The sequence below is a fragment of the Bradyrhizobium sp. genome (assembly GCF_004799445.1).
Classification (GTDB): Bacteria; Pseudomonadota; Alphaproteobacteria; order Rhizobiales; family Xanthobacteraceae; genus Bradyrhizobium.
Genome location: NZ_SSNA01000056.1, coordinates 1 through 40,742, shown reverse-complemented (window position 1 = coordinate 40,742; position 40,742 = coordinate 1). Strand labels below are relative to the sequence as shown.

General features: G+C 62.4%; 35 protein-coding genes and 4 pseudogenes. 19 read left to right on the top strand and 20 right to left on the bottom strand.

What is annotated here, in order from left to right; all coding sequences use genetic code 11:
• Window positions 1–338: 338 nt before the first annotated feature.
• Together E8A46_RS06980 and E8A46_RS06975 are read right to left on the bottom strand one after the other, a co-directional pair.
• Window positions 339–1,607, bottom strand: a complete 1,269-nt coding sequence (locus E8A46_RS06980) for a hypothetical protein (protein ID WP_291559060.1) — start codon at window positions 1,605–1,607, stop codon at window positions 339–341.
• Window positions 1,608–1,757: 150 nt separating this feature from the next.
• Window positions 1,758–2,381: a DUF1134 domain-containing protein gene (locus tag E8A46_RS06975; RefSeq protein ID WP_291559059.1), complete on the bottom strand. Its 624-nt coding sequence runs from the start codon at window positions 2,379–2,381 to the stop codon at window positions 1,758–1,760.
• 111 nt (window positions 2,382–2,492) lie between these two features.
• Between E8A46_RS06975 and E8A46_RS06970 the strand changes: the two genes are divergently transcribed.
• Window positions 2,493–3,032 (top strand): YHS domain-containing (seleno)protein, encoded by a 540-nt coding sequence (locus tag E8A46_RS06970; protein WP_291559058.1) that lies wholly within the window; start codon window positions 2,493–2,495, stop codon window positions 3,030–3,032.
• Between the two features lie 12 nt (window positions 3,033–3,044).
• Here the strand turns inward: E8A46_RS06970 and cysQ are convergent, their stop codons facing one another.
• A complete protein-coding gene (gene cysQ / locus E8A46_RS06965; RefSeq protein ID WP_291559057.1) occupies window positions 3,045–3,875 on the bottom strand; it encodes a 3'(2'),5'-bisphosphate nucleotidase CysQ in 831 nt (276 codons plus the stop codon).
• A 167-nt stretch (window positions 3,876–4,042) separates the two neighbouring features.
• On the opposite strand from cysQ, the gene chpT reads away from it, so the two are divergent.
• The 6 genes from chpT (at window position 4,043) to E8A46_RS06935 (ending at window position 10,765) form a co-directional block, all read left to right on the top strand.
• Window positions 4,043–4,690, top strand: coding sequence for a histidine phosphotransferase ChpT (gene chpT, locus E8A46_RS06960; protein WP_291559056.1), 648 nt, complete (start codon window positions 4,043–4,045; stop codon window positions 4,688–4,690).
• 250 nt (window positions 4,691–4,940) lie between these two features.
• Complete coding sequence (locus E8A46_RS06955; RefSeq protein ID WP_291559055.1) at window positions 4,941–7,679, top strand: hybrid sensor histidine kinase/response regulator; 2,739 nt, start codon at window positions 4,941–4,943, stop codon at window positions 7,677–7,679.
• 55 nt (window positions 7,680–7,734) lie between these two features.
• Window positions 7,735–8,205 (top strand): chemotaxis protein CheW, encoded by a 471-nt coding sequence (locus tag E8A46_RS06950; RefSeq protein WP_291559054.1) that lies wholly within the window; start codon window positions 7,735–7,737, stop codon window positions 8,203–8,205.
• A gap of 74 nt (window positions 8,206–8,279) precedes the next feature.
• On the top strand, window positions 8,280–8,645 hold the full coding sequence (locus tag E8A46_RS06945; protein ID WP_291559053.1) for a response regulator: 366 nt from the start codon (window positions 8,280–8,282) through the stop codon (window positions 8,643–8,645).
• 78 nt (window positions 8,646–8,723) lie between these two features.
• Entirely contained in the window at window positions 8,724–9,884 is a 1,161-nt protein-coding gene (locus E8A46_RS06940) for a chemotaxis response regulator protein-glutamate methylesterase (protein WP_291559052.1), read from the top strand.
• Window positions 9,881–10,765, top strand: a complete 885-nt coding sequence (locus E8A46_RS06935) for a protein-glutamate O-methyltransferase CheR (RefSeq protein WP_291559051.1) — start codon at window positions 9,881–9,883, stop codon at window positions 10,763–10,765. Before E8A46_RS06940 ends, E8A46_RS06935 begins: the two co-directional genes overlap by 4 nt.
• Before the next feature lie 47 nt (window positions 10,766–10,812).
• Here E8A46_RS06935 and E8A46_RS06930 read toward each other — a convergent pair whose 3' ends face one another.
• The 5 genes and pseudogenes from E8A46_RS06930 to ctrA form a co-directional block, all read right to left on the bottom strand.
• A complete protein-coding gene (locus tag E8A46_RS06930; RefSeq protein ID WP_291559050.1) occupies window positions 10,813–11,970 on the bottom strand; it encodes a glutathionylspermidine synthase family protein in 1,158 nt (385 codons plus the stop codon).
• A gap of 6 nt (window positions 11,971–11,976) precedes the next feature.
• Window positions 11,977–12,204 carry a hypothetical protein gene (locus E8A46_RS06925; RefSeq protein WP_291559049.1) on the bottom strand — a complete coding sequence of 76 codons (228 nt, stop codon included), beginning with the start codon at window positions 12,202–12,204 and terminating at the stop codon, window positions 11,977–11,979.
• A 117-nt stretch (window positions 12,205–12,321) separates the two neighbouring features.
• Entirely contained in the window at window positions 12,322–12,738 is a 417-nt protein-coding gene (locus tag E8A46_RS06920; protein WP_291559048.1) for a hypothetical protein, read from the bottom strand.
• Between the two features lie 2 nt (window positions 12,739–12,740).
• A pseudogene (locus E8A46_RS06915) lies at window positions 12,741–13,147 on the bottom strand (DUF350 domain-containing protein).
• A gap of 153 nt (window positions 13,148–13,300) precedes the next feature.
• Window positions 13,301–14,002 carry a response regulator transcription factor CtrA gene (gene ctrA, locus E8A46_RS06910; RefSeq protein ID WP_007600544.1) on the bottom strand — a complete coding sequence of 234 codons (702 nt, stop codon included), beginning with the start codon at window positions 14,000–14,002 and terminating at the stop codon, window positions 13,301–13,303.
• A 368-nt stretch (window positions 14,003–14,370) separates the two neighbouring features.
• Here ctrA and fliI point away from each other — a divergent pair, with 368 nt between their 5' ends.
• From fliI to E8A46_RS06890, 4 genes are all read left to right on the top strand, one after another.
• Window positions 14,371–15,696, top strand: a complete 1,326-nt coding sequence (gene fliI / locus E8A46_RS06905; protein WP_291559046.1) for a flagellar protein export ATPase FliI — start codon at window positions 14,371–14,373, stop codon at window positions 15,694–15,696.
• Between the two features lie 109 nt (window positions 15,697–15,805).
• Entirely contained in the window at window positions 15,806–16,225 is a 420-nt protein-coding gene (gene fliJ / locus E8A46_RS06900; RefSeq protein WP_291559045.1) for a flagellar export protein FliJ, read from the top strand.
• A 183-nt stretch (window positions 16,226–16,408) separates the two neighbouring features.
• Window positions 16,409–16,954 carry a sigma-70 family RNA polymerase sigma factor gene (locus E8A46_RS06895; RefSeq protein WP_291559044.1) on the top strand — a complete coding sequence of 182 codons (546 nt, stop codon included), beginning with the start codon at window positions 16,409–16,411 and terminating at the stop codon, window positions 16,952–16,954.
• Entirely contained in the window at window positions 16,955–17,827 is an 873-nt protein-coding gene (locus tag E8A46_RS06890; protein ID WP_291559043.1) for an anti-sigma factor, read from the top strand.
• Between the two features lie 254 nt (window positions 17,828–18,081).
• On the opposite strand, the gene E8A46_RS06885 is transcribed toward E8A46_RS06890, so the two are convergent.
• From E8A46_RS06885 to flhA, 5 genes are all read right to left on the bottom strand, one after another.
• Window positions 18,082–18,282, bottom strand: coding sequence for a hypothetical protein (locus E8A46_RS06885; RefSeq protein WP_291559042.1), 201 nt, complete (start codon window positions 18,280–18,282; stop codon window positions 18,082–18,084).
• 390 nt (window positions 18,283–18,672) lie between these two features.
• Window positions 18,673–19,602, bottom strand: a complete 930-nt coding sequence (locus E8A46_RS06880; protein WP_291559041.1) for a U32 family peptidase — start codon at window positions 19,600–19,602, stop codon at window positions 18,673–18,675.
• A gap of 6 nt (window positions 19,603–19,608) precedes the next feature.
• Window positions 19,609–20,625, bottom strand: coding sequence for a peptidase U32 family protein (locus E8A46_RS06875; RefSeq protein ID WP_291559040.1), 1,017 nt, complete (start codon window positions 20,623–20,625; stop codon window positions 19,609–19,611).
• Window positions 20,618–21,142 carry an SCP2 sterol-binding domain-containing protein gene (locus tag E8A46_RS06870; RefSeq protein ID WP_291559039.1) on the bottom strand — a complete coding sequence of 175 codons (525 nt, stop codon included), beginning with the start codon at window positions 21,140–21,142 and terminating at the stop codon, window positions 20,618–20,620. The genes E8A46_RS06875 and E8A46_RS06870 overlap by 8 nt, the downstream gene beginning before the upstream one ends.
• A 122-nt stretch (window positions 21,143–21,264) precedes the next feature.
• Window positions 21,265–23,394, bottom strand: coding sequence for a flagellar biosynthesis protein FlhA (gene flhA / locus E8A46_RS06865; RefSeq protein ID WP_291559038.1), 2,130 nt, complete (start codon window positions 23,392–23,394; stop codon window positions 21,265–21,267).
• 387 nt (window positions 23,395–23,781) lie between these two features.
• Between flhA and E8A46_RS06860 the strand changes: the two genes are divergently transcribed.
• Entirely contained in the window at window positions 23,782–25,017 is a 1,236-nt protein-coding gene (locus E8A46_RS06860; RefSeq protein WP_291559037.1) for an MFS transporter, read from the top strand.
• A gap of 20 nt (window positions 25,018–25,037) precedes the next feature.
• On the opposite strand, the gene E8A46_RS06855 is transcribed toward E8A46_RS06860, so the two are convergent.
• Together E8A46_RS06855 and E8A46_RS06850 are read right to left on the bottom strand one after the other, a co-directional pair.
• Window positions 25,038–25,445 (bottom strand): DUF4864 domain-containing protein, encoded by a 408-nt coding sequence (locus E8A46_RS06855; RefSeq protein ID WP_291559036.1) that lies wholly within the window; start codon window positions 25,443–25,445, stop codon window positions 25,038–25,040.
• Between the two features lie 102 nt (window positions 25,446–25,547).
• The gene (locus tag E8A46_RS06850; RefSeq protein WP_291559035.1) at window positions 25,548–26,201 is read right to left on the bottom strand and encodes a TetR family transcriptional regulator; all 654 of its coding nucleotides are present in this window, start codon (window positions 26,199–26,201) and stop codon (window positions 25,548–25,550) included.
• Between the two features lie 268 nt (window positions 26,202–26,469).
• On the opposite strand from E8A46_RS06850, the gene E8A46_RS06845 reads away from it, so the two are divergent.
• From E8A46_RS06845 to E8A46_RS06830, 4 genes are all read left to right on the top strand, one after another.
• A complete protein-coding gene (locus tag E8A46_RS06845) occupies window positions 26,470–26,967 on the top strand; it encodes a 2Fe-2S iron-sulfur cluster-binding protein (protein ID WP_291559034.1) in 498 nt (165 codons plus the stop codon).
• Window positions 26,964–28,016 (top strand): xanthine dehydrogenase family protein subunit M, encoded by a 1,053-nt coding sequence (locus tag E8A46_RS06840; RefSeq protein ID WP_291559033.1) that lies wholly within the window; start codon window positions 26,964–26,966, stop codon window positions 28,014–28,016. Before E8A46_RS06845 ends, E8A46_RS06840 begins: the two co-directional genes overlap by 4 nt.
• Window positions 28,013–30,280 carry a xanthine dehydrogenase family protein molybdopterin-binding subunit gene (locus E8A46_RS06835; RefSeq protein WP_291559032.1) on the top strand — a complete coding sequence of 756 codons (2,268 nt, stop codon included), beginning with the start codon at window positions 28,013–28,015 and terminating at the stop codon, window positions 30,278–30,280. Before E8A46_RS06840 ends, E8A46_RS06835 begins: the two co-directional genes overlap by 4 nt.
• A gap of 187 nt (window positions 30,281–30,467) precedes the next feature.
• Window positions 30,468–32,351 carry a potassium transporter Kup gene (locus E8A46_RS06830; protein WP_291559031.1) on the top strand — a complete coding sequence of 628 codons (1,884 nt, stop codon included), beginning with the start codon at window positions 30,468–30,470 and terminating at the stop codon, window positions 32,349–32,351.
• A gap of 34 nt (window positions 32,352–32,385) precedes the next feature.
• On the opposite strand, the gene E8A46_RS06825 is transcribed toward E8A46_RS06830, so the two are convergent.
• From E8A46_RS06825 to E8A46_RS06815, 3 genes are all read right to left on the bottom strand, one after another.
• Window positions 32,386–33,936, bottom strand: a complete 1,551-nt coding sequence (locus tag E8A46_RS06825; protein WP_291559030.1) for a caspase family protein — start codon at window positions 33,934–33,936, stop codon at window positions 32,386–32,388.
• Window positions 33,937–34,106: 170 nt separating this feature from the next.
• Entirely contained in the window at window positions 34,107–34,310 is a 204-nt protein-coding gene (locus E8A46_RS06820) for a hypothetical protein (protein WP_291559029.1), read from the bottom strand.
• Between the two features lie 283 nt (window positions 34,311–34,593).
• Complete coding sequence (locus E8A46_RS06815) at window positions 34,594–35,022, bottom strand: outer membrane beta-barrel protein (protein WP_291559028.1); 429 nt, start codon at window positions 35,020–35,022, stop codon at window positions 34,594–34,596.
• Window positions 35,023–35,284: 262 nt separating this feature from the next.
• Between E8A46_RS06815 and E8A46_RS06810 the strand changes: the two are divergent.
• Window positions 35,285–35,977: pseudogene (locus tag E8A46_RS06810) on the top strand (sorbosone dehydrogenase family protein); the annotation flags it as partial.
• Between the two features lie 580 nt (window positions 35,978–36,557).
• On the top strand, window positions 36,558–38,504 hold the full coding sequence (locus tag E8A46_RS06805) for a hypothetical protein (protein ID WP_291559027.1): 1,947 nt from the start codon (window positions 36,558–36,560) through the stop codon (window positions 38,502–38,504).
• A gap of 379 nt (window positions 38,505–38,883) precedes the next feature.
• Here the strand turns inward: E8A46_RS06805 and E8A46_RS06800 are convergent.
• Together E8A46_RS06800 and E8A46_RS06795 are read right to left on the bottom strand one after the other, a co-directional pair.
• Window positions 38,884–39,495, bottom strand: a pseudogene (locus E8A46_RS06800) (IS66 family transposase); the annotation flags it as partial.
• A 26-nt stretch (window positions 39,496–39,521) separates the two neighbouring features.
• Window positions 39,522–40,016: pseudogene (locus E8A46_RS06795) on the bottom strand (helix-turn-helix domain-containing protein); the annotation flags it as partial.
• Between the two features lie 505 nt (window positions 40,017–40,521).
• On the opposite strand from E8A46_RS06795, the gene E8A46_RS06790 reads away from it, so the two are divergent.
• On the top strand, window positions 40,522–40,742 hold a 221-nt coding region (locus tag E8A46_RS06790; RefSeq protein ID WP_291559025.1), incomplete at its 3' end, for a nucleoside 2-deoxyribosyltransferase.

Sequence of the window (40,742 nt, the reverse complement as noted above, 5' to 3'; positions counted from 1 at the left end):
GTTGAACCTGTGGTCCTACCCCCGTGCTTTTTTTGCACGGGACCCATGGGTGCAATCGGCACCCGGCTTTCCCTGCGCCCTCTCTCTGAAGAGGGCGGGAAGTTCTCAGCAAAACTCGGGCGTAACGCGCCGCGGGATCGCGAAGCTGTGTCTGGCGATTGCGACGACGCCACGCTTTCGGTCGTCATCGCCCGCGAAAGCGGGCGATCCAGTACTCCGAGGCGTCAGTAACAAAACCGAAAGGCCGCGGCGTACTGGATACCCCGCATGCGCGGGGTATGACGGGCTGTATGACATTCGGATCGATTGAAATTATCAGGCGCGCGCGTGACGGCGCCTCACGCGCCCTGCTGGCGGGCGCGGGAGGCGTGGGATTGCAGCGCGCGGATGCGCTCGGCCAGCGTTCCGCCGCCTTCCGACGCGGCGCCGTTGGCAACCCCGTTGGATGGTTTTGCCGGGACCACCGGTTCGGCCGCCAGCATCGCCTCGATCGGCGAATTCGGTCCTTCGAGCTGCATCGCCAGCTTGGCGACTTCGGCGGCGATATCGTTGATGCGCTCGCGCAGCAGCGCGTTTTCCATGCGCTCGGTCGCCCACGAGCTTTCCGCCTGCTGCTGGATCGCGTTGATGTCGCGCTGCAGCTTGGCGCGTTCGTCGCGCGCCAGCCGAAGTTGTTCCTCGACCGCGGCCTTTTCGGACTTCAGCTTTTCCAGCGCCGGCCACGTGCCGCTGTTGGTGAGGGTGAGTTCGTCGCGCAATTCCCTCACCGTGCGCTCGGCGGCTTCCTTGGCCTGGCGCAGCTGAGTGTTCTCATAGTCGCGCTCGGCCAGCAGCTTTCCCTGGGTCGAAAGCCGCGCTTCCAGGTCGTTGACGCGGTTGCCGAGCAACTCGGCTTCCTTGACCTGGACGATCAGCTGGCGGTCGAGATCGGTGACGCGCTGGCTCAGGTTCTCGACCCGGTTGCGCGCTTCGGTGAGCTCGCGGGTCGCAGCCTCGGATTCGCCGCGCTGCTGCGCGAGCCGCGCTTGCGTGGCGGAGAATTCCTTCTCGGCATCGCCGACGCGGCCCTTCAGCGCGTCGATCTGGGCATGCACCGCCACCAGCTCGACCTTGCGGCTTTCCGCCATCATCGAACGGTCGGACAGTTCGGCGTTGAGTTTCGCGAGCGCGTCCCGCTTGTCGGTCAATGCCTGCTCCGCCTGACGCAGCGCTTCGGTCTTGGTGGTGAATTCCTCTTCGGTGGCGCGCAGCTGTTGCTTCATCGCCTTCTCGCGGGCTTCCAGCGAAAAGATCGTGGCGTTCTTTTCGCCGAGCTCGAGCTTCATGCGATTGATCGCATCGGATTTCTTGCCGAGTTCGGCGAGCTGGCTGGTGGTCTTGTTCTTGAGCTGGTCGACGCTCATCTCCAGCCGCCGCGCCGACATCGCGAACTCCGCGCGCAACTGGTCCTTGTCGGCCTGGATTTCCGCCATCGACAGCGGCGTCGCCGCCTCCATCCGCCGGGTGGTCAGGCGCACCGCGCGGTTATGCACCAGCGGCACGATCATCAGACCGAGCAGCATCGAGACCAGAAAACCGATCGCCAGATACATGATCGGTTCGACCATGGATGGGTACTCCCGCGAAAAACTCGTCTATTCACAATGCCATGGGGCACAGGAGAAAGGCCAGCCCCATGCGCCGTTAACGTGAATCCGGAAAAAGAGCTGTGGGTTACTGGTTCCGCGCTTTGCGGAACAGGCAGACCTCAGAGCGGATCAGAACGGATTCCAGGTCGCGTGCGGGGTATATTTGAGGTAGCCGATATTGGCGCCCAGCCGCAGGCCGAGACCGGAGCGGATCGGCACCAGCACGATGTTGTTGGCGGTCAGCGCGGTCATCCCGAAGCCGCCGATGATATAGGCGGAGCCGTCAATGCCGCCAAAGCGCTGGTAGATCGCGCTGGTCGCCGGAAGATTGTAGACCAGCGTCATGGTGCGCGCGCCGTCGCCGCCCCAGTCGAAGCCGACCGACGGTCCCTGCCAGTAGACCCGCAAATCGCCGGCATTCTTGGTGTAAAGCGTGCCCTCGCCATATCTCAATCCGGCAACGAAGGCGCCGGAGCCTTCCTCGCCGAGGATATAGCCGTTCGGCAGGCCCCATTGGCTGACCGCGCGCTCGATCACCGAGGCGAGGCCGCGCGACACATTGCCGAAAAACCGGTGTCCGGCGCTGGTCAACTCGTCCGGCCCGTAAACGTTGGGGCTGGGTTGGCGTTGCGGCGGCGGCAATTGCGCCGGGGGTGCCTGCTCAATCGGAGGCGCCTGCTGCGAGGAGGCGGGCACGGACCAGCACATCAGCGCGGCAAGCGTCACCGCAGCAAGGCGTGAGGCGAAAATCATGAAAGAACCCCTGGGTATTGAAATCCCGGTCGCGGCCTTAACCTGACGCTGACAAGCATGGCTGTAGGCTGCGCCCAGTGTCCCCCGACTCGAATGTTATCGGCATCAACTATGACGGCACAACGGCAGGAAAGAAACCGCAGATGGCCGGGAATCCGCGTTCGCCCCCGAATAGCCTTGATCGCCGTGCTGGCGGGGCTTTGGTCGGTCAGCCCGGGTGACCTGGCCGGCGGCGGGCTTGCGGCCCGGGCCGCGACCACCGAGCGCGTCGTGGCCAACCGTTTCACGGGCCTCGCGATCGAGGGTTACGATCCCGTGGCGTATTTTGTCGATGCCCGCCCGATGATCGGTCTGCCGGAGTTCGAGGCGTCCCAGGCCGGCGTCGTCTGGCGTTTTCGCAACGAGGGCAACCGCGCTTCCTTTGCCGCCCATCCCGACATTTACGGTCCCCGGTTCGGCGGCTACGACCCGGTCGATCTGGCGCGGGGGGTGACGGTCGCCGGTAATCCCCGGTTCTGGCTGATCTCGGGCCAACGGCTTTATCTGTTCGGGCGCGAGCAACACCGGGATGCCTTCGCCGCCCACCCGGAGTCGGTGCTGAGGCAGGCGAATTCCCGCTGGCCGGCGCTCGAGCACGATCTGGCGCAGTGAAGAAGTCGCGTTTCAGCGCGTCGCCGCGGGATCGCCCCAGGCGATGAACGCCGGCACGATGAAATCCTTCACGCCTTTGCCGAACTGCAAATCGGCCCCTTGCGCGTCGGTGATCCTGCCGCCGGCCGCGCTGACGATCGCATGTCCGGCCGCGACATCCCATTCGTGGGTGGGGGCAAGCCGCGGATAAATATCGACGGCGCCCTCGGCCACCCGGGCGAATTTGACCGCCGAACCGAGCATCTGCCGGATCGCGCCGGGTCTGGAGTCAATAAAGGCTTCGGTTCTGGCATCGCCATGCGAGCGGCTGACCGCGACGATCCAGGGGGTGCCGGCTTCCGGGAACGGGCGGGTGTGTATAGGCACGGCCTGGAGGGCCCCGTCGCTTGTCGCCAGTCGTTCCGCGCCGCGGCCCACGAGGCCCCGCCATATCAATCCAAGCGCGGGGGCGCCAATGATGCCCAATAAGGGCGTGCCATGGGTCACCAGCGCGACATTGACGGTGAATTCGCCGCGCCCGGCGACAAACTCCTTGGTACCGTCGAGCGGATCGATCAGGAAGAAGCTGCCCTGGTAAGGCGGTTTCGCCAGATCGACGCGCTCCTCGGACAATGCCGGGACCGCTGGAATGAGCCGCGCAAGGCCATCGGCGATGATGCGGTCGGCGGCGAGGTCCGCTTCCGTCACCGGCGATCCATCGAGCTTGCCGTCGATCCGCATGGCAGCGCGGTTGACGGCAAGAATGGCCGCTCCGGCCCGGGCGACGAGTTCGGTCAGGGGTTCCATGAGCGCGGCGGCGGCATCGCATTCGATCACGGGCCCCGGCAAATATGCCTCACTCATTGGCGGGTCTCATATTCCAAGCCTCTCTGTACCGGTGGGTTTTCGCGCCGGTTGACCTCGGTCCGGCCTGCCTTGTGTTGGCAGCACGCGTCTCCGCAGTGTATCAAGCCAGCGAGCATGCGTGATTCGCCGGATCCGCGCTTGTCATCGATTTTTAGGAACGCCTTATGTCTGGTGCCCCGCCTCCCGGTCCCGCCCCCGATGCCCTCGAGCTCGCGGCGTTGCTTTGTTCCCGGGTTTGCCACGATCTCATCAGTCCGGTGGGCGCCATCGTCAATGGGCTTGAGGTCCTCGACGACAATCCCAAGCCGGAAGACCGCGAATTTGCCCTCGATCTGATTCGAAAGAGCGCCAAGACCGCGTCGGCCCGCTTGCAGTTCTGCCGCCTGGCGTTTGGGGCGGCCGGATCGGCGGGTGCGCAGATCGATCTCGGCGACGCGCAGGCCATGGCGCGCGGTCACCTCGAGGACAGCAAGACCACGATCGCGTGGAATCTGCCGCGCGTGCTGTTGCCGAAAAACCGGGTCAAGCTGCTGCTGAACATGATGGTGATCGCCCAGCAGACGATCCCGCGTGGCGGGGTGCTCACCGTCGATCCGATCGGCGAAGGCGATGGGTTCGGCTTTCGTGTCACCGCGAACGGGCTGAATGCCCGCATGCCGCAGAATATTGCCGATCTGTTGAGTTCGGGTCATGTCTCGATCGTCGATGCTCATGCCGTGCAGCCCTATTACACCCGGCTGCTGGCACAATCTTGCGGACTGAGCGTGACGCTGGCGCCCGAAGGCAATGCGGTGGTGGTGACCGCGTCCTAAAGGTGCGGCTGTCGAAAACGGGCATTTCCCGCGGCCAACCGGGTTTTCGCGTTGCCGGAAAAGCGCTCCGAGGGCGAAACATGGTTAACCATTGGTTTACCGCGCGCCCGGTTCCAGCAATGTCGTCTTATCTCTTTGTTGAACCCGTTCTTTTCCAAATGCTCAACCAATATTAAACGCTTTGCATGGAAGCTGACCGAACTCGGAAAGGCGTGTCGACGTCGCACGCCCGAGGGGGAAGGCCGATTTCATGGATGATTTATTGCGTGAGTTTCTGACGGAGACCAGCGAAAGCCTGGACACCGTTGACAACCAACTGGTGCGGTTCGAGCAGGATCCGAACAACGCCAAGATCCTGGATAACATCTTCCGCCTCGTTCATACCATCAAGGGAACCTGCGGTTTCCTTGGCTTGCCGCGCCTCGAAGCGCTGGCCCATGCCGGCGAGACCCTGATGGGCAAATTCCGCGACGGAATGCCGGTCACGGCGGAGGCGGTGACGCTGATCCTGGGCAGCATCGACCGCATCAAGGAAATTCTCGGCGGGCTTGAGGCCACCGAGGCCGAGCCGGAAGGCAACGATCAGGATCTGATCGTGCAGCTTCATCAACTGGTCGAGCGCGGCATGGAGGCCATGGCGGCACCGGCTGCGTCCGCGCCTGCGCCCGCCGTCCAGCCCGCCATCGCGGAGGGCAACCTGGTCCCGCAGATCCTGGAGCGCGCGCTGCGTCCCGGCGAAGTGTCGCTGGATGAGCTGGAGCGCGCATTCCGCGAGACCGCGGCCGAGATCGTCCCGCCGAGCGTCCCCGAGATTGCCCCACCGCCAGCGCCCAAGGTTGAAGCCTCGCCTGCGCCAGAGCAGCGGGCAGCATCGCCGAAAGCGCCAAAGCCGGCCGCGAAAAAGCTGGCTGTCGAAGTCGAAGCCGCCGCCGAAGGCGATCGCGTCGCCAACCAGTCGATCCGGGTCAACGTCGACACGCTGGAACACCTGATGACGATGGTGTCGGAGCTGGTCCTGACGCGCAACCAGCTGCTGGAGATTTCGCGGCGCAACGAGGACACCGAGTTCAAGGTGCCGCTGCAGCGGCTGTCGAACGTCACCGCCGAACTGCAGGAAGGCGTCATGAAGACGCGGATGCAGCCGATCGGCAACGCCTGGCAGAAGCTGCCGCGCATCGTGCGTGACCTCTCCGGCGAACTTCACAAGCAGATCGAACTGGAGATGCACGGCGCCGACACCGAGCTCGATCGGCAGGTGCTGGACCTGATCAAGGATCCCTTGACGCATATGGTGCGCAACTCGGCCGATCATGGGCTGGAGACGCCGGCCGAGCGCGCCGCCGCCGGCAAGCCGGAGCAGGGCACCATCCGCCTGTCCGCCTATCATGAAGGCGGTCACATCATCATCTGCATTGCCGACAATGGCCGTGGTCTCAATACCGAGCGGATCAAGGCCAAGGCGGTCGCCAACGGTTTGGTGAGCGAGGCCGAACTGGAGAAGATGACGGAAGCGCAGATCCACAAATTCATCTTCGCGCCGGGCTTCTCGACCGCGGCCACCGTGACCAGCGTGTCCGGCCGCGGCGTCGGCATGGACGTGGTGCGCACCAATATCGACCAGATCGGCGGCACCATCGACATCAAGTCGGTGGCCGGCGAGGGCTCCTCCGTCACCATCAAGATTCCGCTGACGCTCGCCATCGTCTCGGCGCTGATCGTGGAAGCCGGCGGCGACCGCTTCGCGATCCCGCAGCTTGCGGTGGTCGAACTGGTGCGGGCGCGGGCCAATTCCGAACACCGCATCGAGCGGATCAAGGACACCGCGGTATTGCGGCTGCGCAACAAGCTGTTGCCGCTGATGCACCTGAAGAAATTGCTCAAGATCGACGACGGCTCCTCCTCCGACCCGGAAAACGGCTTCATCGTCGTCACCCAGGTCGGCAGCCAGACCTTCGGCATCGTGGTCGACGGCGTGTTCCATACCGAGGAAATCGTGGTCAAGCCGATGTCGACCAAGTTGCGTCACATCGACATGTTCTCCGGCAACACCATTCTGGGCGATGGCGCGGTCATCATGATCATCGATCCCAACGGCATCGCCAAGGCGCTTGGCGCTTCTGGTTCGGCCACCCACGAAATCGCCGACGAGAACGCGGCGATGCGGGCCAGTGCGGCCGAACAGCTGACCTCGCTGTTGGTGTTCCGCGCCGGCTCGGTCCAGCCCAAGGCGGTGCCGCTGGGCCTGGTGACCCGACTTGAGGAAATCGCGGCCGACAAGATCGAACTCTCCAACGGCCGCTATATGGTGCAGTACCGCGAGCAGCTTATGCCGCTGGTGCAGATGAACGGTGTCAGCGTCCAGACTACGGGCGCCCAACCGATCCTGGTGTTCGCCGACGACGGCCGCTCGATGGGTCTGGTGGTCGACGAGATCATCGACATCGTCGAGGAACGGCTACACATCGAGGTCGCAGGCTCGAGTGACGGCATCCTCGGCTCCGCGGTAATCAAGGGACAGGCCACCGAGGTGATCGACGTCGGCCACTTCCTGCCGATGGCGTTCGCCGACTGGTTCAGCCGCAAGGAGATGCGCCCCTCGCAAACCGCCCAATCGGTGCTGCTGGTCGACGACTCCGCGTTCTTCCGCAACATGCTGGCGCCGGTGTTGAAGGCGGCGGGTTACAAGGTGCGGGTTGCGCCCAGTGCGCAGGAGGGCCTGGTGGCGTTGCGTTCGGGCCAGCCGTTCGACGTGGTGCTGACCGACATCGAAATGCCCGACATGAACGGGTTCGAATTCGCCGAAACCATCCGGGCGGATGCGCATCTGAGTACAATGCCGATCATCGCGTTGTCATCGCTGGTATCGCCGGCGGCGATCGAGCGCGGGCGGCAGGCCGGCTTCCACGATTACGTCGCCAAGTTCGACCGCCCCGGCCTGATCGCGGCTCTGAAAGAGCAGACCGCCGAGACCGAACGGGCGGCGGCATGAAGCACGTTCAGCCGGACATCAACACGTTCAGCCCAGACGGCACGAGGATCAAGGCATGACCAGCAAGACCGAAACCATCGAAGGCGCCGTCGCCGAATACGTCACCGCCCTGATCGGGGGCCAGCTCTTCGGCTTGCCGATCTCGCGGGTCCAGGACGTATTCATGCCACAGCGTTTGACCCGGGTGCCGTTGTCATCGAGCCAGATCGCCGGCGTACTCAATCTGCGCGGACGCATCGTCACCGTGGTCGACATGCGTGCCCGTCTCGGCCTGCCCAAGAACGACGACGGCAAGCCGGCGATGGCGGTCGGCGTGGACCTGCGCGGCGAATCGTACGGCCTCCTGATCGATCAGATCGGCGAGGTGCTGCGGCTCCCCGACGACGGCCGGGAGGAAAACCCGGTCAACCTCGATCCCCGCATGGCCAAGCTCGCCGGCGGTGTGCATCGCCTCGACGGACAGCTCATGGTCGTCCTCGACGTCGATCGCGTTCTCGAAATGACGCCAGACATGTTGGCGGCATAAGGCCACGGTCGCTCGTGGCATAGCACAGGCGTAACGGAAATTTCCCTTCGGGGTATCTGAGAACAGAGGCTAAAATGAAAACATGTCTGGTCGTGGATGACTCAAGCGTCATTCGAAAAGTCGCAAGGCGCATCCTGGAAGGCCTGGATTTCCAGATCGTCGAAGCCGAAGACGGCGAGAAGGCACTTGAGGTCTGCAAGCGCGGAATGCCCGAGGCGGTCCTGCTCGACTGGAACATGCCCGTAATGGACGGATATGAATTCCTCGGCAATCTCCGCCGCATGCCCGGCGGCGACCAGCCCAAGGTAGTGTTCTGCACCACCGAAAACGATGTCGCGCATATCGCGCGCGCGCTTCACGCCGGCGCCAACGAATACATCATGAAGCCGTTCGACAAGGATATCGTCACCGCCAAGTTCCAGGAAGTCGGGCTGATCTGATTTGAAAGACTGTATCCGGCGGGTCGTTAGCCCTCGGCAATTTCGTTAAATGGTGCCGTTGCGACCAGCTGGTGAGTAATGAGTGTTGCGTTGACAAGTTCGCCGATCCTGAATTCGACGCAGCAAGAACCACTGCGGGTAATGGTGGTCGATGATTCCGTCGTCATCAGAGGTCTGATCTCCCGCTGGATCGCCTCCGAACCCGACATGGTCGTCGCCGCATCGCTGCGTACCGGCCTTGACGCCGTCAACCAGATCGAACGCGTCAATCCCGATGTCGCCGTGCTCGATATCGAAATGCCGGAACTCGACGGCATCTCGGCGCTGCCGCTGCTGCTGGCGAAGAAACGCAACCTGATCATCATCATGGCGTCGACCCTGACCCGGCGCAACGCGGAGATCAGCTTCAAGGCGCTCTCGCTCGGGGCTTCGGACTACATTCCAAAGCCGGAAAGCACCCGCGAAGCTTCGGCCGCCGAAATCTTCCACCACGACCTGATCCAGAAAATCCGCTCGCTCGGCGCCAAGGTTCGCCGTGTCGCCCCGGCTTCTCCGGCCTCGTCGCTGGCGCCAGCCTCCGATCGTGCGCGCGAGCCGGCGACCCGCGCGCCGGTCGCGCACCCGCCGTTGCTGCGCCGCGCATTCAGCGCGCAAGCGCCACGCGTGCTTCTGATCGGCTCGTCGACAGGCGGCCCGCAGGCGCTCGTGGCGCTGGTCGGCGAGATCGGTGCGGTGATCGACCGGTTTCCCGTGCTCATCACGCAACACATGCCGCCCACTTTCACGACGATTCTCGCCGAGCATCTGGCGCGTGCAAGCCACCGGCCGGCGCGTGAAGCCGTCGATGGCGAGATTGTCAAGGCGGGCCAGATCTATCTCGCGCCGGGCGGCCGCCATATGCGCGTCGCGCGCCATGGCGCAGAGGTCGCGATCGTCCTTGACGACGGACCGCCGATCAATTTCTGCAAGCCTGCCGTCGACCCCTTGTTCGCTTCTGCGATCGATGTCTGGCAGGGCGCGATTCTGGCTGTCGTGCTGACGGGCATGGGCTCGGACGGGATGCGCGGCGGCAAGGAAATTGTCGCCGCCGGCGGAAGCGTGATCGCCCAGGACGAAGCTTCCAGCGTGGTCTGGGGAATGCCGGGCGCGGCCGCGAATGCCGGCATTTGCGCCGCCATTCTGCCGCTCGGCCAGATCGCGCCAAAACTGGTTCGACTATTTGCGGGAGATCGCTCGTGACGCCGTTGGATTATGAGTTCTTGCGTAAGCTCCTGAAAGAGCGTTCCGGGCTGGATCTGTCTCCCGACAAACAATATTTGGTCGAGAGCCGATTGATTCCGCTGGCGCGAAGGGTCGGCCTGCCCGGAATCACCGAACTCGTCCAGAAGATGAAGGCTGGATCAGCGGACGCGCTGACAGCGGACGTGGTCGAGGCGATGACCACCAACGAGACCTTTTTCTTCCGCGACAAGGTTCCGTTCGATCATCTGCGTGAGACGATGCTTCCGGCGCTGCTGCAGGCGCGCGCGAGCCGCCGCGCCTTGCGCATCTGGTGCGCGGCTTCTTCGACCGGGCAGGAGCCTTATTCGATTGCGATGTGCCTGAAGGAACTCGGCGCGACGCTGGCGGGGTGGCGGATTGAAATCCTGGCAACCGATCTGTCGCAGGGCGTCCTGGAAAAATCCAAGGCCGGCCTGTTCAGTCAGTTCGAGGTCCAGCGCGGGCTGCCCATTCAGTTGCTCGTCAAGTATTTCACGCAGGTCGGAGAGCTGTGGCAGCTCAATGCGGATATTCGCTCCATGGTGCAGCATCGCCAGCTGAACCTGCTGCAGGACTTTGGGCATCTTGGAACGTTCGACGTAATTTTTTGCCGGAACGTCCTGATCTATTTCGACCAGGACACCAAAGTCGGCATCTTCGAGCGCCTTGCACGGGTGGTCGAGCCCGATGGCTTCCTGGTGCTGGGCGCGGCCGAATCCGTGGTCGGCATCTCCGATGCCTTCAAGCCCCATCCGGAGCGGCGCGGGCTCTATCGCCCGAACGCCACGCGCGCGGCGAAGCCAGGCGTCGCGGCTGGCATGCCGCAGCTCATGAAGGCGGTTGCATCGGCGTCGCGGTAAGCGACCCGCTGATTTTAGCAAGACCGGATCAGACCGCAGGGCCCCGCTCACAGGATCGCGTGCGGCAGGAATCGCGACGTGTTGCTGGTGATCGGGTTCTCGTCCTCGCGGATCGATAGTCCGCACGGCGTATGATCGATCAGCCAGCTGCCGAGCACCGGATATTGCTTCGAAAAACCCGGCAATGGCGCCAGGGCCTGGCGAACGAACCCCTCAGCGCCGTAAGGCCCCTGTTGCTCCGCGACCGTAACGCCTTCGCGGACCAGCGCGACGTTGGCGCCCTCCCGGGAATACAGCGGCTTGCGCACGAAGGACGCACCGAGGCTAGCGGCATTCGGCTCATCCTCGAAAAAGGCGGGCAGCAAATTGGGATGGCCGGGAAACATCTCCCACAGCAGTGCAAGCATGCCCTTGTTGGAAAGGATGGCCTTCCACGGCGGTTCGATCCAACGCGTCGGCGCCGTTGCGAGCTTTTCGCCGAACGCGTCGTGAAACATCCACTCCCAGGGATAGAGCTTGAACGCCAGCTCGATCCCGCGATTGTCGAGATCGACGAAGCCGTCCTTGTCGAGCCATCCGATGGCCTCGATATCGAGCAACGTGGTCTCCAGGCCGGCCTGTCTCGCCGTGTCCTCGAGATAGGCCAGGGTGCCGGCATCCTCGGCATTGTCGAGCGTTCCCGCGAGGTGAAGGCGGCGTCCGTTGCCGAGCTTCTTCCACGCCTCGATCAGGTGCTCATGGAGCGAGTTGAACTGGTCGGCATCGGCGGGAAGGATATGCCGCTCGATCGCCTGCTCGAGCCAGGTCCATTGAAAGACCGCCGCCTCGAAGATCGATGTCGGCGTATCCGCGTTATACTCCAGCAGTTTCGCAGGGCTGCGCCCGTCGAAGCTGAGATCGAGCCGGCCGTAGAGGCTGCCCTCGTTGCGGCGCCAGCTATCGCGGATCAGCGGCCAGAATGTTTCCGGCAGCCTCAACCGGCGCAGGCATTTCTCGTCGTCGATCGCGCGGCCGACGAGTTCGAGGCACATCGCGTCGATCTCACCCGTTGGCGCCTCGATCCGATGTTCGATTTCATCGAGCGTGAAAGCGTAACAGGCGCGTTCGTCCCAGTAGCGCGCGCCGTCAATGGTGTGAAAATCAAACCCGGTCGCCTCGGCGGTCGCCCGCCAGTCGTCGCGTTCCTGGCAGACGAGGCGCTGCACCGGCGGCTAACCGCCGCCATGCGCATGGCCGTGCCCGTGGAATCGGTGCAGCCCGTAGCCGAAGCCGCCATAGGCCACGCCCTGGCACGTCACGACGGGACGCCCGTCCAGGCCGCGCGTCACTTCGCGAAGTGACCCGGGAGCGCAGTCGCGTCGCGCCACAAATCCCATCGATACAGCGCCGATGGCCCCACCGCCCATCAGGGTCAAGACGACGCGGCGCGAGCGTTTCATGGTGCAGCCTCGGGGCAGATTGCATGCTGGATTGTCGCGCGTCATTTAGGCATGGGGGCCGACGCGGGGCAAGCAAAAGGCAGATCCTCCAGCGCCGCGTGAGGCGCAAGCTCGCCCTCAGCCGCCGCCGGAAAAATGCGCCGCGAACCCCCGCGCAAAGGAACCGAATCCGCCGCGCGTCGCTTCGCCCGAACCGGACTCGGCGGATGTGCCGGACGACGAACGGTTTGACGAGGCATCGCCACCGAAGAAATTGCTCCGCGACCACGATCCGCCTGAGCCGCCATGGCCCGCGCTGGAGGAAGACCCTCGCGGCGCGCAGCCGGCGCCGGTTTGCGGCAATGACGGCGCTGCCATTCCCGCTCCCTTCGGTTCGCAGTTCTCGCCCGGCATCAGCGCATAAGCGCTGCCGCCGACCGCCAGCGTGCCCATCAGGAGCAGGGCCACATGCCTGGAGCGCTTGACCGGCGGCGCTGCCGTCGGGGCCTTCACCGGCCTGCGCTTGCCAAACTCCGGGGCGGACTGGTTTTCCATGATCAGTAGATCATCGAGGCGGCGTTAAGTGCTCCGGCGGCGAGCGAAGCGAGTCCAAGCCAGATCGCGGCGGCGAGTTCTCCCGCCGCAATCTTCGCCGACAGGTTCGGCACCGGTATCTTGACGACATAATACACCACGATCTGAACGATCAGCGCGATCAGGCTCCAGATCAGGCAATCCACGATATTGGCGGAGTGGGCGATGGCGCTGACCACCGGCAGCACGAAGCCGAGCAGGCTGAGGCCAAGCGCGATCGCGGCCGCCGGATCGTTGTCGCGGATCAGCTTGAACTCGTCGTGCGGCGTGACGCGGGTGTAGACGAAGAGATAGATGACGACGACGACGACAATGGCCGTGCAAAATAGGCCAGGAACGCCGGCAATCCGGCCAGGGATTGAAGGATCATCGAGGGCCCCCCGAGTCATTTGGCAACAGGGTTGCACGATCCTTCCGTCGACGCACGCCAGCCGCCGGTTCAATCCACAAACAAAAACCCCGCCATTTGCGGCGGGGTCCAGTCTGGGAGGAGTGAGCCGTACAGGCTCGTACTAACCCATGATCAGGCGGGAATGCGCTCTTCGACTTCGTGCGGCTCGCGCAGCACGTAGCCGCGGCCCCACACGGTCTCGATGAAGTTGCGGCCTTCGGAGGCGTTGGCGAGCTTCTTGCGCAGCTTGCAGATGAAGACGTCGATAATCTTCAGTTCAGGCTCGTCCATGCCGCCATAGAGATGGTTGAGGAACATTTCCTTGGTGAGCGTGGTGCCCTTGCGGAGCGAGAGCAGCTCCAGCATCTGGTATTCCTTGCCGGTCAGATGCACGCGCTGGCCACCGACCTCGACCGTCTTGGTGTCGAGATTGACCACGAGATCGCCGGTCTGGATCACCGACTGGGCGTGGCCCTTGGAGCGGCGCACGATCGCATGGATGCGGGCAACCAGTTCGTCCTTGTGGAAGGGCTTGGTCATGTAGTCGTCGGCGCCGACGCCGAGACCCTTGACCTTGTCCTCGATGCCGGCGAGGCCGGAGAGGATCAGAATCGGTGTTTTGATTTTCGAGACCCGAAGCTGCTTGAGCACGTCGTAGCCGGACATGTCGGGCAGGTTGAGGTCGAGCAGGATGATGTCGTAGTCGTACAGTTTTCCGAGATCGACGCCTTCTTCACCGAGATCCGTCGTATAGACGTTGAAACTCTCGGATTTGAGCATCAGTTCGATCGACTGCGCGACGGCGCTGTCATCTTCTATCAGCAGAACGCGCATGCCAGTCCCCTATCGTCGCCGCTCCGGGCGTCAGGTCGGCCGCACTTGCGGCACTCAAAACGCCTTTGAACAACTGATTCGGATCCTGACTGGATATGGTTAACAAAATCTGATTCATGTTCGCAAGCTCTATCCGTGCAATTTTTTACGAATCGCCCTAAGATATTGCGACAAAGCAGTTTTTTGTATCCGTTTCCGCTCAAGCTCTACATTAAGAGACGGGCCTAACCGACTCTTGCGACTCGACCTTCCTTCTGATGGGGTCGAGCACCCTCAGTTACCAAAGACAGTGACGCAATGATTAACGATGCGGGTAAACACCAAGTTAAGGGCGGGCCCGAAATGCGCCAAAACTTAAGGTTTTCGCAATGAAGGCGCTCGCCGAACAGATCGGCGACATCGATGGCGTCAATATGTATGGCCGCGTGGTCGGCGTCCGCGGCCTGATGGTCGAGATCGCCGGGCCGATTCACGCGATGTCGGTGGGTGCCCGCATCGTGATCGAAACCGGCGGCAATCGCTACATCCCTTCCGAAGTGATCGGATTCACCGGCAATAATGCCGTGGTGATGCCGTTCGCGGGTCTTGAGGGCGTCAGGCGCGGTTGTCGCGCCGTGATCGCCAACGCCGCAAGTCAGGTTCGGCCTTCCTTGTTGTGGCTTGGCCGCGTTCTCAACGCGATGGGCGAACCGATCGACGGCAAGGGCCCGTTGCCCCAGGGCACCTCACCGATGCCCTATCGTAACTCGCCGCCGCCGGCGCATTCGCGCATGCGGGTCGGTGCGCCGCTCGACCTCGGGGTGCGGGCGCTCAATACGTTTCTGACCTGCTGTCGCGGCCAGCGGCTCGGCATCTTCGCCGGCTCCGGTGTCGGCAAGTCGGTGCTGTTGTCGATGCTGGCGCGCAATGTCGACGCCGATATCACGGTGATCGGCCTGGTCGGCGAACGTGGCCGCGAGGTACAGGAATTTCTGCAGGACGACCTCGGAGAAGAGGGATTGGCGCGGTCGGTCGTGGTGGTGGCCACCTCCGACGAGCCCGCGTTGATGCGGCGGCAGGCGGCTTATTTGACTTTGGCGATCTCCGAGTATTTTCGCGATGAAGATAAGGACGTGCTGTGTCTGATGGATTCGGTGACCCGCTTTGCCATGGCCCAGCGCGAGATCGGGCTGTCGGCGGGCGAGCCGCCGACCGCCAAGGGCTACACGCCGACCGTGTTCACCGAATTGCCGAAGCTGCTTGAGCGCGCCGGCCCCGGGACCGGTGTTGGCAGCATCACTGGCATTTTCACCGTGCTGGTCGACGGCGACGACCACAATGAGCCGATCGCGGACGCGGTGCGCGGCATTCTGGACGGCCATGTGGTGATGGAGCGGGCCATCGCCGAGCGCGGACGTTTTCCGGCGATCAACATTCTCAAATCGGTGTCGCGCACCATGCCGAAATCGGCCGATCCGGCCTTTCTGCCGGTCATTACCAGGGCGCGCCAGGTGATGGCGACCTATGCCGACATGGAGGAATTGATTCGGCTCGGGGCCTATCGCGCAGGCTCGAGCGCGGAGGTCGATGAGGCGATCCGGCTGCATGAGCCGCTGGAGGGCTTTTTGCGCCAGGCCAAGGACGAGGTGACCGGCCTCAATGAGGGATATCGGCAGCTTGAGCAGATCCTGGGGAATTTGGAAACGGAACGCTAACTTTGTCAGGCCATCATCCGCGCTACATAAGGTGTCATGCCGGCGGGGCCCCCGGGGGGAGCCGGCGCCGTCCCGTATCCAGATCGGGACTTCTGGGGAGTATGAGTCGATGAAGTCACGTGAAACGCTGATTCGCCTGAAGAAATTTCAGGTCGACGAAAAGCGCCGAAGGGTCGCCCAGATTGAAGGCATGATCGCCGATTTCCAGCGTATGTCGGTCGACCTCGAGCGCGAAATCCAGAGCGAACAGGAGCGCGCCGGGATCAACGATCCCACGCATTTCGCCTATCCGACCTATGCCAAGGCTGCGATCCAGCGGCGGGAAAATCTGACCCGGTCCGCCGACGAATTGCGTATTCAGCTTGAAGACGCGAAAAGCCTGCTGGGCGAAGCCTTCGATGAGCTCAAGAAAGTCGAGCTCCTGGACGAGCGCGATCAGGCGCGCGAACGGGCCGAAGAGAGCGCCCGGGAACAGGCCGATCTCGACAGCATCGGCCTGATGCGCGCCCGGATCGGAGCCATTGCCTGAGGCTTTCTTGCTCGCCTGCTACAGGATTGCCAAAACCCGGACCGCGAGGCCCGGGTTTTTCTTGGCCTTTTCTCGGCCAGGGGCCGGCCATCGCTGGCTTGGTGGACCGGTTTGGCCCAAGATATGATACGGCTGGTGCCGCCGATTTGAAGCGATGGGGCATCGCGATTTTGGGGACGCTGAATGCTGACGCCAGCTGAGCTGGTCTGGCTGATTGCCGCTGTTGCGAAGGGGGATGAGGCTGCTTTCGAGCGCCTTTATGCCGCCACGCGCGCGAAACTCTTTGGCGTGGTGCTTCGTATCTTGCGGCGACAGGATCTTGCCGAGGAGGTCATTCAGGAGGCTTACGTCAAGATCTGGAACGGTGCCGGACAGTTCAATCCCGCCTTGTCTTCGCCGATCACCTGGATGGCCTCGATTGCCCGGAACCGCGCCATCGACGTGGTACGCAAACGCGGCGAGGTCTCGATCGAAGAGGAGCCGGCGGCCATGGAAGTAGCGGCCGAAACGCCCGATCCGCTGGCGCGCCGGGAGATGACGGAAGAGTTGAAGCGGCTGCTGGAGTGCGTTGGCCGTCTGGAGCCGGATCGGCAAAAGCTTGTGCTGCTGGCTTATTACAATGGCTGGAGCCGCGAGCAGCTGGCGGCAAAATTCGAGACGCCGGTGAATACCGTGAAGACATGGCTGCGGCGCAGCATGATGGATATCAGGGAGTGTCTCGGACTTTAGATGACGGCCTACACCGACGACCATATCGCGCTCGCCGCGGAATATGCCCTCGGCACTCTCGATGCCGATGAGCGGGCGCAGGTTGAGACCATGATGTCCGTCGACCGGGACTTCACGGCGATGGTGGAGGCGTGGCAGCACAAGCTCGGCGCCCTCAACCAGATGGTCGGATCGGTCGAGCCGCCGCCCGAGGTCTGGGACAGGATCAGAACCGCGGTGGGACATTCCGAACCGCAGGCGCCGATCGTGCTGCCGCAGCCTCCGCCGCCGGTCACCCCTGGCCTCGACGAACCTGACGTCGCGGTGGACAACGCCAACGTCATCCGGTTGTCCGCAAAGGCCAGGCGCTGGCGCACCGTTGCGACCGCCGCCTCCGCGATCGCAGCGGCGCTGGTTGCGATCATCGCGGTCGGGCTGTTTCAGCCGGATTTGCTTCCGGACAGCATTCGCCGGCCGCGAACGCAGGTTGTCGAGGCACGGGCCCCGGCTGCCGCGGTGCCATCAGCCCAGTATGTTGCCATCCTGCAGAAGGAGGGCGGCTCGCCCGCGTTCATTCTGACGGTTGACGGAGCAACCAGGAATTTCACGGTTCGCAAGGTCGGCGCTTCCGCCGAGCCCGGCAAGAGCTTCGAGCTCTGGCTGATCTCGGACAAGCTGCCGCGGCCGCGCTCGCTGGGCGTGATCGGAGGTAGCGACTTTACCTCGCGTCCGGTGCTGGCGTCGTATGACGCCGACATGGTCAAGGCGGCGACTTACGCGGTGACGATCGAGCAGGCCGGAGGGTCGCCCGACGGCAATCCGCACTCGACGCCGGTTTTCACCGGCAAGCTGATCGAGGCCGTTCCGCCGGCAGCGCCGGCATCCGCGCGGTAGCGTCCGATTTTCATCAAACCGACGTTTGCGAAGTGGCCGGGTGCAGCGAACGCAGTTCTGCGCTCTCCCCCTGCAACCGAATTTACCCGCTGGCTCCCTCCGGCGATGGGAAGGCAACGGAAGCCACAAAAAGAAAACGCCCGTGGGGAGCGGGCGTTTTCGGTCGTCTTGGCCAACTTGGGGGTAGTTGGGTCTTCTACACTCACGCGGCCCAATTTGGGGGCTGGTTAGGGCCGCGTGAATTCACAAAATCATTAACGCACCACCGACGCATTTGAACTGGTTACGGTGACGGGCTTGCCGGCCTTGATCACGCGCGCGGTCTGCGTATAGCCGTCATCCGAATTGCTGCGAGCCGAGATGCCGAAGCCCGCCACTGCGATGCCAGCAACGAGCGCTACTACCACGATCTTGAGGTGGGTCGAGCGATCTGCGCTGTAGATCGAATGGTTCATCGAAGCCTCCTGCCACCTGCCTTGTTGCGGATTTGTCTTGTTGGTCCGCTGGCAGGTTCACCGTCTCGATGCAGGAAACGTAAGGATTCGCCTTTGGGTTCCTAAGAGGCGATCACAAAGCAGTGATAAGACGTGAATGTTCGCGACTGGGGTTTTTGCCAAAAATCGATAAATTCAAAAACACCTAATTCTTGCAGTGCCTTAGTCTTTTGGACGGATCGGAGCCGCAAAATGACGCCAACCCACCCGGATTAAGAAATCATTTGCCTGTGGCTAAAAAACACGCTGCCGGTGCTTCGATTTGCTCCCGGCCGGATCACACGTTCGGGCAACGAACGCCTAACGGGACGGATGGCTGCCGGGACAAACGGCGCCGCGCGTTTTCGCGGGTCAAGATCGGACATTCGTATTCGGCACGGTCCAGCCATGGCCTGGCCGGCCATGATGGAAGCCATTCGAAAATGGTGCATCGATAGGCAATTCCTCAAGACGCGCCAATGCCTCCCCGGTCGCCAAAGTCCCGTCAAGGACGCTGCGAAAGGTGGTCGCAACCTGCACCATGTCGCAGCTGTGCGGGGATAGCCTGTACCGGACAACGCCCGCCGCCTTGAGGGCCGGGATTTCCTGCACAAGATTGAGATACTCATAGGACAGCGTCTGCACGCCGTTGGCGACAAGAAAGGGTGTTCGCTCAAGCGTCGTCAGCACCAGGCCGTCCGGATCATTCTCGCAGACAAACCGGCATGTATCCCTGGTGCGGCCGTGCGCCCGGGCGTGATAGCATCGTGCCGAAAGCGCAAGTGACTGGCGACCGAACACCTGAACCTCGATCATCACCTTTTCCGAAGCTGCGACCGCGCAGAGCACGCACGCTGCTGCAAACGGCAGTTCGATCGGGAGGCAGATATTCTGTGCGCCCTTGCTCGCAAGAAAGCGCAAGGTCTCCTCGTTATAGACGTTCATCAGCGGGCCGATGTAGTGAGGCCGCCCGCGCAAAAACAGCGCCGCTGATGCGTCGTTTGCCTCGATCAGATCAGCCGTTCTTTCGCAGACATCACTGACCAGCCGGCGATCGATCCGCGAAGCGGTCTCGCCAAGCGTCGAATGCACCACGGTCTTGCCCGCCGCGCCAAGCCGTTCGCTGACTGCTTCGTAATAATCCGAAAACAGCGGCGCGCGCTTCGAGCAGATGGTTTCACCGAGATAGACAACGGCCACCGGCGCTTCGTCGGCGATCCGGAAATAGAAGTCGCGCCATCTTTCGGGCGCCCAGTTGAACAAATTTGGGCCAAGCGTCAGCTCGGTTCGCGCGCCGCTCATGCTCGATTATCTCCAACTCTTACTCTGAAAGGCGCCTTGAGTCTCCTTATGACCCTCGGTGAGCGCGATGAGATCGGTCAGCGCCGGCTCCTCGCCGGCCATGATCCCGTCAACAGCCAGGCGAAAGGCCGCAACGACGGATTTCACGTAGGCGCGGCTGCGCTGGCGTCCTTCAATCTTCAATGCTGTTACGCCGGCGCGCATGAGATCAGGCAGCAAGGCCGAGAGGTTCAGCGATCGCGGCTCTTCGAACGCGTAATAGGGCTCGCTCTGGACCGAACAGCCATACCGTCCCTTGCAGATGGTCGGGTAGCCGCCATTTTCACCGCACCGGTATTGATCGATGACGAACGACCCCAGCCGGGTCGTCAGCGTGCCGTCGGCATCCTCTTCATAACGGACATCGGCCGCCGGCGAACACACGCCGTCCATATTGGTCGAAATACCCGTGACGTAATTGGTCAGGCTGCAGCGGCCCTCCGCCATCATGCCGATATTGCCGAACACGAATGCCTCGATCTCGCAGGGGATCTGCCGGTGGACGTCGGCGATCTCGGCAACCGTCAGAATACGCGGCAGCACGACGCGCCTGATGCCGAACTCCTCGCAATGGAAGCGGATGGCTTCCGGCGACGATGCGCCGGCCTGTACCGACAAATGCAGCCGCAGCTGCGGATATTCACGACTGGCATAGGCCGCAACCCCCATGTCCGCGACGATGATGGCATCCACCCCAGCCGAAGCGGCGATCCCGACGGCGTCTTTCCAGAGCTGGAATTGGCCAGCGGGTGGAAAGGTGTTGACGGCGAGCAGGACCTTGCGGCCCCGCGCATGGGCATAGTCGACCGACTTTCGCAGCTCCTCGGGCGAGAAATTCAGTCCGGGAAAGTTTCTCGCATTGGTCGCATTCTGCAGGCCGCAATAGACCGTGTCCGCGCCGGCATCGACCGCGGTGCGCAGACTGGCCGGCGTTCCGGCCGGGCAGACCAGTTCGGGGCGCCGGGGCGCGACATCGTCATTCATGATTTTTCCCCCTGCCCCCGAGCCTGCGCAGATGTGAGACCGTGATCGTGGCGACGGGCGCGAGCGGACCGAAAGCTTTCGTGATGCTTTCCACGACCCCGCCGTCCACGTCGTCGAGCGCGTTGCGCAGCGCGACGATGGCTTCGGTGTCGCCGGTGACGCGCAGCTTGCGCGAGAAGAACAGGGCATCGCCATCGAGCGAGCCATCGATCAGGTCGAATAGATCGAGAAATGTGCCTGCGATGCGGGCATGGGAATAGGGTGCGTTATCGCGGCGCCAGGCGCTCAGCGACGGTGCCTCGGGCTTCGGTTTCAACACCAGTACGAACGGAAGATCGGTGGGGTCGATGATGAAAGACTTCAGCGCGTGTGGCCCGAGCCGCAAGAAGACGTCGGGCTGGGTTTTGGCAACCTGCGTGCCGATGAGAGTGAGAATAGGTTGCAGAAGCGGAAGAGGCAGGAAGCGGAGAAGCGGAAGAGGCCAGGGGCGATCGGATGCGGCAGGCGAAGCAAACATGGCGTCTCAGTAGCGCCGCGATGGTTCGACAGCAACAGCTGTCGCGCGCAGTCTTGAATGATTCTTGAAAGGTTTTTCTGCGCATGACACGCAACTTCAATCGCACGAGATTGAGCCACGGATCAGACGCTGCCGACCGTCTTCAGCCGCGCCCGCGGATGGATCTCCGCCTGCGACAGCACCGTTGTTTGCGACCTGAAGCGCTCCACCAGCGAGCGCACGAAGGGCCGGATCGCCGCCGAGGTCACCAATACCGGCGCCTCGCCCTCGCGGGCGGCCTGTTCGAACCGCTCGCGCACGACGGTCATGAATTCCGAGAGCTTGGAAGGCTGCATCGCCAGGCTGCGTTCCTCGCCCTGGCCGATCAGCGATTCGGCGAACGCCTGCTCCCATTTCGCCGACAGCGCGATCAGCGGCAGGTAGCCGCTGGCCGAGGTATTCTGCGCGCAGATCTGTCGCGCCAGGCGGGCGCGAACATGTTCGACTACGGTCGCCGGGTTGCGCGAGAATGCCACCGCGTCGGCGATGCCTTCGAGGATGGTGGAGAGATCGCGGATCGAGATTCGTTCGGCCAACAGAAGCTGGAGCACGCGCTGGATGCCGGATATCGTGACCTGGGCGGGCACGATGTCCTTGATCAGTTCGCCCTGCTCCTTCGGCAGATCCTTCAGAAGTTTCTGCACCTCGCCATAGGACAACAGGTCCGACACGTTGTTCTTGAGGAGCTCGGTCAGATGAGTCGAAAGCACGGTCGCGGCGTCGACCACGGTATAGCCCTTCAGCGAAGCTTCCTCCTTCAGGCTGGCGTCGACCCAGGTCGCCGGCAGTCCAAAGGTCGGCTCGATGGTGTGAATGCCCGGCACGTCGACCTGGCTTCCGCCGGGGTCCATGACCATGAACTGGTTCGGCCAGATCCGGCCCGTGCCCGCATCCACTTCCTTGATCTTGATGATGTAGGTGTTGGCCTCGAGCTGCACATTGTCGAGAATGCGCACCGACGGCATCACGAAGCCCATCTCGATCGCGAGCGAGCGGCGCAGCGCCTTGATCTGTTCGGTCAGGCGGTCGGTGCCGTCGGGGGCGTTCACCAGCGGCAACAGCGCATAGCCCAGTTCGATCTTGAGGTCGTCGATCTTCAGCGCCGTTGAGATCGGCTCGTCGACCGCATTGGCTGCCGCGGCTGCGGCGGGAGCCGCCGCCGCATCCGCCGCGGCGGCGGTGGCCGCACGCTTTTTCTTGCGCGCGGAAAACGCCAGCGCCGCCGCGCCGCCGCCGAGCATCAGGAACGGCAGCATCGGAATGCCCGGCAGCATCGCCAGCACCAGCATCACGCCGGCCGACATGCCGAGCGCTTGCGGGTAGCCGGACAGCTGCCTCATGAGCGCCTTGTCGGCGGCGCCGCTGACGCCGGCTTTCGAGACCAGCAGGCCCGCCGCGGTGGAGACGATCAGCGCCGGTACCTGCGTGACCAGGCCATCGCCGACGGTCAGCAGCGTGTAGGTGCGCGCGGCTTCGCCGAAACTCAGGCCCTGCTGGGCCACGCCGATGATGATTCCGCCGATGATGTTGATGAACACGACAAGCAGGCCGGCCACCGCGTCGCCGCGCACGAATTTCGACGCACCGTCCATGGCGCCGAAGAAGCCGCTTTCGTCTTCCAGCGCCTTGCGCCGTTCCTTGGCGACCTTTTCGTCGATCAGGCCTGCGGAGAGGTCGGCGTCGATCGCCATCTGCTTGCCCGGCATGGCGTCGAGGTGGAAGCGGGCGGCGACTTCCGCGATGCGTCCCGAACCCTTGGTGATGACGACGAAGTTCACGATCACCAGAATGGCGAAGACGATAATTCCGATCACGAAATTGCCGCCCATCACGAAATTGCCGAAGGCCTCGATGACGTGGCCGGCGGCATCGGTGCCCTCATGGCCGCGCGACAGGATCAGTCGCGTCGAGGCGAGGTTGAGCGACAACCGGAGCATGGTCGAAATCAAGAGGATGGTCGGGAACGACGAGAATTCCAGCGGCGCCTGGATGAACAGCGACGTCATCAGGATCAGGATCGACAGCGTGATCGAGATCGCCAGGAAGAGATCGAGCACGATCGAGGGCAAAGGCAGGATCAGCACGACCAGGATTGTGAGGATGCCGAACGCCAGCGCGAGATCGCCGCGCTTCAAAATGTTGCCGATTTCACCGAGAGTCAGAAATCTGGACGCCGGCGCCGCTCCGCCCGAACCTGCCGTGACATCGACCATGGTACTTGCTTCCCCCCGCGAATGCCGTTCGCGGGCGCCAAACGTCTGCGCGGCGGCCGAAGGGCCACCGCTTCGAAAGAGAGGCACCGCACTGGCGTCCACGGGTACTCCCCCGTTTTACGCGGCTGACGACACTCAAACTTCTTCACTCGGCAATTTTTGCCCGGTTTATGGTTAGGAAAGGGTTAACGGCTCCTGTCATTCCGGGATGGTGCGTTAGCACCAGGCCCGGAATCTCGAGATTCTCCGATGTGCAATTGCACATCGTAGCTCGCTGCTGCCGCAGCGCCCCGGAATGACGAATCGGGCTCTGTTGCGGTGCATCTGCATGCCCAATATCGCGCCATGTTGCTTGACCGGAGGGCGGTAGCCGACGAAGTTCCCCCCGTGCACGCGCCTTCCGACTCATCCAAGGGTTCCACCGCATTCACCCCGGACTCCGGCCAGGCCTGGGTGAGGCTCGCGCTTGCGCTGGTGATCGGCGCGATCGGCAGCGTCGGCATGTGGTCGGTCGTGGTCGTGCTGCCGATCGTGCAGGGGGAGTTCGGCGCCACGCGCGGGGCCATATCGCTGGCCTTTACGCTCACGATGCTGGGCTTCGGCCTTGGCGGCGTCGCGACGGGGCGGATCACCGATCGCTTCGGCATCGTGGTGGCGATGGGACTCAGTATCGTCTTCCTCGGGCTTGCCTATGTGGCCGCCGGGCTTTCGACCACGCTGTGGCAGTTCATCGCGGTCCACATCCTGATCGGATTGGGGACCTCGGCGACCTTTGCGCCGCTGATGGCGGAAGCCTCGCACTGGTTCGAACGTTACCGGGGTCTTGCCGTCACCATCGTCGCCAGCGGCAATTATGTCGGCGGTACGTTCTGGCCGCCGATCGTCAATTGGGGCATCCAGTCGGCCGGCTGGCGCACCACCTACATCGCGATCGGAATTTTCTGTGCGGTGGCGATGACGATCGTGCTGGCGTTGCTTCGCGCCCAGATCGGCGCGGAGAGCCGCCGCAGTCACGACAACGCGCCGCCGCCGCGGATCGATCTCAAGCTCTCGACCAATACGCTGACGGCGATGCTGTGCATCGCCAGCATTGCCTGCTGCGTGGCGATGGCGATGCCGCAGGTTCATATCGTCGCCTATTGCGGCGATCTAGGTTACGGCGTGGCGCGCGGCGCGGAAATGCTGTCGCTGATGATGGCCTTCGGCGTCGTCAGCCGCATCGGCTCGGGGTTTCTCGCCGACCGGATCGGTGGCATCCGCACGCTGCTGATCGGTTCGGTGGCGCAGGGCTTTGCGCTGTTGTTCTACCTGTTTTTCGACGGGCTCACCTCGCTCTACGTCATCTCGGCAATGTTCGGCCTGTTTCAGGGCGGCATCGTGCCGAGCTACGCCATCATCGTCCGCGAATCGATGCCGGCCAGCGAAGCGGGGACCCGGGTCGGCCTCGTGATTTTCGCCTCCGTCTTCGGCATGTCGTTCGGCGGCTGGGTGTCGGGCGTGATCTTCGATGCGTCCGGCTCCTACGCCGCGGCATTCCTGAACGGGCTTTTGTGGAATGCGCTCAACATCACCATCGTGGTGGCGCTGCTGATCCGCTCGCGCGCGCGGCTGGCGATGGCCTGAAGCGCGGCTCTCGCGTCGCGCTACGCCCCCTGGCCGACCTTGATCAGGACGCAGCCGCTGATCTTGAGGCTGCCGTCGGGTTCCTGCTCCAGCGTATACAGCGCCTCCCACGGCACGCCGTCGGCATCGACGATGTGAACCTGCTGGGCGACCTTGCCGTCGGAGGCGCGGGCTTCGCCAAACTCGAAGCTCTTGTGGCGATAGACCGGAGCGTAGCTGTGCTGGACCATGCCGAGGAAAATATCGGCCTGCGGAAACATGTCGTGAATTCCCGGTGCCGCGTAGGAATAGGCCGTCACGGCATCGTCATGGCTGAAAGCTTCGAGCTGGGAACGGATGATGCTTTGCGCGGTGGCGACATCGTCGGCGGCGAAGGCGGGTGAGGCGAGGGCTAGATGCAGGCTGAGAAGCAAAAAAACGGCGCGCATGATCGGCTCCGGTTCGTGCTGATCCTGGTTGACATCATCCAAGCAAAAAATAAGCCAGCCGCATCGGCGCAGCCGCACGCTTATGTCACCTTGGCGCGAACCCTACCGCTTGCGGCTTCGTTTTGCCGGCGTGCGGGAGCCGCGACGTGAAGGAGAGGTTTTCCGGCGACCGGCTTTCGGCTGAACGCGCAGGCCATCGACGAACACATCGAGTAGCCGGAGCACCGTCGATTGCCAGCCGGCCTGGTCGTGCATGTAGCACATGCCGATCAGCGCGCGCAGAACGTCTTCGGGTCCGATGTCGGTGCGGATCTCACCGGCGGCGACGGCGCGGTCCAAAAGCGCGCCAACTGCCTTTGTCAGGCGATCGAACGAATAGGCGGTCAGTTCCGACGGCTTGTGCGCGGCGAGCGCCAGCGCGGCCGTCATGCCCTTCTTGGTCGCGACGAACTCGACATTGGATCTCAGCCAGTGGCGAAGCGCCTCAACCGGCTCGGCCTCGTTCTTCAGTTGTTCGGCGAGTTCGCCGAGTTGCTGCACCTCGCGCCGGTAGACGGCCTCGAACAGTGACTCGCGTGTCGGAAAGTGCCGATAGAGCGTTCCGATGCCGACACCGGCTCCTCTCGCCACGGCCTCCAGGCTTGCGTCGGCGCCGCCGGCGCTGAACACCGCCTTGGCGGCTTCCAGCACCCGCTCGCGGTTGCGAACCGCGTCGGCGCGGGGCTTTCGAACATGTTCGGCGGCCTGATCTGTCATCCGATCGATCACAATTTCTTGCACAGTCTCTTGAGATTTAACCGGGTCGCGATCTCATCTCGTTGTTTGCGCATGATGTTTCAGGAAAGCGGGTTGTCACTTTTCCGGTGCTTTCTCAAGCGGCGGCCTTCCTTGTAAAACGGAGGGACCCTCCGTATATGCGCCTCACCGCCCGGCGATACCAGGCGGCGACGGAAACGATTCCGGTGGCCACGAGGGTGGCAGCGGCAGCGGTTCCGTTTGACCCTAGCACTGATCGGAGCCCTGCATGAACCACTCCATCAGCCTCACCGTTAACGGGGTGCGGCGCGACATCGAGCTGGATGATCCGCGCGTGACGCTGCTCGACCTGTTGCGTGAGCGCCTGCACCTGACCGGAACCAAAAAGGGATGTGACCGCGGCCAATGCGGCGCGTGCACGATCCTGATCGACGGCCGGCGGATCAATTCCTGCCTCACCCTGGCCGTCAGCCATGACGGCGCCGACATTCTCACCATCGAGGGCGTCGCGCGCGGCGACCAGCTTCATCCGCTGCAGGCCGCCTTCATCGCCCATGACGGCTTGCAGTGCGGGTTCTGCACGCCGGGCCAGATCATGAGCGCGATCGGCCTGATCAATGAAGGGCAGGCGGGCGACGACCCGGAGCGGATACGCGAAGCCATGAGCGGAAATCTCTGCCGCTGCGGGGCCTATTCGGGGATCACCGAAGCCGTGCTCGATGTCCAGAACAGCCTCGCCGAGGCCAACCAAAGGCGCTCCGCATGAAGACCTTCGACTACGTCAGGCCGGCGAGCGTTTCCGACGCCGTCGCGGCCGCCACGGAGCCAGGCGCCGCCTATCTCGCGGCCGGCACCAACCTGCTCGACCTGATGAAGGGCGGCATCACGCGGCCCGACCGTCTGGTCGATATTACGCGCGTGCCGGGGCTTGATCGTATCGAGCCTATGCCGGACGGCGGGCTGCGGATCGGCGCGCTGGTCCGCAACGCCGATCTCGCCCACGACGCGGAATTCGCGCGATCCTATCCGAGCGTGGCCGAGGCGCTATTGTCCGGCGCGTCGGCGCAATTGCGCAATGCCGCGACCGTCGGCGGCAATCTGCTGCAGCGGACGCGATGCGCCTACTTTTATGACACCGCCAGCGCCTGCAACAAACGCGAGCCCGGCTCGGGTTGCGATGCCCGCATCGGCGAGAATCGGCTGCACGCCGTGCTCGGCTGGAGCGATGCCTGCATCGCCACCCATCCGTCGGATTTTGCCGTGCCGCTGGTCGCGCTTGACGCGGTGGTGGAGATCGCGGGCAAGACCGGCCGGCGCGAGGTGGCGCTCGAGGATTTTCACCGCCTGCCGGGGGATACGCCCGAACGCGAAAGCGTCCTTGAGCCGGGCGAACTGCTTGTCGCGTTGCGGCTGCCGGCCGAAGCGCGGGGGTTCTCGGCGCATGCGCGCTATCTCAAGGTCCGCGAACGCACCTCCTACGCCTTCGCCGTGGTCTCGGCTGCGGCTGCCTTGCGGATCGAAAACGGCGCCATCCGCGATGCGCGGCTCGCGCTCGGCGGCGTCGCCGCCAAACCGTGGCGGGCGCGCTCGGCGGAGAAGCTTCTGGAAGGCCAGCGACCTGATGCGGCTTCCTTCCGTCGCGCGGCCGAGGCCGCGCTCGCCGACGCCAAACCCTCGGGCGACAACGAATTCAAGATCGAACTCGCGCAGCGCGTCCTGGTGCGCGCGCTGCTGCTCGCCTTGGCCGGAACACCAAAGCGGGTTCCTGCCCTGCCGGCTTCGCCTTTTTCATCTCCAGCGGGAGCGTTTGCATGACGCCTGAGATCGGCCTTACCCAAACTTCTCGCCATGCCCGGCACGGTTCGAATATCGGGCAGCCGCTGACCCGCCGCGACGGGATTCTGAAGGTCAGGGGTGAAGCGCCCTATGCGGCGGATCAACATCCTGCCGGAATGCTTCACGCGGTGTTGGCGGTGAGCACCATCGCGCGCGGTCGCGTGACGTTTCTTGATGTGAATGCGGCCAAGAGTCACCCCGGCGTCGTCGATGTCATGACACCGGCGCACAAGCCGCCGCTTGCGGAGGATCCCGACGCGAAGACCAACCCCTTCATGTTTCGCATGGAACTGCTGCAGAACGACGCGGTGCGTTATGCCTACCAGCCGATTGCGGTGGTGATCGCCGAGACGCTGGAGGCCGCGACGGAAGGGGCAGCGCTGCTTGCCCCGACATACGAAATCCAGCCCGCCCGCGTCGGGCTCGATTCGAACGACAGCTTCGTGCCACCGGCCGTTGGCGTCGGCCATCCGGCCGTGATCGAGCGCGGCGATGTCGAGGCCGGACTTGCCAGCGCATCGAAGCGCATCGAAGCGATTTACGAGACGCCGGCGCAATACCACAATGCCATGGAGCCGCATGCGATCGTGGCGGCGTGGGACGGTGATGCGCTTTCGATCGATACGCCGACCCAGGGCCTGGCGATGGCGCAGGGGCGGATTGCCGGACTGTTCGGCCTCTCGGCGGACAAGATCCATATCCGCAGCCCGTTCCTCGGCGGCGGCTTCGGCTCCAAGGGCCTGATCTCGGGCCCGCAGATCCTCGGCATCATGGCGGCCCGGCTGGTCGGTAAACCCGTCAAGCTCGTGTTCCGCCGCGAGCAGATGTACGGCCCGGTCGGTCATCGCGCACCGACCCGACAGCGGCTTCGCGTCGGCGCCGACGGCGAGGGCAGGCTGGCCGCGCTCGATCATCACGCCAAGATAACATCGAGCAGCTTCGACGATTTCTTCGAGCCGGCCGCCGACGCGTCGCATACGCTGTATGCAAGCCCCGCCATCCGTTCCTCGCATGAGGCGGTCCGCGTCGACACCGGCACGCCGCTATTCATGCGCGCCCCGGGCGAAGCGACGGGATCGATTGCGCTCGAAAGCGCCATCGACGAAATGGCATCGGCCTGCGGGATCGATCCTCTCGACTTCCGCCTGAAGAATTATGCGGAAGTCGAACCGATTTCCGGCAAGCCGTTCTCCTCGAAAGCCTTGCGTCAATGCTACGCGCAAGGGGCCGAGCGGTTCGGCTGGTCGAAACGTCCGCCTGCGCCGCGACAGATGCGTGACGAGGCCGGCTTCCTGGTCGGCTGGGGCATGGGCACGGCGACGTTTCCGGCGCTGATGTTTCAGGGCGCGGCGCGCGCAGTGGTGCGAAGCGACGGGTCCGGCGTGATGGAAACCGGCGCCCACGACATGGGGCAGGGCGCCTGGACCGCGCTCGCCCAGATCGCGGCCGATGGACTGGGACTGGACCTTGACCGGGTGGAGTTCAGGTCCGGGACCTCGGACCTGCCGGATGCCGGCATTGCCGGCGGCTCGGCCCATACCGCGACCGCGGGCATGGCGATCCATAATGCCGGCGCCGCCGTCATTGCCAAGCTGGCCGATCTCGCCACCAGCGACCAGCGGTCGCCGCTGTTCGGCGCAGGTAACGCCGGCGTCATTGCCCGCGACGGCCGGCTGTTTCGTCGCGACGACGAAACCCGCGGTGACAGCTATGTCGATATCCTCACGCGCGCTGGCCTGACCGAAATCGAAGCCCGCGGCACGGGGACCGCAAACCCTGCGGCGCAAGCCGATTACGCGATGCACGCTCACGGCGCGGTTTTTGTCGAGGTCAAGGTCGATCCCGATCTCGGCCAGGTCCGCGTCACCCGCGCGGTCGGCGCGTTCGCCGCCGGGCGCATCATCAATCCCCGCCTTGTCCGCAGTCAGCTGTTCGGCGGCATGATCTGGGGCGTATCGTTCGCGCTTCACGAAGAAGCCGTGATCGACCGGCGAAGCGGGCGAATCATGAATCCGAACCTTGCCGAATACCATGTGCCGGTCAATGCCGACGTGCCGTCGCTCGATGTCCTCCTGGTCGATGAGCACGATCCTCACGTCAATGCGCTCGGCATCAAGGGCGTCGGCGAAATCGGCGTCACCGGCAGCGCTGGTGCGGTCGCCAACGCGGTCTGGCACGCCACCGGCGTCCGCGTGCGCCGTTTCCCGATCAGGATCGACGATCTCGTGGTGGGCCACCAATAGCGCGTGCAGCGGCGGCTAAGTCCGCCGCTCTGCCGCATCTCCGCAAGTTTTGCGCCAGTCCGTACACGACGGAGGCGTACCGCCGCTTAGCCACATTTATCGGTTGCCCGACACAGTCATTGTCGCAAAGGAACGCTATTGGCGAGGCCAGCGAGTAGGCTAATGTGTCGCGTTCCTGGGGCCGCCGATGAGTACAATTGCAATTGCCGAGAACCGCAGCGCGCATGCGCCGCGTGGAAGTCTCGGGGCCCTGGCGCTCGGCGCGCTTGGGGTGGTCTATGGCGACATCGGCACCAGCCCGCTCTACACGCTGAAGACGGCGCTCGACTGGGGCGGCGGAGCGACGCCTGAAGTAGCCATCGGCATGCTGTCGCTGATCGTGTGGACGCTGTTGATCACCACCTCGATCAAATATGTCGGGGTGGTGATGCGGGCCGACAATGACGGGGAGGGCGGCATCCTGGCGCTGATGTCGCTGCTCGGCATCAAGCATGGCGATCGGCCCGTCGTCATCGCGATCGGCGTGTTCGGCGCCGCGTTGCTCTATGGCGATGGCGCGATCACGCCGGCGATCTCGGTGTTGAGCGCGATCGAGGGCCTCAAACTGCCGGTGCCGGAGATCGCGCCCTATGTGGTGCCGCTTTCGGTGGCCGTGCTGGTCGCGATCTTCGCCCTGCAGCCACAGGGCAGCGCGCGAATCGGAAAACTGTTCGGGCCGATCATGACCGTGTGGTTCATCGCGATCGGCGCGCTCGGCCTCGGTGGCGTAATGACCCATCCCGGCGTGCTGGTGGCGCTCGATCCGCGCTATGGCTTTGGCTATCTGTTCACCCACGGCTTGACCGGCTTCCTGGTTCTCGGCGCGGTGTTCCTGTGTGCCACCGGCGCTGAAGCGCTCTATGCCGATATGGGCCATTTCGGGGCCCGTCCGATCCGCATCGGTTGGTACGGGCTCGTCCTTCCCATGCTGGTGCTCAACTATGCGGGACAGGCGGCCGCAGTCGTTGAAGGCGCGGTTCCCGCTGAGGTCAATCCATTCTTTGTGCTGTGCCCGGCGCCGCTCCAGGTGCCGCTGGTCTTGCTTGCCACGCTGGCCACCATCATCGCCAGCCAGGCCATCATCAGCGGGGCATTTTCAATGACACGGCAGGCGATCCAGCTCGGATTATGTCCGCGCCTGCACATCACGCAGACCTCGGAGCAGGGTTACGGCCAGATCTATGTGGGTTCGGTCAACTGGGTGCTGATGACCATGACGCTCGGGCTCACGCTGGCGTTTCGCTCTTCCGACAATCTTGCAGCGGCGTTCGGGGTTGCGGTTTCGCTGACCATGTTGCTGACCTCGGTGCTGATGTTCCTGGTGATGCGCGAGATCTGGAACTGGAAGCCGCCGACGAGCCTGGTGGTTGCCGGGCTCTTCATCGTCGTCGATCTCTCCTTCGTCGCCGCCAACCTGATGAAGGTTTTCGAGGGCGGGTTCGTCCCTCTGGTCGTCGCTGCCGTGATCTTTTTTCTGATCTGGACCTGGCGGCGCGGTCGCGCACTCATGATGCAAACGCTGGAGCGCGACACCTTGCCGTTGGCCTCCTTCATCAAACAGATTCACGGCAAGTCGCGCGTGCCGGGCACGGCGGTCTACATGACCAGCCGCACCGATGTGGTGCCGGTTCCCCTGTTGCACAATCTCAAGCATAACAAGGTCATCCATCAGCGCATCGTGCTGCTGCATGTGGTGACCGGGAACGCCCCCTACATCGCCGCCGATCAGCGTATCCAGGTCACCCATCTGCTGGACGATTTTCATTCGGTGGTCATTCACTATGGCTTCATGGAGCAGCCGGACATCCCGCAGGCGCTCGAGGCCTGCGGCTCGGAGCAACTGCGGTTCGATTTGATGGATACCTCGTTCTTCGTCGGCCGGCTGACGATCGTTCCCGCTGCGGCGCCGCGCATGAGCCGGATCAGAATCAGGCTGTTCGAGGCGATGCATCGCAACGCGCTCGCGGCGACCGAATTCTTCCGCATCCCGCCCAACCGCGTGATCGAGCTCGGCGGCCAGATCGAGCTCTAGCTGCGGATGATGTTGTCGGCCAGCCGCGCCACCGTCATTTGCGCATTCCCCGCAAGTTCCGCTTCGCTTCGGGATTGCCCAGCGCCGCCGCCTTCTCGAACCACTGCCGGGCGACCCTGGCGTCGCGGCGGACGCCGTCGCCTTCATTGTAGATGGCCCCCAGTCCGTTCATGCAGGCGGCGCAGCCCATTGCAGCACCTTGTTCGAACAGGTGGCGCGCTTCGCCGTAATCGCGGGCAACGCCTTTGCCGTATAGATAGAGCAGACCAAGATTGTTCATGCCTGCCGGCACGCCAGCCCTGGCGGCCGCCTCGTATAACCGAACGGCCTCGCCATAATCCCTGGCCACGCCGTGGCCGGTTTCATGCTGCCAGCCGAGATCGACCATCGCGATCGGTTCGCCTGCCGCCACGGCCTTGCTGTACCAACGCACCGCCTCGGCGTAATTCCTGGCAACACCGTCGCCGCCCTCGTAAAGGGCGCCGATGTTGTTCATCGCCATCGCGTAGCCGGCGTCGGCGGCTTTTTCGAACAGCCGCTTTGCCCCGGCAAAGTCCTTCCGCGCGTTGGCCACGCGCCCCGCCTCGAACGTCAATCTCGCCACATCGGGATATTGCGCGATCGCGTCGTTGCAGGCCGCTGCCGCCGCCGCGACATCGATCTTGTCGAGCTCGACGCCCGGCAGGTTCGGCGCGCGTCCGGTGTCGTAGGGCATTCCGGCCAGCCGGTCGCAATCGGTGATGAGATCGCGGCGCAACGAATCGCCCGGCGGCGAGAGCCGCGCTTCGACGACGGGGGTCTCGGGCGCAGGCCTCCCGGCGAAATAGAAATTGCCGCTGATCGGGGAGGAGGACACCCACGGCAATTGCTGGCCCTGGGTCGACTTCTCCACGGCAAGGCCGACTTCGTTGAAGGTCTTGAACAGGCCATAACCGGGCCGCTGGACCGTCGCCGCCAGCGCTTTGGTATACGGACTGTGGCCGTCATCGCCGTCGAGCGCGACGCTGCGCGGCTGGGTCGCAAACGAAATCAGTGTTCCCGGCGGCGCCTGCATTTGGGCAAGACCGCCCGATGTCGAACGCGCCCCGTCGTCTCTGAAGGGAGTGTCGCGGCAGGCGTCGAGCAGCATCAGGTTGATCCGCGTGCCCGATTTCTCCATCTGATCGAGAATACCCGCGGTGCCGATGGCCTGCGCAAAGATGTCGGCGTCGCTGGCCGGATGGGCGTCGACCGGAATCAGATAGTTGAGGCCGTATGTCTCCACGCCGTGGCCGGCATAGTAGAACAGCGCGAGGTCGGCGCCGACCAGCTCCTTGCCAAATTCGCGAAGTACGTTGTCGAAGCCTGCTCTGTCGAGATCAAGCTGGGCGCCGCCGCCGACCACGAAGAAGCCGAGCGACAACAGCGTGTCCGACATCAGCCTGGCGTCGCCGGCGGGATTCGGAAGCGCCGGCACGGCGCGGTAGGCCGAATTGCCGATCACCAGCGCCACGCGTTTTTCGGCGTGGGCCGCGGAGTTGATGCCGGCGCAGATCAACAACGCCGCGAAAATCGATCGCGATAGGGTGCCGATCCGGCCAGCCATGACAGCGCGCTCCGCCAACAGGACCAATTCCCGCTGCCTGTTGGTCTCGTCGGAGCTGCCCTTGGTTCGATGGTCGTGCTTGTTAAAGCCGGTTGATGTCGGGCGAGGGCACGCCGGAAGTTGCCGTGCGGTCGCGCAATTCGATCAAGGGTGCCGGCTAGGCCGGCTGCTTAAGCCGGCTCTGCCGCCGCGAATATGGGGCGCCCAGGGTTCGTTTCGGCGAGTTCGCGCCGCTCGCGCCGAACCACCAGCCTGAAGATGCTCAGGCATTGCGGGCATTCGTAGCTCAGCATGTCGTGCCGGTTTTTGACCGGCGCAATGTCGGTCAGCTTCCTCTCGACGTCGCACGCGATGCAAATGGGTTCAGCGTACATGGCGGCTGATCCTTTCTGGTGACCGTGGTCGGGTGCCCGACCCTAGGGCCAGTGGTTGGCGCGCCGGTTAATTTGCGGAGCCGTACGAATACGGAGGTGCATGCCGCGGCACCCGAGTGGGTTTCGTGCCGCGGGGCAGGACGGTTGGCCGGGTCGACCGGCACGGTGTCAGCCATTCCGAACGCTGGTATAACTCCGCGAGGCAATCCAGCCGGCCAGGCCGCAACGTCCACTGGATTTCTTGGTCGCAAGTGCTCCCTGCCGCGGCGAACCTGCCGCCGGCTCACAGCTTCCAGTTCAGTCCGGCGCGCGCGATATGAAGCCCGATGGTTCCGGTGGAGAGCGAGCCCCGTGTCGTGTCCGTGAAGAAGAACGGTTCCACCGCTACTGTCCGGTAGGCAACCGTCACGCCGCTATACTGCGTATAGAGATATTCCGTCTTCAGGCTGAGGTTGTCGATAATCGGGACCTCGAACCCGCCACCCACGGTCCAGCCGATCTTGGTTGCCGATCCGGAACCGCTGGTGTTCGAGGTGTACGGGCCCATTAAATTGTCCGTCGTGCCGCCCGAAATGCTGGCGCTGATGCCGGTATAGGCGACGCCGCCGGTGACGTAGGCCAGCAAGCGGTCGAACACCTGATAACCCAGCCGCAGTCGTGTGGTCCCGAACCAGTGCTGGCCGATCGCCAGACCCGAGTTTCCCGAGAACACGCCCCCCGAAGGATCGGTGTACCCTCGGGGCCGATGGCATTCCCGACTTCAGGTTCGCGCAAGCGGGACGACGAGGTGTCGCTCTATGCGTTCCGACCTCATGCCCTTTGACGATCTGCGCGCGTCCCCATTGAGCCCGCGCAAGACCAACCTGGCGCGGCCACTGGCTCGGTGGTCAGGTCGCCAGTTCAATCACTGTTGAGTCGAGCGAGCCCATAAACTAAGGTTCGATTTCTCATTATCGCCCTCAAACGTCGAAAGAATGTCCGTGAAAGGCAGTGATAGAAAGGGTTCACGCGTTCGATCCTTTTGGTTGACCGCGGCGATATTTGTCACCGGCCTAGGTCACGCACTTGGTCAATCCGGACCGCTGGTAGGAGCCGCGGCATTCGGTGATTGGCACTCCGATAAGCCAGGCTTGAGCCGGATTATAAAACCTGACGATTTGCCGAAACCTGGAGCAACGCCCTCGGTCGCCAATTTTCCTCATGTGGTATCGCGAGTCTCTGATGCCGTCCCGCAGGTCCCGCCCGGCTTCAAAGTCGAGTTATTCGCCGAGGGGCTGACCGGACCGCGCGAGATGCGGGTAGCGCCTAATGGTGACATTTTCGTCGCGGAAACTCACGCGGGTAGGATCCGTGTCTTGAGAGCTGCCGATGGAAATTCAAAACCTTCCATAAATGAGATTTTCGCAAGCGGACTTGACCAACCCTTCGGCATTGCCTTTTTCCCCAGTGGGGATAACCCTCAATGGGTTTACGTCGCCAATACGGACAGTATCGTTCGCTTTTCTTATGCTGTGGGCGATACCAAGGCCTCGCGAAAACCTGACATCGTTGCTGGGCTACCGAGTGGAGGAAGTCACACGACGAGAAACCTGGTCTTCACGCCCGACAACAAGCGGATGCTGGTATCGGTTGGTTCCAGAACCAATGACGCGGAGGGCATAGTAACCTTCGAACTCGTGAGGGGTGGTCTCTCTCGGACAGTCAGCATCAATGTGGCGGTGCCTAACAACACGATATTTGGATGCGCGCGCCTTGCGGCAAATCTATACAGTTGCGCCGCGGGTGAGTTCGGACCGGAGCCCAGCCTTGGCTGTGACGACAACTCGATAACTAATCAATATTGTATCTACAGTTGATCGACAAAAGCGTTCTCACCATCAAATGACACGGCGAAGCCTGTCGCTAGAACGAGTCCCCTCACCCAGGGCGAGGCAGAGCTTGTTTGCACTCGATTCAACTTATCAAGGACCGCGCATTTCTGGGTCGTGAATTCGAACACAAATAGCCCTAGTAAATGCAACCTAAAAGTGCTAACTTAAGAAGAGCTGGTGCGTCCATGATGAAAGCGAACCGTCATTTTTCTTTTGTCTCTTAGAGACAACGATGGGGCGCGCCAATTTTATGGACTTTTTCGAACCCAATGATTCAATCGATACTATAATCAATGGCCTACAGGGCGCGGTTTGACCTTGTCCGCGACGCAGCATTTGTCCTTTAACCACGAGCCAACTCTAATGGAGAGGTTACATGCGCTCTTTGCTGCTTGCAGTCTTGGCGTTGATCGGAGCGTTCATCCCACAAAACGCGGACGCTCAGGCATCAGGTCAACAGCAGGTCCAGGAAATCATCAGTCAAATTAAGAAGAAAGCCGCGCTCAAGTTCACTGCGACAACCGCCCAAGATGTCGTTGATGCGGCGCAGTATGGACTGCAAAAAATTTCAACTTTGAATCTCGCTGCAGCGGTAAGCGAGGATGCCGTCAACCGGATATTAGCTGCTCAACTCGCCAAAGACATTTCGGGGCTGAAAAGCGCAAAGCTTACGTTAAGCGACCAGTCGATCCGAGGCTTGCTTGATTATGCCGGTCCTCTCTCCATGGGAGCGCTTGGCACGATCAACATAAAAGCACAAATCCGGGTCCAGTTGGCTACCGCGGTAGAGCTCAATGACGAGAAATCGCCTGCAGATTTTCGTTTGGCTTTCCTCGTAAGTGATCTTCAAATTGAGGATTTAACGATTTCAAAAGGCGGACAACCGCTACCAGGGCCTGTAAACGAGATCGCCGACGCGATCATTAACGGCTTACTTGTTCCTTTGCAGAGCCTATTAAACAGAACGGAGCTTCACCTTCCTACAACTGTCTCCGCGACCGTCCAACTTAAGCCTAAGGAACAGCGCGGCATCACAGTTGCTTTCGACAAGAGCGTCATATCGTCCAGGCTTGTTGTTGCATCTCTATCTCACATCATCGATGGACACTTCGTTGTTGTGGTGGCCCAAATTGGGGGGAGCGCGAACGCTGTCCCCGTCAAACCCAAGAACGTAAAATTTCAAGACTTTCGCACTGAGGTCAATCAAAAACTGGCGGCGACCGGCGCAGATTGGATGCGTCGGGGTCATTTTGCAGCGTACGTTGATCGTGGTCTAATTCGGCAGCTTGCCGCTCAAATGCTGAGTTCGGGCCCGCTTTGTATGAATGGAAAAATGAAAGATCTTTCCATTCACGTCGATACCAGGCTTCGACTGCCGCCAGTCGAAAAAATCGATTGCACTCCTACTCGCGATTGTTCCGACAAGCGCGAGTGCGCACAACGCCAAGACTGTGCACAACACGCAGAATGTAATCGCTGCTTAGTTTCTGTGTTTGGACATTGCAAGGTCCGCGGAAACGATCCTGGATGTGAACTAGGCAAAGAACACAGAAGGCTTCAATGCGAGGCGCAGAAACCCCTTCTTAAGGCGAAATGTGAAGCAGATAAGGACGCCGCCAACAAACTTTGCGAACTAAAGAAGACCGCTGATAAGGGTGCGTGCGAGAGCTACAAGGAGGGTTACAAGAGATGGCGCGCTGCGGGGCCCAATTTTGGCAACATCGAAACTACTCGCGATTTGCTATTTAACGGCACTGCTCGTGCCTGCATAACGAACATTGCGCTTGACGATAAAGATCTTAAGCTCAAGGCAACGCTGACCGCCGAGTCGAGCGCCCATGTGGATGGAAAGATCAAGTTCATCCCCCTCAACGCTACCGGCCACACGTTTTGTGTTGCACCGTATGAGAAGAGTCTGTCTCAAGACGCGAGCGTACCATCCCAATCAGTAGGTATTGACACTTCGGCGCAGTTTAGTGACGGATCGTCAAAGGCAACAATTCAAGCGACGTTTTCGAACTCCATTCGAATCGTGTTTCCTTTCAGATCCATCTTTCTAAAATTCGCGACTGACCCTGCTTTCATCATGACGTGCCCTATTCTGGAAACGGGCATACTTCTCCGGCTCGCTACGCCTGACGACTGGTGGCCGGAGCTCACTCGCGGAAATATCGATCAAGAATTGCCAGGGCTAAATCTCGATCTTGATCTTGTGCAAAAGCCCGCCAGGGCAGGGGATTTTGCAATTTCTGGTCAGCTAAGGCGAAATCCAAACGGAATCGGCGGCACATTCACCTTGTCAAAAATGGGATCAGCGCCGTGAACCAAGATGGTGTTACGCAAAACAAGTTACGTAAGATTGGGTCCTTCTTCCTTTGGTTGGGCCTGATGTCAATCATTCCGACGGTCAGTGCTGTTGCTCAGACTAAGCACTGGTACTGCGTCGTCAGACACGAGGGGCTCGGACCGCGGTGCGAAACGTGCTGGTCATATCTCGGCGGTGAAGGGGGCCGCGTATCATGTGGGGTAATTGTCGGGCCTGGTTCGGTAAGATACGGCCGATGCGACGAAAAGCGAAATCGTCCGCCTTGCTAAATTGACTAGCTGCAGGACGAAACGGGAAGAACTTGGCCTATATATAGCGATCCAGAAGCCTGCTTTAACGGGTGGTTCAAGGCATTGGTAGACTGTAAGCGTCGTTTTCAGGCCACGGCTATGAGGTCCTGCTTTCGATAGGCCCATGGCAGCAGCTGATCGATGTCGCTGTTTGGGTGCCCGTTGACGATCCTGGTGAGGACGTCGGTTAGATACGCGAGCGGGTCGACGTCGTTGAGTTTGCAAGTCTCGATGAGCGAAGCGACGGTTGCCCAATGCTCGGCGCCGCCGTCCGACCCTGCGAACAGAGCATTTTTCCGGTTAAGCGCGATGGGTCTGATGGAGCGTTCGACGGTGTTGTTGTCGAGCTCGATGCGGCCATCGTCGATGAAGCGCGTCAGACCTTCCCAGCGCGACAAGGCGTACCGGATTGCTTCGGCGAGCTTGCTCTTCTGACTGATCAGACCAAGTTTTGCCCGCAGCCACGGTTCAAGGGCATCGACAAGCGGCTGGCTTTTCTGCTGCCGGACGGTGCGACGTTCATCGGCGCCGCGGCCACGGATGTCTTTCTCAATGGCATAAAGCGCGGCAATGTGTTCGAGCGCTTCGCTGGCAATCGGCGACGGACCGGGAGTTGCCAGTTCATAGAAGCCACGCCGAACATGCGACCACCAAAACGCCAGCCGGACGTCGCCGCCCTCGGCCAGCTTACGGTAGCCTAACAGGCTACAATAGTCGTCTACATATCGACATAGAGGCCGACGATGTCTTTGAGTTTCTCGGCGAACTTCGGGTCGTTCGACAGCTTGAACGTGCGGATGCGATGCGGCGCGAGTTGGTGGGCTTCGAGAATGCGTTGCACCGAACGCAGGCTTACCCCTGCGGCTTTCGCCAGCATCCGGCCGGTCCAGTGGGTTGTTTCTCCCGGCGGCGGCCCGAGCGCCAGGTCGACCACTCTCTGCACGGTGCCGGTCGGCAGCGGTGGTTTGCCGGGCTTGCGCGTCTTGTCGCGCGTCAGCCCTTCGACGCCCTCCGCCATGAACCGGGCCTGCCATCTCCACACCACGGGCTTGGATTTGCCCGAGCGGCGCATGATTTCGGCGGTGCCACAGCCCTCGGCAGTGGCAAGAATGATGTTGGCCCGCCACACATGCTTCTGAGGCGCGCCGCGATCCGAGACGATCGCCTCAAGTCGATGGCGGTCCGCCCGGGTGACCTTTACGATAATTCCTGCTCTCATGCCGAGAGCCTGAACTGCTTCGGTCGATTTGGGAATCGTCCGAATGAATCAGACCAATAGCTTCATCGCCGCTCGCGTCGTTATCCCGTGTCGAAATGTAATAGCTCGATGAGACGCGTGGCTTTATCTGAGCGTGCAAGTGATATTCTTCGTCGCGTGACTTTTGCTTTGCCAATTTTTGCCTCGCCGTCATTTCGTCTGCCTCCCCTCTGACACGCCTTCCGAAGCTTCTCTTAAGTTCGGTGTGACCTTTACCGTCCAAATGGTCCCGTTAGTTTCGTCATGCATCGACCCGGCCGGGCCTCAGTTTAACCGGCCGTGGCGACGTATTCTTTAACTTCGAGCAACTAAAGCCCGGGCAAAATCATCGGATCAAGCTCACATGCCACGCCGCGGGAATGGGTTCGCCTCCTGACCGGGCCGGCGTCTATACCGATTGCGCGCCGGAAAAAATTTGTTCAAGATAGCGAAAAGCTGTCGCATCTCAACCGCTCACGGGGTTTCGATGAAAATTTATCTGGCAGGCCCGTTGTTTACGGCGGCCGAACTTGCCTTCAACAAAAATTTGGCCACCTCCCTCAGTGAGGCAGGTCATGATGTTTTTCTCCCGCAAGAGCAATCTTCCGGCGAACGCAAAGCCCTTTCTATTCTTAGATCGTTGTTAGAAGCCATTGAGCTTTGCGATGTTGTAATCGCTAACATGGATGGCCCTGATCCAGATTCGGG

What these genes read in the sequence shown, in the direction of transcription:
- E8A46_RS06980 (WP_291559060.1), bottom strand. Translation starts at nt 1,607, where the DNA reads ATGGTCGAACCGATCATGTATCTGGCGATCGGTTTTCTGGTCTCGATG.
- E8A46_RS06975 (WP_291559059.1), bottom strand. Translation starts at nt 2,381, where the DNA reads ATGATTTTCGCCTCACGCCTTGCTGCGGTGACGCTTGCCGCGCTGATG.
- E8A46_RS06970 (WP_291559058.1), top strand. Translation starts at nt 2,493, where the DNA reads ATGACGGCACAACGGCAGGAAAGAAACCGCAGATGGCCGGGAATCCGC.
- cysQ (WP_291559057.1), bottom strand. Translation starts at nt 3,875, where the DNA reads ATGAGTGAGGCATATTTGCCGGGGCCCGTGATCGAATGCGATGCCGCC.
- chpT (WP_291559056.1), top strand. Translation starts at nt 4,043, where the DNA reads ATGTCTGGTGCCCCGCCTCCCGGTCCCGCCCCCGATGCCCTCGAGCTC.
- E8A46_RS06955 (WP_291559055.1), top strand. Translation starts at nt 4,941, where the DNA reads ATGGATGATTTATTGCGTGAGTTTCTGACGGAGACCAGCGAAAGCCTG.
- E8A46_RS06950 (WP_291559054.1), top strand. Translation starts at nt 7,735, where the DNA reads ATGACCAGCAAGACCGAAACCATCGAAGGCGCCGTCGCCGAATACGTC.
- E8A46_RS06945 (WP_291559053.1), top strand. Translation starts at nt 8,280, where the DNA reads ATGAAAACATGTCTGGTCGTGGATGACTCAAGCGTCATTCGAAAAGTC.
- E8A46_RS06940 (WP_291559052.1), top strand. Translation starts at nt 8,724, where the DNA reads ATGAGTGTTGCGTTGACAAGTTCGCCGATCCTGAATTCGACGCAGCAA.
- E8A46_RS06925 (WP_291559049.1), bottom strand. Translation starts at nt 12,204, where the DNA reads ATGAAACGCTCGCGCCGCGTCGTCTTGACCCTGATGGGCGGTGGGGCC.
- E8A46_RS06920 (WP_291559048.1), bottom strand. Translation starts at nt 12,738, where the DNA reads ATGGAAAACCAGTCCGCCCCGGAGTTTGGCAAGCGCAGGCCGGTGAAG.
- ctrA (WP_007600544.1), bottom strand. Translation starts at nt 14,002, where the DNA reads ATGCGCGTTCTGCTGATAGAAGATGACAGCGCCGTCGCGCAGTCGATC.
- fliI (WP_291559046.1), top strand. Translation starts at nt 14,371, where the DNA reads ATGAAGGCGCTCGCCGAACAGATCGGCGACATCGATGGCGTCAATATG.
- fliJ (WP_291559045.1), top strand. Translation starts at nt 15,806, where the DNA reads ATGAAGTCACGTGAAACGCTGATTCGCCTGAAGAAATTTCAGGTCGAC.
- E8A46_RS06895 (WP_291559044.1), top strand. Translation starts at nt 16,409, where the DNA reads ATGCTGACGCCAGCTGAGCTGGTCTGGCTGATTGCCGCTGTTGCGAAG.
- E8A46_RS06890 (WP_291559043.1), top strand. Translation starts at nt 16,955, where the DNA reads ATGACGGCCTACACCGACGACCATATCGCGCTCGCCGCGGAATATGCC.
- E8A46_RS06885 (WP_291559042.1), bottom strand. Translation starts at nt 18,282, where the DNA reads ATGAACCATTCGATCTACAGCGCAGATCGCTCGACCCACCTCAAGATC.
- E8A46_RS06880 (WP_291559041.1), bottom strand. Translation starts at nt 19,602, where the DNA reads ATGAGCGGCGCGCGAACCGAGCTGACGCTTGGCCCAAATTTGTTCAAC.
- E8A46_RS06875 (WP_291559040.1), bottom strand. Translation starts at nt 20,625, where the DNA reads ATGAATGACGATGTCGCGCCCCGGCGCCCCGAACTGGTCTGCCCGGCC.
- E8A46_RS06870 (WP_291559039.1), bottom strand. Translation starts at nt 21,142, where the DNA reads ATGTTTGCTTCGCCTGCCGCATCCGATCGCCCCTGGCCTCTTCCGCTT.
- flhA (WP_291559038.1), bottom strand. Translation starts at nt 23,394, where the DNA reads ATGGTCGATGTCACGGCAGGTTCGGGCGGAGCGGCGCCGGCGTCCAGA.
- E8A46_RS06855 (WP_291559036.1), bottom strand. Translation starts at nt 25,445, where the DNA reads ATGCGCGCCGTTTTTTTGCTTCTCAGCCTGCATCTAGCCCTCGCCTCA.
- E8A46_RS06850 (WP_291559035.1), bottom strand. Translation starts at nt 26,201, where the DNA reads ATGACAGATCAGGCCGCCGAACATGTTCGAAAGCCCCGCGCCGACGCG.
- E8A46_RS06845 (WP_291559034.1), top strand. Translation starts at nt 26,470, where the DNA reads ATGAACCACTCCATCAGCCTCACCGTTAACGGGGTGCGGCGCGACATC.
- E8A46_RS06840 (WP_291559033.1), top strand. Translation starts at nt 26,964, where the DNA reads ATGAAGACCTTCGACTACGTCAGGCCGGCGAGCGTTTCCGACGCCGTC.
- E8A46_RS06835 (WP_291559032.1), top strand. Translation starts at nt 28,013, where the DNA reads ATGACGCCTGAGATCGGCCTTACCCAAACTTCTCGCCATGCCCGGCAC.
- E8A46_RS06830 (WP_291559031.1), top strand. Translation starts at nt 30,468, where the DNA reads ATGAGTACAATTGCAATTGCCGAGAACCGCAGCGCGCATGCGCCGCGT.
- E8A46_RS06825 (WP_291559030.1), bottom strand. Translation starts at nt 33,936, where the DNA reads ATGGCTGGCCGGATCGGCACCCTATCGCGATCGATTTTCGCGGCGTTG.
- E8A46_RS06820 (WP_291559029.1), bottom strand. Translation starts at nt 34,310, where the DNA reads ATGTACGCTGAACCCATTTGCATCGCGTGCGACGTCGAGAGGAAGCTG.
- E8A46_RS06805 (WP_291559027.1), top strand. Translation starts at nt 36,558, where the DNA reads ATGCGCTCTTTGCTGCTTGCAGTCTTGGCGTTGATCGGAGCGTTCATC.